The sequence below is a fragment of the Rhizobium tibeticum genome, assembly GCF_900110205.1.
GTDB classification, from domain to species: Bacteria; Pseudomonadota; Alphaproteobacteria; order Rhizobiales; family Rhizobiaceae; genus Rhizobium; species Rhizobium tibeticum.
The window spans coordinates 1-43,462 of record NZ_FOCV01000039.1; the positions used below are offsets into that span (position 1 = coordinate 1).

Annotated in this window: 39 protein-coding genes and 5 pseudogenes; 23 read left to right on the plus strand and 21 right to left on the minus strand. The window is 59.1% G+C overall.

What is annotated here, in order from left to right:
- Positions 1-65 precede the first annotated feature (65 nt).
- From BSG20_RS28920 to BSG20_RS28980, 14 genes and pseudogenes are all read right to left on the minus strand, one after another.
- Positions 66-362 (minus strand): LysR family transcriptional regulator, encoded by a 297-nt coding sequence (locus BSG20_RS28920; RefSeq protein WP_093041552.1) that lies wholly within the window; start codon positions 360-362, stop codon positions 66-68.
- A gap of 60 nt (positions 363-422) precedes the next feature.
- Positions 423-1,559, minus strand: a complete 1,137-nt coding sequence (locus BSG20_RS28925; protein ID WP_244541466.1) for a sensor histidine kinase — start codon at positions 1,557-1,559, stop codon at positions 423-425.
- A gap of 195 nt (positions 1,560-1,754) precedes the next feature.
- Positions 1,755-2,063, minus strand: a pseudogene (locus tag BSG20_RS37840) (PAS domain S-box protein); the annotation flags it as partial.
- Between the two features lie 181 nt (positions 2,064-2,244).
- On the minus strand, positions 2,245-2,889 hold the full coding sequence (locus BSG20_RS28930; RefSeq protein ID WP_072380926.1) for a TetR/AcrR family transcriptional regulator: 645 nt from the start codon (positions 2,887-2,889) through the stop codon (positions 2,245-2,247).
- Between the two features lie 102 nt (positions 2,890-2,991).
- Positions 2,992-4,104: an ABC transporter permease gene (locus BSG20_RS28935; protein ID WP_072380928.1), complete on the minus strand. Its 1,113-nt coding sequence runs from the start codon at positions 4,102-4,104 to the stop codon at positions 2,992-2,994.
- Between the two features lies 1 nt (position 4,105).
- Positions 4,106-5,248 (minus strand): ABC transporter permease, encoded by a 1,143-nt coding sequence (locus BSG20_RS28940; protein ID WP_072380930.1) that lies wholly within the window; start codon positions 5,246-5,248, stop codon positions 4,106-4,108.
- A complete protein-coding gene (locus tag BSG20_RS28945) occupies positions 5,245-6,987 on the minus strand; it encodes an ATP-binding cassette domain-containing protein (RefSeq protein WP_072380932.1) in 1,743 nt (580 codons plus the stop codon). Before BSG20_RS28945 ends, BSG20_RS28940 begins: the two co-directional genes overlap by 4 nt.
- On the minus strand, positions 6,984-7,994 hold the full coding sequence (hlyD, locus tag BSG20_RS28950; protein ID WP_072380934.1) for a secretion protein HlyD: 1,011 nt from the start codon (positions 7,992-7,994) through the stop codon (positions 6,984-6,986). The genes BSG20_RS28945 and hlyD overlap by 4 nt, the downstream gene beginning before the upstream one ends.
- 506 nt (positions 7,995-8,500) lie before the next feature.
- Positions 8,501-9,700, minus strand: coding sequence for an adenylate/guanylate cyclase domain-containing protein (locus BSG20_RS28955; RefSeq protein ID WP_072380936.1), 1,200 nt, complete (start codon positions 9,698-9,700; stop codon positions 8,501-8,503).
- Positions 9,701-9,724: 24 nt separating this feature from the next.
- A complete protein-coding gene (locus BSG20_RS28960; RefSeq protein WP_072380938.1) occupies positions 9,725-11,344 on the minus strand; it encodes an MDR family MFS transporter in 1,620 nt (539 codons plus the stop codon).
- A gap of 81 nt (positions 11,345-11,425) precedes the next feature.
- On the minus strand, positions 11,426-12,583 hold the full coding sequence (locus tag BSG20_RS28965) for an HlyD family secretion protein (RefSeq protein WP_072380940.1): 1,158 nt from the start codon (positions 12,581-12,583) through the stop codon (positions 11,426-11,428).
- Between the two features lie 354 nt (positions 12,584-12,937).
- Complete coding sequence (locus BSG20_RS28970; RefSeq protein ID WP_072380942.1) at positions 12,938-13,903, minus strand: MBL fold metallo-hydrolase; 966 nt, start codon at positions 13,901-13,903, stop codon at positions 12,938-12,940.
- A gap of 555 nt (positions 13,904-14,458) precedes the next feature.
- Complete coding sequence (locus BSG20_RS28975; RefSeq protein ID WP_072380944.1) at positions 14,459-16,453, minus strand: glycosyltransferase; 1,995 nt, start codon at positions 16,451-16,453, stop codon at positions 14,459-14,461.
- Positions 16,435-17,667: an HlyD family secretion protein gene (locus BSG20_RS28980; protein ID WP_072380946.1), complete on the minus strand. Its 1,233-nt coding sequence runs from the start codon at positions 17,665-17,667 to the stop codon at positions 16,435-16,437. Before BSG20_RS28980 ends, BSG20_RS28975 begins: the two co-directional genes overlap by 19 nt.
- 568 nt (positions 17,668-18,235) lie before the next feature.
- Here BSG20_RS28980 and BSG20_RS28985 point away from each other — a divergent pair.
- The 5 genes from BSG20_RS28985 (at position 18,236) to BSG20_RS29005 (ending at position 22,406) form a co-directional block, all read left to right on the plus strand.
- Positions 18,236-19,417 carry an amino acid aminotransferase gene (locus tag BSG20_RS28985; protein ID WP_072380948.1) on the plus strand — a complete coding sequence of 394 codons (1,182 nt, stop codon included), beginning with the start codon at positions 18,236-18,238 and terminating at the stop codon, positions 19,415-19,417.
- Positions 19,418-20,028: 611 nt separating this feature from the next.
- Positions 20,029-20,757, plus strand: a complete 729-nt coding sequence (locus BSG20_RS28990) for a helix-turn-helix transcriptional regulator (RefSeq protein ID WP_072380993.1) — start codon at positions 20,029-20,031, stop codon at positions 20,755-20,757.
- Positions 20,758-20,831: 74 nt separating this feature from the next.
- The gene (locus BSG20_RS28995) at positions 20,832-21,461 is read left to right on the plus strand and encodes an acyl-homoserine-lactone synthase (RefSeq protein WP_072380950.1); all 630 of its coding nucleotides are present in this window, start codon (positions 20,832-20,834) and stop codon (positions 21,459-21,461) included.
- 14 nt (positions 21,462-21,475) lie between these two features.
- On the plus strand, positions 21,476-21,676 hold the full coding sequence (locus tag BSG20_RS29000; protein WP_072380952.1) for a hypothetical protein: 201 nt from the start codon (positions 21,476-21,478) through the stop codon (positions 21,674-21,676).
- Between the two features lie 178 nt (positions 21,677-21,854).
- Complete coding sequence (locus BSG20_RS29005; protein ID WP_244541465.1) at positions 21,855-22,406, plus strand: helix-turn-helix domain-containing protein; 552 nt, start codon at positions 21,855-21,857, stop codon at positions 22,404-22,406.
- A 105-nt stretch (positions 22,407-22,511) separates the two neighbouring features.
- Here BSG20_RS29005 and BSG20_RS29010 read toward each other — a convergent pair whose 3' ends face one another.
- Positions 22,512-22,976, minus strand: coding sequence for a helix-turn-helix domain-containing protein (locus BSG20_RS29010; RefSeq protein WP_072380957.1), 465 nt, complete (start codon positions 22,974-22,976; stop codon positions 22,512-22,514).
- A gap of 100 nt (positions 22,977-23,076) precedes the next feature.
- Between BSG20_RS29010 and BSG20_RS29015 the strand changes: the two genes are divergently transcribed.
- Positions 23,077-23,376: a hypothetical protein gene (locus BSG20_RS29015; protein ID WP_072380959.1), complete on the plus strand. Its 300-nt coding sequence runs from the start codon at positions 23,077-23,079 to the stop codon at positions 23,374-23,376.
- Positions 23,377-23,398: 22 nt separating this feature from the next.
- Here BSG20_RS29015 and BSG20_RS29020 read toward each other — a convergent pair whose 3' ends face one another.
- From BSG20_RS29020 to BSG20_RS29035, 4 genes are read right to left on the minus strand one after another with little or no spacing between them, the layout of a single operon-like run.
- Positions 23,399-23,944: a hypothetical protein gene (locus BSG20_RS29020; RefSeq protein WP_072380961.1), complete on the minus strand. Its 546-nt coding sequence runs from the start codon at positions 23,942-23,944 to the stop codon at positions 23,399-23,401.
- Positions 23,945-23,957: 13 nt separating this feature from the next.
- On the minus strand, positions 23,958-24,632 hold the full coding sequence (locus tag BSG20_RS29025) for a thermonuclease family protein (RefSeq protein ID WP_072380963.1): 675 nt from the start codon (positions 24,630-24,632) through the stop codon (positions 23,958-23,960).
- Positions 24,629-25,174, minus strand: coding sequence for a thermonuclease family protein (locus BSG20_RS29030; protein ID WP_072380965.1), 546 nt, complete (start codon positions 25,172-25,174; stop codon positions 24,629-24,631). Before BSG20_RS29030 ends, BSG20_RS29025 begins: the two co-directional genes overlap by 4 nt.
- On the minus strand, positions 25,171-25,740 hold the full coding sequence (locus tag BSG20_RS29035; protein WP_072380995.1) for a hypothetical protein: 570 nt from the start codon (positions 25,738-25,740) through the stop codon (positions 25,171-25,173). The genes BSG20_RS29030 and BSG20_RS29035 overlap by 4 nt, the downstream gene beginning before the upstream one ends.
- A gap of 223 nt (positions 25,741-25,963) precedes the next feature.
- Between BSG20_RS29035 and BSG20_RS29040 the strand changes: the two genes are divergently transcribed.
- The 15 genes and pseudogenes from BSG20_RS29040 to BSG20_RS38990 all read left to right on the plus strand — a co-directional run bounded on the left by BSG20_RS29040 (position 25,964) and on the right by BSG20_RS38990 (position 38,972).
- Positions 25,964-26,845 (plus strand): lytic transglycosylase domain-containing protein, encoded by an 882-nt coding sequence (locus tag BSG20_RS29040; protein WP_072380967.1) that lies wholly within the window; start codon positions 25,964-25,966, stop codon positions 26,843-26,845.
- 18 nt (positions 26,846-26,863) lie between these two features.
- Positions 26,864-27,202 (plus strand): TrbC/VirB2 family type IV secretion system protein, encoded by a 339-nt coding sequence (locus BSG20_RS29045; protein ID WP_072380969.1) that lies wholly within the window; start codon positions 26,864-26,866, stop codon positions 27,200-27,202.
- Positions 27,203-27,205: 3 nt separating this feature from the next.
- Positions 27,206-27,505, plus strand: a complete 300-nt coding sequence (locus tag BSG20_RS29050) for a VirB3 family type IV secretion system protein (RefSeq protein WP_072380971.1) — start codon at positions 27,206-27,208, stop codon at positions 27,503-27,505.
- 3 nt (positions 27,506-27,508) lie between these two features.
- Positions 27,509-29,923, plus strand: a pseudogene (locus BSG20_RS29055) (VirB4 family type IV secretion/conjugal transfer ATPase).
- Positions 29,920-31,011, plus strand: coding sequence for a lytic transglycosylase domain-containing protein (locus BSG20_RS29060; protein ID WP_072380973.1), 1,092 nt, complete (start codon positions 29,920-29,922; stop codon positions 31,009-31,011). Before BSG20_RS29055 ends, BSG20_RS29060 begins: the two are co-directional and overlap by 4 nt.
- Before the next feature lie 13 nt (positions 31,012-31,024).
- Positions 31,025-31,726, plus strand: coding sequence for a type IV secretion system protein (locus BSG20_RS29065; RefSeq protein ID WP_072380975.1), 702 nt, complete (start codon positions 31,025-31,027; stop codon positions 31,724-31,726).
- 1 nt (position 31,727) lies between these two features.
- Positions 31,728-31,973, plus strand: a complete 246-nt coding sequence (locus BSG20_RS29070) for a hypothetical protein (RefSeq protein WP_072380977.1) — start codon at positions 31,728-31,730, stop codon at positions 31,971-31,973.
- Positions 31,954-32,979, plus strand: coding sequence for a TrbL/VirB6 family protein (locus tag BSG20_RS29075; protein ID WP_072380979.1), 1,026 nt, complete (start codon positions 31,954-31,956; stop codon positions 32,977-32,979). The genes BSG20_RS29070 and BSG20_RS29075 overlap by 20 nt, the downstream gene beginning before the upstream one ends.
- Positions 32,980-33,007: 28 nt before the next feature.
- Positions 33,008-33,700 (plus strand): VirB8 family type IV secretion system protein, encoded by a 693-nt coding sequence (locus tag BSG20_RS29080; protein ID WP_072380981.1) that lies wholly within the window; start codon positions 33,008-33,010, stop codon positions 33,698-33,700.
- On the plus strand, positions 33,697-34,512 hold the full coding sequence (locus BSG20_RS29085) for a TrbG/VirB9 family P-type conjugative transfer protein (RefSeq protein WP_072380983.1): 816 nt from the start codon (positions 33,697-33,699) through the stop codon (positions 34,510-34,512). Before BSG20_RS29080 ends, BSG20_RS29085 begins: the two co-directional genes overlap by 4 nt.
- A 23-nt stretch (positions 34,513-34,535) precedes the next feature.
- A complete protein-coding gene (locus tag BSG20_RS38980) occupies positions 34,536-34,967 on the plus strand; it encodes a hypothetical protein (protein WP_420884132.1) in 432 nt (143 codons plus the stop codon).
- A 29-nt stretch (positions 34,968-34,996) separates the two neighbouring features.
- The gene (virB10, locus tag BSG20_RS38985) at positions 34,997-35,758 is read left to right on the plus strand and encodes a type IV secretion system protein VirB10 (protein ID WP_420884133.1); all 762 of its coding nucleotides are present in this window, start codon (positions 34,997-34,999) and stop codon (positions 35,756-35,758) included.
- A complete protein-coding gene (gene virB11 / locus BSG20_RS29095) occupies positions 35,718-36,746 on the plus strand; it encodes a P-type DNA transfer ATPase VirB11 (RefSeq protein ID WP_072380985.1) in 1,029 nt (342 codons plus the stop codon). Before virB10 ends, virB11 begins: the two co-directional genes overlap by 41 nt.
- Positions 36,743-38,791 (plus strand): type IV secretory system conjugative DNA transfer family protein, encoded by a 2,049-nt coding sequence (locus BSG20_RS29100; protein WP_072380987.1) that lies wholly within the window; start codon positions 36,743-36,745, stop codon positions 38,789-38,791. The genes virB11 and BSG20_RS29100 overlap by 4 nt, the downstream gene beginning before the upstream one ends.
- Positions 38,682-38,972: a DUF2274 domain-containing protein gene (locus tag BSG20_RS38990; protein WP_072380989.1), complete on the plus strand. Its 291-nt coding sequence runs from the start codon at positions 38,682-38,684 to the stop codon at positions 38,970-38,972. The genes BSG20_RS29100 and BSG20_RS38990 overlap by 110 nt, the downstream gene beginning before the upstream one ends.
- A gap of 92 nt (positions 38,973-39,064) precedes the next feature.
- Here BSG20_RS38990 and BSG20_RS29110 read toward each other — a convergent pair whose 3' ends face one another.
- Positions 39,065-39,745 carry a peroxiredoxin-like family protein gene (locus BSG20_RS29110; protein WP_072380991.1) on the minus strand — a complete coding sequence of 227 codons (681 nt, stop codon included), beginning with the start codon at positions 39,743-39,745 and terminating at the stop codon, positions 39,065-39,067.
- A 373-nt stretch (positions 39,746-40,118) separates the two neighbouring features.
- Between BSG20_RS29110 and BSG20_RS29115 the strand changes: the two are divergent.
- Both BSG20_RS29115 and BSG20_RS29120 read left to right on the plus strand, forming a co-directional pair.
- A pseudogene (locus tag BSG20_RS29115) lies at positions 40,119-41,868 on the plus strand (glycoside hydrolase family 15 protein).
- A gap of 494 nt (positions 41,869-42,362) precedes the next feature.
- A pseudogene (locus BSG20_RS29120) lies at positions 42,363-43,116 on the plus strand (IS5 family transposase).
- 149 nt (positions 43,117-43,265) lie between these two features.
- On the opposite strand, the pseudogene BSG20_RS29125 reads toward BSG20_RS29120, so the two are convergent.
- Positions 43,266-43,462: pseudogene (locus BSG20_RS29125) on the minus strand (transposase); the annotation flags it as partial.

Sequence of the window (43,462 nt, forward strand, 5' to 3'; positions counted from 1 at the left end):
TTACATCAACATGGACGATCTACGGGAGCACAAAAAGCTCGCTATGCGCCAAGCCGCATGACCGCTCAATTTGCTGAACTTGACGCACATAACCGTTTGGCTTTGGTGCGATCAATTACCTCTTGTGCCGCGCGTGCTTCGATCGCCATGGCTCGGCATCGCTCAAAGTATTGCAAGCCGATGTCGGTTACCGAGAAACGGCGGGTCGAACGGTCAATCAGCCGGACACCCAATCTTTCTTCCAATGCCGAGATCCGACGGCAGAGCGTAGAGCGCGACGTGCCAAGTTCCCGTTCGGGAGCAGCGAAAACTCTTGAACAGAGGACGGCGACAAACAGCCGGAGATCGTACCAATCTCGCATACGATTTCTCCGACTTCAGACCGCTTGGTCCAGTGACGGTCCACAGCCTGAGTATCCGAATCATTCGTTGGGTGTTTCGTCAGGAACCGAAATGGGAAGCGTGACCCGAAAATTCGCGCCTTTGACTTCATTGGCCACGCTGATCGTGCCGCCATGGTCATCGACTATGGATCGACATATCGCCAGGCCAATTCCCATGCTGTCCGTTTTCGTCGAGAAGAAACCATTGAAGATCCGATCAAGATGCCCGGAAGGAATGCCTCCACCGGTATCGCGTACAGACAGGGTCATGGTTTCTCGTTCGCCGATCGACGTTTCGACGAAGATCTCTCGCATTTCTGGGGCGGAGACGGAGATGGCTTGTATACTGTTAAGCAGCAGGTTTACGACCACCTGCTGGAGCTGGATGCGGTCACCCAAGACAATAGGAAGCCGATCATCGAGCCGTGATGAAACGGCAATGGCTTGGACCTGACTTTCAGCCGCCACGATAGCCAAAGCCTCTTCGACAACGGCATTGACCTCGACTGGCTGTCGCACGGGATCCCGCTTGACGGTCATGTCCTGGATCCGGCTAATCACCTGGTTGGCTCGATGCGAGTTCTCCATGATTCTTGCCATGATCGCCTTCACCTTGGCAATGTTCGGCTCGTCGCGATCCAGCCAACGCGTTCCGGTGTCCGCATCGGTGACGATCACCGACAGGGGTTGCCGCACCTCGTGCGCAATCGTCGTGACCAGTTCACCAAGCGCCGAAACACGGGCTGCATGCGCGAAATCCGATTCAACTTTGCGGAGCTGCTGCTCGGCTCTGCGCTGTGCCGTGACATCGACCATCATTATCAGCGCGAGGTCGGGGTTGTCAGGTGTTTGAGGGAACGTCACGAAGAGCAGGACATCGAGGAGCCGGCCATCGAAAGCGCGGAGTTTCATCTCCTCGATATAATTGCAGCGCTCGTTGAAACGGGCCGCGATGATGCGCGTGGCGGTTTCCGGGCTAGCGGAAAACAGATATCGAACAGGCCCCAGCAGTTCTCCTTTCCCGGAAGCATTAAGCAGCCTGATCGCACTGTCGTTGACGCCCGTCACGAGGACCGACTCCTTGGCCAGCTCCACGCACCCCGGCGTTTCTTTGCAATGACCAACGATATCGCCAACTCCCGACGCTTTCAGTCCTTCAAAGACCTCGGTCATCATCCGCGCATCTCTCTGCCAGAGTGGGAGCGGCACGTTGTTGATCAGATTACGATAGCGCGCTTCGCTGCCCTTCAGCTCCCGATAGACCTGAGGGTCGATCTGCAGGCAAGGCGCACTGGTGGCTTCGGGAGTGGCGGCGAGACGACCGCTTTCGACGATGCTGAGGATCGCCCCTGCCTGATCGCGATGTACCTGGACGCCCAGCCGCAGCTCAACGAATTCGCCGGCCGCCGTCTTTCTACGAGCCCTGCCCTGCCATAGGCTCTTTGCGACGACCGCAGACCAATCGACGCCGTCTTCGCCGACGAACTCAGCCAGCCGCCTGCCGATAACTTCAGTTTGCGCCCATCCATAGGTAGCTTGCGAGGCTAAATTCCAATGGAGGATCCTGCGATCCGCATCGTAAACGATGACGCGCTCGCTCGTCATATCGGCTACCGACGCCTGAAGCGGATCGACTGGGAGTGTTGCCGACTTGGAGTTCCGAGATGGCGCGTGATCCATGATACCTCACGATCTGGACGGGCGGCCACCCACGTAGAAGGCGATGCCGCTCAATCGGTTATCGGCGCAAGCCAGATCCGACCGTCGCGCGACTGCGCTTCGACGTCTGACTGCTTGGTTGAATCGGTACGGTACTATACCGTACCTGTCAAATGGTCCGCAAACTCTTCAGAAGTTATCGCTAGGACGTCTCAATCGGAGATTTCCTGCTGACCGCGCCGTGAAGAAATGTCTCGACTGCCTGGCTCACCATAATGACGAGATCCCCCTCACTCGGAATTGGGCCCCCTAGCAGGGCAGCGATGTGGATCTGCCCCCGGACGAGAGCCAGAAACTGCCCTGCAGCCAGTTTGGGGTTACCGATCGGCTCCGCAGGCTGGCGCTGGTTCTGTTCTTCAAAATAGTCCGCCAAGAGTTGCGAAACGCGGTTCGTAGCGTCTTGTAGAAATCGTTCCCCGAGTTTCGGTAAATGTGGCGCTTCAGAGCTGACGGCGCGGAACAACGACAAGCCGTCCGGCGAAATGACGGTGCGCAGATAGCCTTCTCCAAAAGTCATCAAGGTTTGACGAAGGTCGCGATTGTGCTTGACCTTAAGCCCTTCCATCGTGCGGTCGGCGACACCTGTCACCACCGCAAAAAACAGTTCGTCTTTGCTCGGGAAATACCTGTAAAGGGTCCTTTTGGAGCCGCCGATGATCGCTATTACATCGTCCATCGATGTCCGGGAGAACCCTTTCTCGAAAAAGACCGAGGCGGAGGCGGCGATGATCTCCTCTCGCCTGCTTTCCTCTTTTGGTGACAGTGCATTATGGGCAAGCGTTTTCAAAAGAACTCTCTGCAAAAGGAAGCGCGGTACCGTTCAGTACCACACGATCGCAGGCAGACCAAGCCGTTGACCAGCCTGGCAGCGATGGCTTTCGGGACACGATCACTCGAGGCGGCGTCGGAACAGCCAAGACGCCGCACCCAGCGTCACGATGGCAATTGCCAGGAGGGGCAAGGTCTGCCGCACCACTTCAGACAACGGAATGTCCTTCAGGAATATGCCCTTCACGATGACAAGAAAGTACCGCAGCGGATTGACGACGGTGATCGGTTGTAACCAATCCGGCATGTTTTCGATGGGTGTCGCGAAGCCCGATAGAAGCGTCGCGGGTACAAGAAAGAGAAATGCGCCGAGGATCGCCTGTTGCTGGGTCATCGACAGCGCGGAGATGAAAAGACCGATCCCGGCGATCGAGGCGAGATAGAACAGCGAACTTGCGTAAAGCAGGATGAGCGAACCGCGCAACGGAACCGCGAAGATGAAGACAGCCGCGAGAATGTAGACGGTCATGTGAAAGAGCCCGATCAGCATCGGCGGGGTGAGCTTGCCGATCACGATCTCATGCGTGCGGAGCGGAGAGACCATCAACTGGTCGAAAGTGCCGAGCTCCCGCTCGCGCGCAATGGACAGCGCGGTCACAATCAGTCCTATCAGAAGCGCGATGTTCGCAATGAGATTGGGTACCATGAACCACTGATAGATCAGGTTTGGATTGAACCAATAGCGCGGTACGGTTTCTATCACTGTCGCCACCTTCCGCTGGCCCGCCGGTGTCTCGGCTGCTAGGCCGAGCACGATCTGGTTGATGTAGCCGGAAACGATCTGGGCAGCGTTCGAGCGACGTCCGTCCAACAAGACCTGCAGGTCCGCGGCCTCACCGGCTTCGACAGCACGAGAGAAATCCGGGCCGACGGTTATGGCGGCCGTCACCCTCTGGCGGTCGATCGCCTCGCGTACCGCCTGCGGACTGTCCGTGAGTATGACCTGCCTGAAACGTGGCGACCCCTGGATGCGTGCGACAAGCTCCTCGCTCCAATGTCCTGCGTCTCGATTGAGCAGCATCACGTCGACGTTGCGAACCTCCAGTGTCGCTGCATAGGAGAACACTACGAGCTGCACGATTGGCGGTCCGATTAGAATGGCGCGGCCCTTCGGGTCACGAAGCACCGCCAGCAACTCCTTCACCACAAGGGCTATCAATCTCGACCACCACATCTCAGGCAATCCTTTTCCGTGTGCTGCGGGCAGCGAGGATGAAAAAGACAGAGCCGATCAGGAACATTGCTCCGATGGAGCCAAAGAACATCGGCCATATGTCGCCAGCCAGAAAGACGGTCTGAAGACAAGGGATCAGATAGCGGGTCGGCACCACGAAGGTGATCCACTGGATGACGTCTGGCATCGAATTGATCTCGAACAGAAACCCGGACAGCAGGAAGGACGGCAGGAACGCCGTTATCAGCGCCATCTGCGAGGCCAGGAATTGGTTCTTCGTCACTGCCGAGATCAGCAGCCCCTGCCCCAGCGCCGGAACGAGGAAGACTGCAGACAGCAGGTAGAGCGCACCTATGGAGCCGCGAAACGGGACGCCGAAAACGAACACCGCGAGAAGGACACAGAGCGTCATCGATGCGAGCGCGAGCACGAAATATGGAAGGATCTTGCCAGCGAGGAGTTCGATTGCCGTAACAGGGGTCGCCATGATCGCCTCCATCGTGCCGCGCTCCCACTCGCGGGCGACGACCAGCGACGTCAGCAAGGTCCCGACAAGCGTCATGATGATCGCGATGGAGCCGGGAACGAGAAAGGAGCGGCTCGTCAATTCAGGATTGAACCAGAAGCGCTGTTCGACCTTGATTGGCGGTCCATCAGCCGCAGTCTCCGACTGTCGAAGCTGCCGCCACGTCGCCACAGCCCCCTGGACGTAGTTCTGCACGAAATTCGCCGTGTTCGGATCGGACCCGTCGACGATCACCTGGATCTGAGGATGGGTTCCGGCCGTGTATTTGTCCGTAAAATCAGCCGGGATGACGATGATGCCTCGAACCCGCGCGAGGACCAGATCTTCCTCGAATTCGCGGCGGTCGCGTCCCGTCGTCACCGAAAAATAGCGCGAAGCCTGGAAGCTCGCTGCAAGATCGCTGGTGACGGGCGTCACATCCTCAATGACGACCCCGACGCGCGTCTCCTTCGTGTCCAGGGAGATGCCGTAGCCGAACAGGAAAAGCAGGATCAGCGGCAGCACGAAGGCGATCAGAATGCTGCTCGGATCTCGGATGACCTGAAGGCTTTCCTTTCGAACGAGCGCGACAAATCGAAGGGCGCGGCCGGATTGCGGTGGGTTGCGGTGCCCGGTCATTTGGCATCCCTCGTTTCCGAGCCTTGCACGAGTGCGATGAAGGCGTCTTCCATCGTCGGATCGGGGTTTTCCTCCGTGACGACGCTGGCCTTGAGCTCATCCGGGGAGCCGAGAGCGATCGATCGGCCGCGATAGATCAGGGAGATGCGGTCGCAGTATTCGGCTTCGTCCATGAAATGCGTCGTGACGAGGACCGTCACGCCTTTTTCGACCAGACCGTTGATATGGGTCCAGAACTCGCGCCGGGTAATAGGATCGACACCCGAGGTGGGCTCGTCGAGAAAGAGGGCCTGCGGTTCGTGCATCACCGCACATGCAAGCGCCAGCCGCTGCTTCAGACCGAGCGGAAGGTCTTTTGCCGACATCGAGAGGCGCGGCCCGAAGTCGAAAATCGACGTCATCAACTCGATACGCTCGCGCTTCTTGCTACCTGTGAGACCGTAAACCCCCGCGAAGAACTGAAGGTTCTGCCGAACGCTCAGATCGCCGTACAGAGAGAACTTCTGCGCCATGTATCCCAGACGGTTGCGCGCCTGGGCTGCATCACGGCGCAGATCGAAGCCCGCCACACGTCCCTCGCCGCCCGTCGGCTTCAACAGACCGCAGAGCATCTTGAAGGTGGTCGATTTGCCGGCACCGTTCGGTCCAAGCAGCCCGAATATCTCACCGCTCGGAATCTCGAAGGTGATGTTGTCGGCTGCGGTGAAGTCGCCGAAGCGCTTGACCAGTCCTTTGGCTTCGATGACCGGTCCCTCTCGCCTGGCGACCAGGGAAGCTTGAGCCTCCGCGAGCCTGGAGCGTCCGCCCGGCCCTCCACCCAGCATGTCCACAAAGGCGTCTTCGAAGCGGGGCTCGGCAGGGCCCACTTTGGCGTCGCCACTGGCCGCAAATCGTGCTTCACGACCCGGGGTCGTTACCAGCCTTATCGCCTCGCCCTGGATCCCGCCATCGACAATGCCGTCCTCGTCGAGCAGCTTTGCCAGCATCGTGCGCCTTCGCCCGGAGACTCCGCTCACCCTGAACACGCGACCCTTAACCCGATCAGTCATTTGCTGCGGTTTGCCCGAAAACAGCAGCTTTCCGTCGTTCAGCAGTAGAACGCGATCACAGGCTTCCGCTTCATCGAGATAGGCGGTCGACCAGACGACGCCCACGCCCTCCTTGATCAGGTCTTCGACCATCTTCCAGAGGTCGCGCCGGGAGATCGGATCGACGCCGACGCCAGGCTCGTCGAGAAGCAACAAGCGAGGCTTTTTCAAGAGAGCGCAAGCAAGACCGAGTTTCTGCTTCATTCCTCCGGAAAGCTTTCCGGATAGGCGTGTGGAAAAACGCTTCAGGTCGGTAAATGTGAGCAGTTCGTCGAAAATGGTCGCCCTGTCCTGCTTCGGAAGACCGCGCAAGTCGGCATAGAGCTCGAGGTTTTCCTGGACCGAGAGGTCCTCATACAGGCCGAAGCGCTGCGGCATGTAGCCGATGGCCGCCTGGATCTCGGCCGAGCGTTCGCGCGTGCCGAAGCCCAGAACTTCGACTCCTCCGATGTCCGGCACCATCAGGCCGGTCATCAAGCGGATCAGGGTCGTCTTTCCAGCGCCGTCCGGCCCCACCAGCCCTGTGATCTCACCGCCACGAATGGAGCCAGACACCTGGTCCAGCGCCGGCTTTCCCTGCCCGAAGCGCTTGGTCACACCGTCGAGACGGACGAAGTCGGCAGCAAGGGCGGTGTCGGCTACGACGTTCATTTCGTCGCCGCCTTGATTTCCGGAAAGCGAAGCGTCACAGGCATGCCCTGGCGAAGATCCTGGCCGGGCGCGTCGATGACGACGCGCAGTCGATAGACGAGATCGGTACGTAGCTCGGGTGTCTCCACGGACTTCGGCGTGAATTCCGCGACTGGAGAAATGAAGCCGATCGTTCCATCGTAGGTCTTATCGGGATCGGTATCGGACGCGATTTTGACCTTCATCCCCGGATAGATCCGACCGAGATCGACTTCGCCGATGTAACTACGCACCCAGACGGGCGCTGTCAGCGACAGAACGTACACCGGATCGGATGACGATACGATCGCGCCTGGCTCCTTGATGCGCGACAGGATGACGCCGTCATTGGGTGCGCGCAGCTCGGTGTCCGACAGAGAAGTTCTGGCGGTGAGAAGTGCGGCCTCAGCTGCCTTCACCTGCGCGGCGGCAGTGGCGATATCTTCGACGCGACTACCCTCTTGCAGGAAAGCAAGCGCCTGCTTCGTCATATCCGAACGCGCTGCAGCCATCGCTCTCGCTGCAGTCGCCTCGTCCAGCCCGGCCTCGGAAATCGTCCCCTGCGGCCGTAGTCGCCGCGCCCGGTCGTAGGCCAAACTTGCCTTTTCGAGGTCCGCCACGCTTGCGTCATGAGTGGCCTGTGCCTGCGCGATCTCGGTTCGACGTGGGCCAGCGACCAGTTTCTCGTGCGTCGCGCGCAGGGCGGCCACGTTCGCTTCCCCCGAGCTCACGGCATGATCGTACGTATCCCTGTCGAGGCGCGCCAGAAGGTCGCCGCGCTTTATGACGTCGCCTTCATCGACCATAGCTTCCTCGATGCGACCATTTACGCGAAACGCAAGCGAGACCTGGCGGATGTCGACGTTGCCGTAGAGGACCAGTTCCTCGTCAGCGTTACGCGCAATCCCTAGGGCCGCGGGCACGTCGTACTTGAAGGCGGCAGCTCCCAAGGCGGCCAACACGATCACGATCGGTATGGCTTTGTTCATTTCTTTCTCCTGTGGCGAAGCCGATGATGCAACTCGCAAAAGTCGCAGCTTTATCCCGACCTCCCGGAGGATGAGGTCCCCAAGCGTCTATCCATAGGACGAGGCATGGTTTTCGCGTCGGGAGTGCAACGGGTACTTAGCTCCCGAAGCGATCTCCCTTGCTAGCCCAACGTTGGTTTACGTTGACGGGGTCTGACCCAGAAAACGGATTGTCGGCACGTCCCAAAACCCATTTGAAGCCAAAAGATTGTTGCGGTTGCCACATTGGGAAGTCATGCACGCAGCGCTCACTGGACGAAACCGAGCTTCGAGAGGGTCTTGAAAGACTCCTTCCGGTCAGCGTCGGCCACCTGGACGCCAACTATGCCGAACGTCTCCGGACAAAACAGACGTCCGGCTGATCCGCATACGGTATGGGTTGCCGATCCGGCACCCGTTGAGCGAGCGGCAGGCCGGACAGTCGGCCTCCGTGCTGGCAGTCGAGACCGGTTGGAGGGAGGCCTTTTCTATTCGGCAATCGTGAACAGCTCGATCGGATCCGCAAAACCCTTCAGACGGTGAAATTTGGTGGAGACAATGTTGTCGGCCCCGGAGCTACGACGGAACGTGTCGGACATGAGAATCGACTTTCCGAGCCCCCCGCAGGCAGTCTGTATCCTGCTGAGCAGATTGACGTCCGAACCGATGACCGTGAAATCCAGCCTCCGTCCGGAGCCGATGTTCCCATAGCTCACCTTGCCATAGTGCAATCCCACTGTTGCATCGACGCGGGCACCGTTCGGTTCGAATCCGGCAAGATTGGCGAAGATCTCAGCGGTTGCTGCCAACGCGCGTCGACACGCAACCACAGCGTCGGATGTCGGGAAGAATGCGAGTGCCGCATCCCCCATGAACTTCAGCACTTCCCCACCGTTGCCCGTGATCGCAGGGATCACCGCATCGAAGTAGGCGTTGAGCAGTTCCAGCACCTTTTCGTCAGGCAGACGATTGGAGAGTTCGGTGAATCCCTTCATGTCGCGAAGCAGAAGTGCTGCTTGCATCGTCTCGATCTCGCCCTGACGGATTTTGCCGGCGAGGATTCGTTGAGCCGTCATCGGCCCGATGTACGTATCGAGCAGGGACAGCTCGGCGTGACGCATGACCCGCATTTCGCAGGTATTGCGCAACGAAGGCAGGATCCGCTCGATGACACGGATTTCGGACAGCGTGAAGCCGCCTGGCCGCTTCGTCCCAAATCCCGCCGCACTCACCGGTCCGTCGACGTTGCAGAGCGGCGCAATCATGAGCTGGACCAAATTTCGTCCCGCGAACACGTCGATATGCTGCCATGGAGACTGTCGGTCGCCCGCATCAACGATCATCGGCTCACGTGACTCCATCACCTTGACCAGTGGGCTTGAGGCGAACTCGACCTTGATCCCGTGATCCCTGTCATGGATCTCGACGGGTTCGGATGGAGCCCATGCGACCGTTCGGCCAAGGATCTCGGGATGAAGGGTCGTCAGATGGAGCGTAAGTCTGTCGATCGGGAGGCCGATCTGCCGTAGCCTGAGACCCAGACCCGCAACCAAGCCGGCTTCGTCGATCGAATGGCACTCGTCGCCGGCGAGCCATTCCAGGACGGCAAGGATGGAGCCAGGATCGACGTTGGGCCCGACGCTCCCGCGGTGTGTCCGGGAAATCGGTTCTCGTGTGATCGTGTTCATGGTGATCTCCTTGAGAATTGCTGTTCAGTGTGCGCCGCCGCCAGACATCTGGCCGCTTGGCTTTTTGAGGAGAAGCGTTGCGAACAAAGCAACGACGAGACCCGCGCCAAGCAGAAAGAACGCATCGCTGAAAGCCATGATGTTGGCCTGCTTACGCACGCTGGACGCGATAGCGACAATGGCTTTATGGGTAGCAGTAGCCTGGTCGCTGACACCGTGATTCATGAAGTAATTTGTCAGTTTGGCGACGCGATTTCGTGTGGCTTCTTCGAAGATGCTGATCGAGTTCGTGAGGATGTTCGAATGGAACTGCTCACGCTTCGATATGAAGGTCTGAAGCGAGGCGATTCCAACCGCGCCACCGAGGTTGCGCATCATGTTGAACAGCGCCGATGCGGAGCCTGCATTCTCCTGTTCGATGCCTGCCGTTGCGACGACCGAGAGCGGCGCGAAGACAAGGGCTTGCCCGATGGCACGGATGACATTCGGCCAGAAAAGCTGGTCGGCGGCATAGTCGCCAGTCATGTGCACGTTCATGAAATTCGAGGCAGCAAACAGCGCGAAGCCCACGGCGATCAACAACCGGACATCGATCAGCTTCATCAGCTTGGGAACGAGCGGAATGAGAATAAGCTGCGGGATACCGGTCCAGGCAAGCACCATGCCGATCTGTTCGGAATTGTAGCCCTGGATTCTCGCCAGATAGATCGGCAGCACGAACGCAGACCCATAGAGCGCGATGCCGAGCATAGTGTTCGCCAAGATACCGAACCCGAAGTTACGGCGCGCGAGGAGCCTCAGATTCAGAAGCGGGTTAGCGGTCTTGAACTCGATGATCAGGAAAAGCGTCAGAGAGACTGCGGCGACGATCGAGAGCTTGACGATGAACTCGGATCCGAACCAATCTTCCTTGTTGCCCTCCTCCAGCACCGTTTGAAGGGCGGCAAGGCCGATCGCCAAAGTGGCGATTCCGGGCCAGTCCCCCTTGGCAAGCAAGCCCAGGTTCATCGGAGCTTCATCGAGCGATGCCCAGAGCAGAGCGACCATCAGCAGGCCGGGGACGAGGTTCACGTAAAAGATGAATTCCCAGCCGTAATTCTCTGTCAGGTATCCGCCAATGGTCGGCCCGATGGCGGGAGCGAACGTGGCCGAAAGCGCAAAGAGCGCCAGTCCGATCGGTTGCTTGGGTTTCGGCAGCAGCGTGATGATGATCGTGAAGGCCATGGGGATCAGGACGCCACCAGCAAAGCCCTGGATGGCACGGAGCACGATCATCTGCTCGAGATTTGCGGCAAACGCGCAAGCGACCGAAAAGACCAGAAACAAAATGGCGTTGGTCAGAAGGTACTTCCGGAGGGAGAAGACCTGGGCGAGCCAGCCACTGAGGGGTATGACCACGATTTCCGCAATGAGATATGAAGTCGAGATCCAGCCGCCGTCATCCTTGCCCGCCCCGATCGCGCCCTGAATGTCTGCGAGCGACGCGTTGACGATCTGGATATTGAGGACGGCCATGAATGCGCCCAAGGTCGATCCGACGACCGCGCACCACATCCGGAGAGGGCTCATCCCGGATGCCGCGGATTGAGACGATGCAGCCTGCGGCGGCTCTTTGTTGTTCGCTACGAGCTTAAGTGTAGCCATAACATTGCTCCTTCCGCAGTTGCGGAATCTTCACCACGGTATTTCTGTGATCGGAAAAGGGAGACGGTTACCCGCCAGCGCCTACTTCGCTTCCGAGAGCCGCGCGAGCCTTGTGTTGATTTCCGGCTCTACGGACATACCGGACCGGAGCTGAGCCGCGCGGGCTTCGTCATCGATCACGATCTTCACCGGGATTCGCTGGACGATCTTTGTGAAGTTACCCGTCGCATTGTCCGGGGGAAGCAGGGAGAACTCGAGGCCGCTCGCCGGCGAGACGCTGTCCACGTGCCCTTTCACTTCGAGGCCTGGAAAGCTATCCACCTTGATGTCCACCGGCTGCCCCGCCCGAACGTAGGTGAGTTGCGTTTCCTTGAAGTTGGCAACGACATAGACCGAATGCAGGGGCACCACCGCCATCAACTGCGTGCCAGCGGTGACATACTGTCCAACGCGGATCGAGCGTGCGCCGACTGTTCCGTCGACCGCTGCGACGATATTCGTGTAAGAGAGGTTCAGTTCGGCCTGTTGTGCGGCCGCGGCGGCTCGTTCCCGTTGAGCGACCGCCTGGTCGCGCTGGCTCTTTAGAACCGGCACCCTGTCGCGCGCGGCAATCAACGCAGCCTGGTCGCGTTGGACTGCGGCTGTCGCCTGATCCATCAGAGAGTGGCTCTGTTCCGCGCGCGACTGCGTCCCCGCCCCGGTACTGATCAGGCGCGTATTCCTCTGGGCCTCGGACTTTGCAAAGACAAGCGAAGCATTCGATGCATCGACCGACGCCTGAGCCTGACCGATGACCGATCTCTGCAGTTCGATCTGCGCGTCGATATTCGTGATCGCAGCCTCCGACGCCTTCACGTCGGCCCGCGCCTGATTCAGTGCCGCCTGGAAGTCACGATCGTCGATTCGCGCAAGAACCTGCCCTGCCGTTACGGCGTCGTTGTCATTAACGAGCACCTCCTTGACGTAGCCGGCCACCTTCGGAGCAACCGTCGTGTAGTCTGCCTTTACATAGGCGTTATCAGTGGACTCGATAAATCGGCCGACGGTCCAGTAGTGGTGGCCGAAGTGGACGCCATACGCCCCTCCGGCTAACAGGACTAAGGCAAGCGCACCCTTCTTGACGGCAGATTTCCGGCGGGGAGCGGCAACAGGCGCGGACGCGACCTGTTCGGCGGGATCGTCTCCGTTTATGCCCGGATTCGTGGACTCGAATTCTTCCTTACGGGGTAGTTCAACCATTGCAATCTCCTGCGATCATCCCTCGCGAGCAATCTCTCAGGTCCTAAGTGCCCTATATCGCAGCCGTTGATAATTCCCCTATCGCTTTAAAGATTATCCACTCAGAGTGGATAATCCTCGGAGGCCGAACCAGGCTGATGAAAAGGGCCGTCGTCTAAAGGCTGGCTGATCTCGAACAGATGCACCCGCGCTGCCCGAGTACAAGCCGGCGCGGCGCGGGCGCGAGATGATCCGACCTCCTAGCGGTACTGAAAACCGAGGTCTACGTCGGCGAGGATACAGGCGGTGAGGCAGCGATCGACTAGCTGTTCAAACGCATGCAGTCGTCTAGTTCGGCCCTAACCCAATAAGCGGTCAGTAGTCCCAGAAGACCGGCACCGAACGAAAGTGGTCGCCGGTGACCGCCACATGGCCGACGGAGGGGAACGGCAGATGAGTGGCCACCAGCAGTTCCCCGTTCGCCGCCAACTCCCGCAAGAGACGCACCCGGACGCGGGCTGCCTCCTCGGGGTCATGTTCGAAGCCGTTGTACCAGTCGGGGTGTTCGAACCCGACCGCGAACACGGCGTCGCCGGCGAAGGTCAGTCGTTCGCCGCCGGACACCAGGCGGACCACGCTGTGGCCTGGGGTGTGGCCGCCGGTGCGATGGACGACTACCCCCGGTGCCACCTCGTATTCCTCATCGAATAGCCGTAGCTGACCACGGTACTCCTTCGAGAACTGCTTGGCGGCCGCCCGAAGCGCGTCCGGGAACCCCGGCGGCATGGAGACGTGAGAAAAATCGGGAGCCTCCCAGAACTTGATTTCGGCGGCCGCCACGTGGATGCGCAGGTCCGGACGCAGGCTATCCTTCACCCCGTCGATGAGCAGCCCGCCGATGTGGTCCATGTGCAAGTGGGTAAGCACCACGTCGGTCACGGACGCAAGATCGATGCCGGCGGCCTCAAGCCGCTTGATCAACTGCCCGGCCCGCGGCAAGTTCAGGTCCGGGTCCAACCCTAGCCCAGCGTCGATGAGTATGGTCTGCTCGCCGCTGCGCACCACGACCACGTTCAGCGCCCAATCATAAGCGTCCGGCGGCAGGAACATGTCGTCCAGCCAGGCGGCCCGGTCCGCGGCGTCGGCATTGTGTCCCAACATCTTGGTTGGCAGCGGCAGCACCCCGTCGCTGACCACCAGGACATCGATTTCGCCGATCCGCAGCGCGTAGCGCGATGGAACCAACTCGCCAGTTCCTGGCTTGCCGAGATGAAAGGTGTTTTCCAAGCCGCTATTTGGCTGCTGCGGATTCATACGGGGTTTTGTTTCTGCCTGCGACATGACGCGCTCCTGTTTTGCGTGAAGACCAGCCTGTCACTCTCCACCCGGTAGGACGCTGATGTCACATACCGTCATGGATCCGGCGCTCGAACCTATGTTTCTGAAGGTGTCGTTTTCGAGCGCTCCTTGGTGGCGGCTCCAGCAACCCTACAACCACCCTCAAACGCCTGTAATCCAAACTTAGGTTTGGGATTGGCCGCTAGCCACAGGGGCTGGGGCAAGACTAGGATCGGGCGTGCGCTAGCTCCCGTTTGGCGTTGATAGCCAGGCCAATGATGACACGTTTAACAGTTAGGGCCGAACGAACGCAGGCCTGCGTCAAGATCCCAGGACTGTGCCGACGCATGATGGGAAGCCGGCTTGACCGTGCCGCAGATGTGCGTTTGATTCAGCCGAACGACCATCCGGATGACTGGCTACGTCGCCGCGCGCCGGCCGTATCGGCACGGTCATTCCTCGCCTTCCCGGCAGCAAAGGTTTGATGCGGCTAAGCAGCCATTTCCGCTGTCCGATCCCGCTAATTTTGTGTAAGTGCCGGGCCGGGAGACACCTCGCTCAAAGCGTCCGGGTTCGACCGAAAGTCCGAAGCAGAAGGTTGATCGAGACCGCGACTTTGTCAATGTCACGAACGTCCTGGGAGTAACGCCCGGTATAAAGCTTGACGATCATCTTATCGCGGGCAGAACCGCTAAGATCGAAATGGAGGTGCAGGTAGAAGGCCTCCTTGTCGCCCAGGCGAGCAATGCTCCTTCGTCTTTGGGTGACCATCCTTAATTCCGTTTTCAAAGGCGAAAAACCCTCGAGCGACAGCGTGACATCGGCGGACGCAAAGCGCGTCTCCGGCGGCACGGCAACGACCGCCTTGTCGAGCGCCAGACTGACCACGCGGCCGGGAACGCCGTCGACGTGAACCGCTTCATCAAGTTTGAACGCATCGAAGAGCCGTCGCGGTTTCTCGAAGCAGATCAAGGACGCGATAGCGAGAACGACAATGTTGATGCCCGCCCAGCAAGCCGCAATCGGTGAGAACTGCGCCTCGACATGGGAGGTCTCAGGCACAATATTGATGACAAGACCGATGGCCGTCGCCAATATCAACACCGCTATCCAGGCAAGGCTGTATCCATCATATCCAATCGCCTCGTTGCCGCTGCCCTTCGGGGTCACCCTGAACGGTTTGCCGAAAGGACGCACCACACTGGAAATGACGGTTGGCAACATCCGAAACGTCGCAAAAGCTCCGACTGCGCTCGATACGACGGGCAAATACCGCGTCGGTGTTATCCAGAGCATCAAAAGAAAATAGGCCGTCAGCAACGGCACCTGATTGGAAATATAGTCCGCAGCGTTGGTGAAGTAGAGCGGCAGCAAGCCGAACCAGAGATATACGATCGGGATGATCAATATCGTAAAGCGCACCAGATACTGCACCAACCACGACAGCGGAAGGAACATGATGCGTTGAAAAAGTGACAGACCAGGGCCGCGCAGCGGGCCGTTGTGAAGATAGAGTGTTTGAATTCCGCCCTGGCACCAGCGCTCGCGCTGTACGAAATAGCCAGTCAAATTCTCAGCGGCCAATCCCATCGACAGGCGCTCATTTAGGTAGCGGGTCTTGTAACCCTTGTTGAGCAGGGAAAGGGTGGTCAACAGATCCTCTGTGATGGATTCCGTCGGAAAACCCCCAATCTCATCGATCGCCTTGCGTCGCGCGATCGAGCATGACCCACAGCAGAAACTGACATCCCAGATATCTCGGCTCGGTGCAATTTCATCAAAGAACAAACGCTGCTCGTCCGGCCAGATATTTTCCAGACCGAGATTTGACTGCACCGGATCGGTATTGAAGAAATGCTGCGGCGTTTGGACGATGCCGATGGTCGATTCGGAAAAGAAGGGCAGCGTGCGGCGCAGGAAGTGACGATAGGGCACGAAGTCAGCATCGAATATCGCGATGAAGTCGCCGGAGCTGACCTTCAGACCGTTGTTCATGTTGCCGGCTTTGGCATGGCTGTTGTCAGGCCGTGTGACATGGATTGCTCCCCTCTCCTTGCAGTACGCCTTGAGCCAATCACGACGCTGATCGTCGAGCACGTAGACTTTCAGCTTGTCTTGCGGATAATCGAGCGCAAGCGCCCCAATGATCGTCCGTTCCAGGACGTCGAGCGGCTCGTTATAGGTTGGAATGAACACATCCACCGTGGGCAATTCATCCTCGTCGCCTCTAAAGAAGTCTCGCGCGAGCCCGTCCGCTTCTGCGCTCCGGTCCACATATCGACTCATCAAGACCAGGAAGAGGACGACTTCAAAGAATGCGAGAATTTCTACGATGAACAGAAACCAGACCCAGTAGAAGTTGAGGCCATCGTTGGGATAAGGGAGTACCGTCTCGAATAACCGCCAGAGCAGATAGCGCAATGCGATGGCGCCAACGACAGCGCATGTGATTGCGCGCGTCCAGCTCTGGTTACGCGACCAGTTGAAAGGTCCAAGCAAAAAGAACCCCAAAACCAAAAACGTCGGCGCCAGTGCTATAAGAGACTGAACCACAGGCCTTCCACCCACTGCCATATGCCGATGTTAGGTTTGGGCAGGCGCACCTGAACAGAACGCCCCACCTGGCAAAAGTTCGAAAAATCCGTATTGAGAGCGGAGGGAGCCAGGCCCACACGTATTCGATCGTTGCGTTTGGTTGTTTCGGGCTGATTGGCTGCCAGTGTGTCCTTCTCGGCGACCGCGGAGCTGCCTCTTACCGATAGGACTACGCCTTTGAAGACGTCACCTGCGCCTAACAAGCGCACCTCTGCAGCAAGGCCAGGATAAATCTCTTGGTAATCGACTTCCGGAACAAGGATATCGACGAACAGATCGCTGCAATCGAGTATGCGCATCAGTTCGGTATTGAGGATGACGTTCGAGCCGTTGACGATGTTGCTACTCCACACGACGCCATCGAAAGGCGATGGAACTGATGCCGAAGTGAGACTGCGGACGCGGTTTTCCTCCTCAATCAGCTGCTTTTGCACCTGTGCGGCCCGAGTTTCGTTTTCGGCGATGCGCGTGTTGAGATCGTTGATACGAACAATCACCTCATCCTGTCGCTGGCGGGAATAGGGCACGTCGTTCTGGCCGTCACCTAGAACGAAAACACCCTGGCGAACGGCTTCCAGCTTTTGTTCGAGCTGCGCTACTGTCAAGCCACTGATTTCGAGTTCGCCCCCCGCCGCTTTCCAGGCGGCTCGGGCGGCGTCGACCATCTTGGTGGACAGGATACCCTTCGCCTCAAGCGCCAGCCGGAGGTCAAAGTCGACTTGCGCGACATTGTCCTGCGCCTCGGAAACCTTGACCCGTTTGTTCAGAATCTCAACTTGCCGCTCCAAGTCGGCAATGGTTGTGCGCGTAAAGACTTCCATGCGTGCAGCCAACTGATCACGAAGCCGTACAAGCTCATCGCGTTCCCGCTTTAGCGCCGTAGCATGTTCGACAGCAGTCATGTGGTCGGCCTGCAGCGAAGTCAGTATTGCGCGGTTCACGCGGGCGTTGTGTATGAAGGCGAGCGGCTCTCCTGGCAACACGCGCGCACCAACTTTGGGGGGCGTTTCTGCGACCTCGCCGTCGATAGGAGCGTTCACGATCGCAAATCGCGCGTTGACTGTACCGTCGAGGCTTGTAAAGCCAGTCAGGCCGGGCAGCATAAGAATGATCGCAAGCGCGAACAGCGATATGCCGACCAGAATACGGGTGATGCGGTGGTTCCAGATCATTGGCAATTCCGGAAATTATCAACCGCAAGGCATCATGCGAGGCCCAGCCTAAAGTGAATGCAACCCTTTCTTGTGTTGATCTAGGCGCACCATGGCCGTGGACAAGGGGCAACTTGGCTGCGCTCGATACGTGCAGCAAAATGTTGCAATAAGGCTAACCTTGGATCAGCTATGTACTGCGGCGGAGGCTCGTTTTGTATCATGATGGACCGTTGACGCGTCTCGTGAGGAGTTGCCCGTCGTTCCTTGGTCCTTCCAGCCCGAATAGTTTTTGGTGCGCGATGGTCGCACAATCATCCATCTGCGCACGACAAACTACTAGCTACTCACACGGAGCTGGCAAAATCCTGGAAGGCGGCTCATCTTTCTATAATCCGCATCGGAAGACTTTTGACACGCGCCGCGACGGTTTTGCGACTCTTGCGAAGACGCTACTAGTCCGCAATGCTAATGAAGTTCGCAGCGAGACGATCGCAACCGCTTCCGCGAGCGTGAACGGCAGGCGAAACGCGCCGAGGCGCACGGCGAAAAGCATATCGGCACTTGATCTCAATCCAAAGGAAAAGCCATGTTCGAAACCCTTGACCCCGCCCCGCCCGACAAGATCCTCAACCTCTCGGTTCTGTTCAAGAACGATGCGCGGCCGACGAAAATGGATCTCGGCGTCGGCGTCTACAAAAATTCGCAGGGTGCGACCGTCATCATGCGGGCCGTGCGCGAGGCCGAGAAGCGCCTTTATGAAAGCCAGACGACGAAGACCTATGTCGGCATGGCGGGCGATGAAGGTTTCAACAAGGCTATGCTGCAGCTGGTCTTTGGCGAGAAGGCCGATCTCTCGCGCATGTTCGCCTGCCAGACAGCGGGCGGCTCGGGCGCGCTGCGCACGATCGCCGACTTACTCGCAAAGGCCCGGCCTGACGCCACCATCTGGCTCTCCGATCCGACCTGGGCGAACCATGTGCCGATCCTGAAGGCTGCAGGCTTCAAAACCGCGACCTATCCCTATTTCGATCCCGCAAGCGGCACGGTGAAGGCCGATGCGATGCTAGAGGGATTGAAGCAGGCGAAGGCCGGCGACATCATTCTGCTGCATGGCTGCTGCCACAACCCGACCGGCGCCAATCTGACGATCCAGCAGTGGGCTCCGGTCGTGGATCTTCTCGTCGAACGCGACCTCTTCCCCTTCGTCGATCTTGCCTATCAGGGCTTCGGCGATGGTCTGGAGGAAGACGCCGCCGCCGTTCGCCTGCTCGCGAGCAAGGTGGCGGAAATGGCTGTCGCCACATCCTGCTCGAAAAACTTTTCAGTCTACCGCGACCGCGTCGGCGCCGTCATCCTGGTGGGCAAGGACGCAGAAGCCGCAAAGATCGCCGGCAGCCAGGCGCTCGCCACTACCCGCGTGCTGTATTCCATGCCGCCGGACCATGCCGCCGCCGCCGTCCGCATCATCCTCGAAGACGATGCACTGCGCGCCGACTGGAAGTCCGAACTCGAAGCCATGCGGCTTCGCATGCTCAACCTGCGCAAGGGCTTTGCCGAGGCGCTCCGTCGCCAGTCCAACTCCTCGCGCTTCGACTTCATCGCCGACCACCGCGGCATGTTCTCGCGTCTCGGCCTGACCGAAGCGCAGGTCGACCGCCTGCGAGACGAGTTCGGCATCTACATGGTCGGCGATTCCCGCTTCAACGTCGCGGGCCTCAAGGAAGACCGGCTCGATGACCTCGCCAAGGCCGTGGTTGCGACACTCTGAGGGAAATTTAAAGCAAATGAGGGCTGGAGCGATCCGGCCTGCCAACTACGAGACGTGTGCGGATGTCTGGACTGGGATATATTGCAGTGTCCGACAAGGAAGCCATTGAGGGGATGGTTTCTTTCGGGGAGGATGCAAAACAATTGGTTAAGCGTGCTTCTCATCCCGCCGCCATAGGACTGCGCTTAAGTTCTCGCCTGACGCTGTAGGCAAGCAAATCTTCGGGTTAACGCAACTTCCGCTTTGGGCGGACTAACGTACCGCATCCCTTCCATGAACGTGCCGGCTCGGTTTCTGCTCTGCCAGACCGGCGACACCACGGGGCACCGGCCCTGCGGAAGGATGGAGTGCCAAAGGGCGATTGCCGATAAGCCCATGACAGCAATGCTTGACGAGATCATCGCCTAGACCTGTGCCGGGCGGTCATGCCCTGCAACCATTAGCGCAAGCGTCATTGCGAGCCTCACTTTATTCCGCCGCTGCCTCCGCATACAAATCTGGGTAGTAGCTATTGTCTTTACAACCAATGAGCCTTATCAATGGTCGCCCTGCCGTCGGTCCCGCGCCGCCGATCGCGCTGGGTAGCGCTCTTTCAGGGAAGGATTGCTTTCGTGGAACAGTTCCTGATGAACATCCTTTTTGAGTTTCTGGCCGCCGGCGAAAAAGCACGAGACAAAGCCGAGCTCGCCGGAGCCGTCGAACGAGTGACTTGTCATCTGGGAATGAACCATTTTGCCATGGCATTTCTGCCCTTGCCTCACGAGCGTCTTGACTCCTACTTCATATGGGAGCGATGGCCCCGCGGCTGGTTCGAACGTTATCTTGCACTCAACTATATCCACGCCGATCCTGTTGCCCACTACGTGCGGCAGACCGGCCAGCCGGCTTTGTGGTCTAAGGCGCTGGACAACCGTGTACTGAGTTCTAAAGCTAGGAAAATTATGAGTGAGGCCGGAGAATTTGGCCTGGTCGACGGGCTCACAATTCCTCTGTATTCGCGAGTCGGTGTTAATGGACTCTTTTCTGTCGCCGGGACGCGCGAACCTATGGAACCGCTAGAAGTCCAGCTTCTTTCGATTGTTGCTTCCACTGCCCACGCGCGTTTGCTCGGATGGACAGCGCCCTCCCATCGTATTCTGCCGGAGATCTTCATCACAAAACGCGAAAGCGAATTCCTGAGCCTGTGTGCGGCAGGAAAAACTGACCGGGAGATTGGCGAGTTCACCGGGCGATCGCAGCGTACAGTGCAGGCTCATATCCGGAACCTTCAGAAGAAGCTCTCAGCCGTGAACAGGGCTCAACTCATTGCCGAAGCGTTCCGCCAGGGTTGGCAACGCTAAAATTACGACATTTTACGAATAGATTTCGCTGATCCCCGGTTGCATCCTTTTGGCATGCACACGGAGGTAGTCATATGTTGCGAATACTATTCGAGCACGAGGATCCCGAGCTCACGGAGCGCGTTTGGGCATTCCGGCATCTGCGGTTTGTCGAACAGTTAGGGTGGGAGGAGCTGCGCCGCAAAGATCGCCGCGAACGCGACCGCTTCGATACGCCTTCGGTGGTGCATGCCGTCCTAGCGCTTCACGGCGAAGTCATTGGATACTCAAGACTCGTCCCGACAATCGCTCCACACTTCGCCGGCGAAGTGGCTGACGCGCTTCGCATCAACCTTCCTAAGGGGCCGCAAGTATACGAATGGACAAGATGCGCCACGGCCCTCAATGCACCGCCAATCGCTGGAGTGAACGCGTCCGACCTATTGATGACCGGCGTGCTCGAATGTCTGCTTCATCTCGGCGCACGACAAATCCTATTTGTGACCTATACGCCGCTTGTCGAAATGATGAGGCGCAGAGGCTATTTGGTGCGCGCCCTGGCAAGCCTGCCGCTCGAGCGCGATAGACCTGTAACGCTGGCGTCGGCCGAAATCTCGCTTAACCTTCTTCACCAACACCGGAGAACGTACGGGGTGTGCGGCACGCTGCTTTCATGGAGCGGCGCGCGTGAATCGATCGCGGAACGGTCCCCAGCCGCGGCATAAAAGGGAGGCCGACTATGGCCCGTCGCAGCAAATCGCTAATGGGTGCAGCCGACGCCCATCGCTTTGTTCTTACGACGGTGCATGACGAAACGTCGGCTCTGCTCAAAGCTGTCGAGGAGATTTGCCGCCGTTACCCACCGAACAATGACCTCTATTTCGTCCGGTATCTTTTGCGAATGGTCGTGTTGGAAACCCGGCGGCACCGGCCGGATTAAGCGGTTCAAACCACTCCCATGTTAAGACATCGTCTTAAAGTTCTTTGCAAACGTGAAATGGCTTGATATGATACAACTTAGACGGACATCCGTCTTGGGGCGTCGAAACCCCATTTTGATTGTTGTGCGCTTTAGGCGACTACTTCGCGACCATGATCGGTCGGGGAGCCCGTGGAGTATGCAAGAGGCGTTCGCGCTAAGGTCCACGGGGGCTGGTAATCAACGGCATTTCGAACTCCCCGGCTTCTGGTTGCCAGATGATCTGGCCAGCGGGAGCGCTTTTATGCAGCATATTATTTCGGTCAAGACCAACCGGTTCGGTGCGGATTCGAAGGACAAAACTAGCGACGGGCATATCGTTGATACAGAAGTCGGAAGGCGGATCAAGAAGCGGCGCCAGCAACTTCGGATCTCCCAAACTGCCCTCGGCGTTGCCGTCGGCGTCTCGTTTCAGCAGATCCAGAAGTACGAGCGCGGCGCCAATCGGGTCAGTTCCTCGATTCTCTATCAGGTCGCGCAGATACTCGGCGTTCCGATTACATATTTCTTCGAGAGCCTGCCCACACCATCCAGCACAGATAATGCAGGACTGAGCCAGAAAGCGCTCCTGCGCGAGGAATTTGTCGCGACCGAGGAGGGTCAGCGCCTTGTCGATGCCTTCTTGTCTGTTCCGAAAAAGATGAGGCCGAAATTCATCGCGCTTTTGGCTAGTTTTGAGGCCAATGACTAATTTGAGAAAGCCATCGATCGCGATCCGTCATGGGATGGGATGGTATAACCACTAAGAAGCGAATTCACTGTTCCCATATCTTCTGCAACGCACGCCGGCGATGCTCTATTCTTCGCGCGGGCGCAGTTTGGTCATGGCTTCTACGAGCGCCAAAAGTGACTCCACCGCGTCAGCGGGAAGCGACTCGATCACTTTGATGAGCTTTCGGCGCTTGTCCGCCTCGGAGGGTGTCTTTCCAAACCGATATGGAGCGGCTGCCATGATGAAGTCAATTGGTGAAAAATCCAGAACTTCGCTCAGATGGATGAGCCGGGTGACGTGCATCTTCGTCTCGTTGCGCTCGTAGCGGCCGTAGACTTGCTCGTGCAGGCCGAGAAACGGCGCCACCTCAGCCCTGGTCAACCCGGTCGCGTCGCGCGCCTGCCGGAGCGCTTCGGAAATGCGGCGATCGAGCTCGCCAAGTTCGGGCCCTTCGAAGCCGGGACCACGATAGATAGCTTTATCGATCTCCGGATCGGTCGTCTCAACGAGCCGTTTGTCCTCGACGTACTTGTCAAATTTTGTCGTCATTAAAGGCAGCCTATCATTGTCCTACCTCCCTCTTACATCACCCTCACTGCATCTGGCTACCGTGGACGCCGGCAACAGAAATAGGAGCACAGGTCAAGAAATGGCAGACGATCTTCGACCGCAACTCGCCACTCTGATTTCGCGTCATCGCTCCCTCGTCGTCTTGCTTGGCCGTAACCCATGCGAGGCATTGCGGCGAGACCATACACGCACGGACATAGGCGAGCTCAGCACCGAAGAGCGACGGCTGAGGATTGACATCATTGCCTGGTCACCAAGGAATGAACCTGAGGCCCGCGAGAAGCTCATATACTTGGCGAGTTTTGTCGCCGCCACCGGCGCGAGCTTTGATGCCGAATGTCTCGACACAATTCTCAAGTCGGTCGAGCGCTTCTTTTAGCTGAATGATGTTTTGCAGCGTCTCAATGCCTCAGGTCAAAATAGTGCCGTTCCGTAGTGCCATCCTGCGCGCTGTTGATATCGAGATAATACGGCTGCGCCCGCAGCTGCCGGTCGACATACTCGCGATATTCGCAGCCATTTCGCCCTGAATACTCCCGGGTAACGCCATCACGCTCGGTTTTTTGGCGATCGCTATCGAAACGCCATGGCGTGCGCCCGCTGCAAATCCTGATGGTCCGGCTGCAGCGCGACAGCTCCTTAGAGCGCCCATGACTATCCGTTTGATCGCCTATGGCTGGCTGCCAACCTGTCGGGCAATCGGCATACCGCTCATAGCCGGGCTTTCCGGCCCCGCCTTCGGGGCACGTCGGCCAGGAGAAGCCGGGGCGTTTCATCGCTGCGATCAATCGCTCCATCGGCGGATGGCAGGATTCAACGCCATGCCAGGAGGGGCTATTCGAGGCCGCACACAGCAACACCTCACAGCCCCAATCGCTCGCTTGGCCGTGGTGGTGTCGGAGGCCGAACATGGAAAGTGCAAGAAGAATTATCAGGATCTGCCTCATCGATGTCTCCTCGTCATCGGTCCGTCCTGCGCTGTCTGTTGCGCCAATCCGCAAACGGCGGTGTAAGCTCGCGCTTACGCTCGGCTAGAATATTCCAATCGGCGATTGGGCGACGTCTGGTGGTTTGGTCGATGGCGTTTCGCCGCCATTCCACCATGTCGAGCACATAGGTGCCCCAGAGCCCGTATCGGGCTGAGCGGGCATATCGCTGTGCGGCGCTGTACTCGGGATCCGTCGGCACGAGCGTGCGCGCCCATCCGACGCGAAGCATTTCAAGAGCAAGATCCCGGCCGCGCGCCTCGCATCTGGCTGTCTGTTCGCCGGCTGCGCGATAACGCGAAGGGGCGCAAATGACGACGGAGTTGCCGACCATTCGCTTCAGCCAGGCCTTCGCCAGAGCGCCGCATGGTATCGGCGCCGGTAGGGGCATCCTCCCCGAAGCTGTCGGATCAAAGGCCCACTGTGGCAGCGGGCAGGCATCGATGCTATCGAGCCGCACCCTTACTCCGAGCTGCGGGAACCAAAGTGTGTCTCCGCTGATGACCGACGCTCTTCCCGTTATCGGCGGAACGTCTCGCGTGGCGCTGAAGGCTTCGTTTGCCCTGGAACTCTCCACGAGATCAGCGCTCTTGCCCGGATATGTGACCGAGATCAGTAGAAGCGCGGCGACAGCGACAGAACGCCTCATTTTGACCTCTCCTGATCGCTCTTCGCGGCGCGACCGAGCAGGATGGCCGGATGCGCTATGTCCGGAAATTGCCAGAGGCCGACCTTGCGGTTCCTCGCCTGCTGTTCTGCGACTGAATAGACGGTGTTGATGGGAAGTCCACGGGCATCGAGTGCAGCAAATGCGTAGCCCTCGGCAATCAGCATGGTCCCAAGATCCAGTCGCTCGCCCGCGATCGTCGCAAAGCACACGACGTAGGTGATCGAGGATGCCTTGGCGATTGGAGCACAGGACGGATGCGTATCCCTGATAAAGGCGACAAGGACGGCGAGTGACGCGCCGCCGCAGTCCTGCTTCACACCGACGTTGTTGGTGAAAACCGTGCCGCGGAGGCAGGATTGAACGCCGTAGAGGCGGTATCGCTGCCCGTGGAGGGACCAGGTATCACCGCTTTCGAGCACGGCTCCTTCTCGCAGTTCGAAATACTCCACCGGCGTGGCATGGGCAGCCTGCGTGAAGGCGAGCCAAACGATACCAGCCAGGAACATGAGCCGGCCCCTCATTGCCCTTGCACCCTCGGATCGGCCCACATCCCGAAGCCGCCACGGCCGATCTTTTCCGCCTCGGCAAGATCGGGCCGCATCAGCGATCCGTCCGGCTTTTTCGCGAGCCTCAGTGCGCCGAGCGAAACGAGCTGTTCCTCAAGGTTTGCGACAGTGTCGAGCGCCCCCGGAATATTGTAGTAGCCAAAACAGGTGACATCCTGGCTCGGCGCATGCTGCTCCGTGACAAAGGCACGGCAGAACAGCACCTTGGGGTTCTTCAGCAGGATCTCGAGCTCGGTCCGCGCGAATTCCTCACAGCGACCGGCGAAATTCTCTTGGCGGTTTACCATTTCGCCGGCGCACGGTTCGACGCCATAGAGATGCAGCGTGACCCTATCGTCAACGCGGATGTCGGTCGGTGACGCGGCTCTAAAACCGCTGGCCGAGGCAAAACCCTGTCGGGCGACGACCTTCCGATTGCCGTCGTAGTACTCGATGACCAGGACCGTCTTCCCAGGCGCTGCAAGCGATTTCACATAGGCCTCGTCGACCATCCCCGTGGCTAAAGCCGGCGATGATGGCATTGCCGCCGCTGCGACCACAGCCAGGTTGTAAGCCCACCGCCGGAACTTTACTAAAATCGTCATCACTGAAGCTCTCGCGCAAAAGTTTCTTTTTGGGCTTCCACAATCAGCATTTTCGATGTAACACATAACGTATTGAGTCATGCTTTTTGATTAGCCTAGTGGGTTTCTTAGGAAACGACAACCGCTTTTGTCGAGCGTAGTTCTGGATGAAGGGCGCGCAATGAAGGGCATACTTTTTTCCGCAGCGACGATGGCACTGACTGCCAATATCGTGACTGGCGTCAAGGCGAACGAACTGAAATTATTTGATTTCAGCCGTTTTTCAAACGAAAAACGGAACCTTGGAACTGCGCCGGACCAAGTTTCCTCACATCTGCAGGCGGACGAAAAACAAGAGTTTTCGATCGGGGGAGACGGAATTTTCGGCAGCGCAAACCTCGATCTTTCGTATTACTACAAGAGTATAGCTGACTCGAACATCGCTGTCGCTCTCAGGCGCCGAGATAACACGCAAACAGACAAAACCGTTGACGATGAGCATAACGATCTGAGTAATGGTCAGTTGTCGACTAGCCGTTGCGGGGCGTCACCGCTTGGCCCGGCGGCGATCCGTGATTTGGTCGCCGCCTCGGCAGATCGGCACGGCGTTGACCGCGGCCTCGCAACCGCGATCGCCTGGGCCGAAAGCAGATTCGACCAGGTCCGCAACAGCCCAAAGGGTGCGCGCGGCACAATGCAGCTCATGCCGGCGACGGCGCAGCGCTACGGCGTGCGCGATGTCTGCGATCCCGTCTCGAACATCGACGGTGGTGTCCGCTATCTCCGCTCGCTCATTGACCAGTTCGGCAACCCGCTGCTTGCGGCAGCCGCCTACAATGCCGGTGAACAGCCGATCTACGACCATCACGGTGTGCCGCCCTACCCCGAGACTGTCGCCTATGTCGCGGCCATCCTGAACTATCAGCTTGGGCTCCAACCGCTCCGCGTGAAGGGCGCCACGCTGCAGTCGTCGGGCGACGGCGAACGATCATTAACTCAAAGCAATAGCGTCATCGGTGCAACCACGACGGCCAAGTTCGTTGGCGGCGTGATGCAATTCTAGTGGCATGAGGAGAAGGACATGACGATCCCTGATACTTTCCGACAATCCCGGGTGCTCCGCATCGTGACAATCTGCTCGCTCGTTGCGACAGCCCAGTTTTTCACCGCCGATTTGGCGATGGCGCAGCAAACGAGCCAGGCCTTCGCACCGCTTCAGGCCGTGATGCAGGCGATCGTCGACTTCATCACCGGACCCTTTGGAAGGTTGTGCGCGATCATCGCGGTAATTTCGATGGGCTTCCTCGCCTTTGCCGGTCGCCTCAGCTGGTTCCTCGTTGGCGGCGTTGCACTCGGCATCGGTCTCGTCTTTGGGGGGCCGGGCATCGTCGATGCACTGATATCCGTTGTCGGGCAGTAAGTCATGGCCGAGCCCAACGTCACAAAGCCGATCCTCACCCCGTTGATCATTGGTCTGACGCGCTCGCCGACCTTGTGGGGGGTGCCGTACATGGCGGCCATCATCGTCATGGGTCTCATGATCATCGCCTGGCTTGCCACCAACAGTCTGTGGGCGTTGCTGACCGCCCCGATCGCCTATCTGGCTCTTTTCACCCTTTGCACCTGGGACGCTCGTATTCTGGACGTCCTTCAAGTCTCAACACGATTGACGCCGCGAACGCCGAACAAGGTCTTCTGGGGCGGCAATTCCTATGGGCCTTGAACGATGCTGAAGGTCGTGCGCGAAGAGCTCGGTTTCGGCGTCATCGGCGGCCGCGAACGACCGATATCGAAACACATCCCCTATCTCAGGCATGTGGCGGATACGGTCGTCAACCTCGCCGATGGCGCGCTGATGAGTGTCATCAAACTCGACGGCCTCTTCTTCCAGACAGAGGATCAGGCCGAGCTCAACATGCGCTCGGCAGTCCAGAACACGATGATCAGGGCGCTCGGATCGAGCCGCTTTTCAATCTGGTCGACGGTGATCCGCCGCCAGATTGATGCCGCTCAGGAGGGCGCGTACGAGGACCCATTCTGTGCTGCTCTTAACCGCCGCTACATGGCAGCACTTACCCAAAAGCGACTGTTTGCGAACGAACTCTATCTCACCATTGTTCGCTCGGGCATGCGTGGCCCGCTTGCGATCGGCGACAAGCTGCGGCGCCTCCTGGATCGTACAGCGGGCAGCGATTTGCGTAACCAGCAACTGCGCGAAGCGGTCGGCGAGCTCGAGGAGCTGACGGAAAACATTGTGCGCGATCTTCGCAAGTACGGCGCCCGGGCACTCGGCGTCGTCTACCGCGCCGGCGAGCCCTATTCGGAGCCGCTGGAGTTCCTGAACACCATTTTGACCTGTGGCATCCCGCGGAAGATGCGCCTGCCCAGGATGGGCATCGCCAACTACGTCGGCACCTCACGACTGCACTTTTCGAGGCGAACATTACAGGCTCAGGGCGCGACGCCTGACGATAACCGCTATGGCGCGATGCTCTCCATCAAGGAATATCCCCCCTTCACCGGTCCCGGCATGCTCGATGGGCTCCTTTAGGTGAACCACGAGTTCATCCTCACCCAGTCCTTTACGATCGCCGACAAGCCGGTCGCCCAAGAGCGCATCACCCGCCTGAAGCGGCAGATCGGCGCCTCCGATGAGGCCGGCAGCGATGTCGAAAACGATATCGATTTCGCGCTGAACAGCCTGCTGAATCAGGAAGCGGTGTTCGGTTTCCATCATCTCTCCCTGCTTTGCCTTTCGCGAGACCTCGATGGCATCAACAAGGCGGTGTCCGACCTCGGCGCCTGCTTGACCGACATGAACATCAACTGGCTGCGCGAAGATCTGAACGCCGAGGCGGGCTTCTGGGCCCAGCTTCCAGGCAACCATGCCTACATCGCCCGAAAAGCGATGTTGTCGAGCGCCAATTTCTCCGGCCTCTCGTCGATGCATAATTTCGCGTCCGGCCAGAGCGAGGGCCTGCACTGGGGAAGTCCCATCACCATCCTGGAAACGACCAGCCAGACGCCCTACCGGTTCAACTTCCATCAGCGCGATATCGGCCATTTCCTGGTGACCGGCCCGACGGGTTCAGGCAAGACCGTGGCGCTGACCTTCCTGCTCGCCCAGGCGTTCCGTGTGCGACCGACGCCGAAGGCTGTGTTCTTTGACAAAGACCGGGGTGCTGAAATTTTCATCCGGGCGATCAACGGCACCTATGAGGTGCTCACCCCGGGAACGCAGACAGGTTTTAATCCCCTGCAGCTTGAGAACATCGGCGAGAACCGCGAATTCCTCCTGCGCCTCCTCAAAACGATGCTGCGGCGTGGCGATGGTGGCGACTTCGATCAACAAGAAGAGGACGTGCTCGAGCGCGCCATCGTGCGGCTGATGCGGGAGCCGGCCGCAGAGCGCAATCTTGCAAACCTCTCCGGTCTACTGACCGGCCGATCGCGCGCTGATCCCAACGACCTGCATTCGCGTCTAAGGCCATGGATAGATGGCGAGAAGGCTTGGCTGTTCAACGCCCGCCATGATGTTCTGTCCTTTTCCGGTCGACGCGCCTTCGGCTTCGACATGACCAGCATCCTCGACAATGACGAGGTGCGCACGCCAGCGCTGATGTACATCTACCACCGCCTCGATGAGTTATTCGATGGCGCGCCCGTGATGATCTTCATGGATGAAGGCTGGCGGTTATTGAGGGATCAAACCTTCAGCGACTTCATCATCGACAAGGCGAAGACGATCCGAAAGCTGAACGGCATCGTCGGGTTCGGAACGCAATCGGCCGCCGACATCGTCCGCTCGCCAGCGGCGCATACCCTTATCGAACAATCGGCGACCAATATCCATTTCCCCAATCCCCGGGCGGATGAGGAAAGCTATATCGGCCGGTTCGGACTGACGGTGAAGGAGTTCAACTTCATCCGTAATACTCCGCCGGAGAAGCGGGCCTTCCTGATCAAGCACGGCCATGACAGCGTGATTGCCAGGCTCGATCTCAGCTCGATGCCTGATCTGATCAAGGTTCTGTCGGGACGGAAGGAAACGATCGGGGAATGCGCGAGGCTTCGCGAGATCCACGGCGATGATGCCCGCGCATGGCTCCCCGCCTTTTGTGGCTGGGAGGATGGCACATGAGCCGAGGCCCCCTGCCCGTCTCGGTCCTGACCCTGTTGCTGATCGGCTTTGATGCAGGCGTCGCGATAGCCAACGTTCCGGTGATCGATGATACCAATCTCCGCGAGCGCCAGGAGCGCGACAAGACGACTGATGACATCGAGGATACCGATCACGATCGCCACACGATCCATACCTCGGTGACATGCTCGGTCTACCGGCCGGGCCGCAGCAATGATCCGGTTGGTGCGGCGAACGCCAATCCTGAAATATCCGGCCTCGTACGGCGCGTCGCCCGCGAGGAACGCCTCGATGAGAACCAGTTGCTCGCGCTGGTCTACCAGGAGAGCCGCTTCAATCCATGTGCCAAATCCAGTGCCGGCGCCACGGGCCTGGCGCAGCTCATGCCGGGGACAGCGGCCCAGCTCGGCGTCAACGAGAACAATATCGAGGAAAACCTGCACGGTGGCGCGCGGTACTATAGGCAGCAGTTGCTCCGCTACGATAACAATGTCTCGCTGGCGCTCGCTGCCTACAACGCCGGGCCTGGCAATGTGAACAAGTATGGCGGCATTCCGCCGTTCAAGGAGACGCAGGGCTACGTCCGCAGCATCACGCAGGATTGGCTGCCAGCTTTTGGCGGCTCCGACAAATCCGGAATACCTCTCAATTTCGGGGGTGGCGAGATTGCCTATACCGGTATGCGTTCCTCGACATTGAACGCGATGGGAACCACGGCGGCGACGGGCGACAGCCTTGCCAATGTTTCGAGCTGGTATCAGCAGCTCGGTCAACTTCAGACCGGCACCATCCAGGATAGCTGGGACCATAATTCCACAGTGCGCAACGCCAATCTCGAGATGATGAACAATGTCATCAAGCTCGGCACGGCGATGGCCGATCTTGTCAACGCACGCAACGCTGTGTCCTCGGCCAATCTTTCCAGCTCGTCGCGAAGCACCGCCGATGAGGAGGTCGATGAGAAGCCACGGGACGTCGCCGGTCTCTGCGATCCGAGCCAGAACCTCGTCTGGAGCGATGCGCACAAGGCCTGCATCGAGAAACGGGAAAACGAGGATCAGGTCGAGCTGATGCTGCAGCCGCAATGATAGGAGAATCGATATGAGAGCCATCGTTCTAAGCGGCACTGCGCTGCTCATCTTGCCAACCGCCGTGTTGGCTGACGTGCCAGTAATCGACAGGACCAACTATGAGGTCGCCAGAAAGACCGCGGAAACGACTAGGCAGATCCTGGACACGAACAAGAATATCCTGACGACCGTCGAGGACACGTTGAAAGCGGTCACCGGCGATCGCGGCAGCACGGCGGCCCCCTTGAAAGACCTTGCCATCGGCAGCGGCTTCAGCGTCTCGGCGATCCCATCCTTCGACAGCATCCTGAAAGAAGGCGTTTTGAACTTCGGCAGCATGGGCGGCGACATTGCCAAGGGCGCCACGGTGTTCATCAACGGTTTGCAACTGGTCAAATCGCTGTCCGGCAAAGAAGACAGCACTTTACCCGGCGACAAGTCCTACGAACAGCTGGTGAACACGGTTCTGGGGGTATCGGCACTCGTCAACGGGTCACAGCAGGCGATCAAGAGCCGACGCAGCGCTTTCGAGCAGGCAGGGGCCCAGATCGGCACAGCGCAAGACATCAAGGGCTCGATCGATCAGAACACGCAGCTGCAGGTTCAATCCGGCCTGACGCTCAACGAAATGATCGGCGTCATGAATGGCGCCGTCACATCTCTGCAAGCTGAGAACCAGCGGCGTCTCACCGACATCTCAAACACCAAGAAGGCCCTCGCGTTCGGGAACTGACATGTCAAAGTGTGGAAGCTTCGCGGCCACTCTTCTGGTCGTGGCAATCGTGGTCGGCTGCGGCACCGTCAAGGAAAAGACGGCGCCCTGCAAGCGTCCGGCCAATCTCACCTCCTTTGCGGCCGATCCGAAGCATGAGTGCGGGCCGATGCAACGAGTGAACGATCCGGCCGCAGCCTTTGCGGCGATCGGCGTGATGGACCAGGATCAGCAACAGGAACGCGCCAATGCAGGACTTTCTCGGTGATCTGCTCGAGCGCATCGAGAATTCCGGGACCAGCTTCTCGGAGAAAGCCTATACGATCGTCGGCAACGAGATCATGCCGCTGCTGCAGACGTTGTTCGTCGTTTATGTCGCCTGGTACGGGCTGCAGCTTGTCATGGGCACAGCCCGCCTCGGCGTCGGCGAAATCGTCGCACGCATCGTGCGTATGATGATCATCCTTACCCTGGTCAGCTCGTGGGGCAACTTCAACAACCTGTTCTACCGCTGGATCAACGACACGCCCGAGGATGTCGGCCGCGCGATCCTGGCAGCATCCGGCACCGGAATTACCGAGCCGACCAATGGCATGTCGATGATCTGGCGCACCGCCAACGAGGCGGCCTCGGCCCTTGCCGAACAGTCCGGCTACTTCACCGTCCTGCCAAGTATGATCGGCGTCATTATCATGGTCGGCGCCGGCGTCTTCATTGCGATCGCCCTTGCCATTCTCATCCTGGCAAAGGTGATGCTTTGGGTGCTGATCGCAACCTCTCCTATCTTCATCAGCTGCATGCTGTTCGAGAGAACGCGCGGTTATGGCGTTGGCTGGTTCAATCAGCTGCTCACCTACGCCCTGATCCCGCTGTTCATCTACGTCATTGCCGCATTCCTGATCGCTGCCATGAATCCTGAACTATCGAAGATCGACGCAGCCAGTGGTTCTAGAACCCTCACACTCGCCGATATCGCCGGCTTCCTGTTGCTCTGCATCGCGGGCGGCTTCGTGATGCTCTACATCCAGTCGCTGGCCCACGGCATCGCCGGCGGGATCGCTGCAGGCATCGGCAACGCGGCGACCAACATTGCCCGCTTTGCCGGCGTAAGGGTACCGCTTACGGCCGGTAAGGCCGCTCTCAGCGTTGGGCGTGCCGCCTACCAGGCCGGGCGGGGCCTGAGCGAGCGCGCCCGAAATGGCGGTGACGACGATGCCTCCGGCACGCGCTCCGCCATGCAATCACGCATCACCCAGAACAGCACGCCAACCTGACTGGAACCGTTTCCGAAAGACATTTGTCATGGCTGATTCCAACGACCTCAATCTACGGACCTATTATCAGAGCGGCGATATCTGGGAGCAGGAGATCGTCAAAAAGGCGAAGCGCTCGCGCACGCTTGCGTGGTTCGTCACAACGACGTTCGGTGGCATTACGCTGTTGAGCTTGCTCGCCCTCGCCATGCTCGTGCCGCTCAAAAGCTTCGAGCCCTACATCGTCGAAGTCGACAAGAGCACCGGCTATATCGAGGTGAAGACCGGTCTCACGCGACCGACGAACATCACGGAACAGCAGGCGGTCACCCAGGCGAATATCGTCCGATACATTCGCGCTCGCGAGGGGTACGATCCCTATGCCATCGAACAGAATTTTGGCATAGCGGCACTGCTGTCGACCGGCAATGCGGCGCGTGACCTGCAGGACCTCTACAGCGCCACCAATCCTAAGAACCCGGCCAAGGTTTACGGCAAGAACAAGCGCATCAACACCGAGATCGCTTCTGTCACCTTCCCGAACAACTCCACCGGCATCGTTCGTTTTTCGACGACGGAGCTCTCCGACACCGATTCCGTTACCAACCACTGGATCGCGGTGGTTCGCTATCGCTACACCGACACGCCGGCGACCAACGAGTGGCGCTTCGAGAACCCTCTGGGCTTCCAGGCCTATGACTATCGCCGCGACCAGGAAACGGTGACGGGGAGCGGCCAGTGATCAAACCGCTTCTCTTTGCCATTGCCGTCATAGCTCTTAACAGCGCCGACAGCGCCGCAGGCGCCGAGACGCCATTGGCGGGCCGTCTCGACCCTCGCGTCACCAGCGTCGTCTATCAGGCGAACAACGTCGTACGTGTCTTCGCGACCTACGGCGTCTCGACGATGATCATCTTCGACGAAGACGAGAAGTTCGAAACGATCGCCGTCGGCGATACGGACAGTTGGGACGTGGTACCGACCGACAAGGGCAACATCCTCTTCGTCAAGCCGAAGGCGAAGAACGTCGCGACCAACATGAATGTCGTGACGACGAAGCGCATCTACTATCTCGAGCTTAACGACTATGCGCCGGAGGACAACAAACAGGTCTTCGGCATTCGCTTCATCTATCCCGACAAGGCCCTCAATGCCTCACTTCGACAAGAGGCGGAAGCCCGCGCCGGCTACCCGAACATCTCAGGCATCGAGAAGGCCAACGTCAACATCGACTATTCCTTTTCCGGCGATGGCCGGCTGAAGCCACTGATGGTCTTCGATGATGGTAAAAAGACCTTCTTCAAATTCGGCGCCAGAGTACCGGCGATCTTTGCCGTCAACGCGGACTTCACCGAGACCCTGCGCAATTTCCGGCGCGAGGGCGACTACATCGTCGTCGACGGAACCGCGACACAATACACGCTGCGCGACGGGAACCAGTGGACCTGCATCTTCAATCTCAGAAAGCCCGATTTCGGCGCCCCGGATCCAGCTATCATGGGGCCAGCGCCCGATGACAAGGCGACAATGCGAAGAAGGAGCGGCAACGGATGAAACGATCGCCCGAACTCGAGGCGATGTTGGCTGCGGACGAGACTGAAGTGCGCGATCAGGGTGCTCGGCGCAAACAGCTCATCGGCGGTGCTGCGCTGTTGCTCGGGGGGGCAGCACTCGCTTATGTGATCGTCTTCGCACCGCAAAAGCATCCATTGGATGTCCTTCAGGGTGACGAAGAATTTTCCACGACCACCTTCCGGCCGCCGTCTTTTCTCCGTGAGGATCGCAATCCCGAGCAGAAACCGGCCGAGAATATCATCCAGCTTCCCGAGCCGCCGAAAGAAGAGAAAGAAGACCATTCGGATATCACGGAATTTAATGTTCCGCCTCCGCCCGTCGCCGTCGAAACCGCTGAACAGAAGCAACAGCCGCCGAGGAATTCCCGAAGCGATTTCTCTCGAAGCAGATTGTTACAGACTCCGCCAAGGCCGACAGCGGAGACGGCTCGCTGACCGGTGCCGCTGCGGAGGGTGCACCGACTGTGGCGGGTGAGGATCGCAACAGCAAGTTCCTGGCGACGGCCTCGGCAATTGGCGATCGCTCGGCCAAGGCGCGTCAGATCGGGCGGCTGGATGCCATGATCCCCGAGGGCACGCTGATCCCCGGGATTCTTGAAACTGCCATCAACAGCGACCTCCCCGGTCAGATCCGCGCCATCACTTCCCAGGACGTCTATTCCTTCGATGGCCGTCGGATCCTCATTCCGACGGGAACGCGGCTGATTGGCGAATACCAGTCCGATATGATCCGTGGGCAGAAGCGCATCTTCGTCATTTGGACACGGCTCCTGCGCGACGACGGCGTTTCCGTTCGGCTGAACAGCATCGGCACCGACAGCCTCGGCCGGTCCGGCCTCACCGGTATCGTCGACAACAAATGGCGCGAGCGTTTCGGCTCGGCCATCCTGCTCTCCATTGTCGGTGCTGGCTCATCCTATCTCACCGGCTACGGCAGTGGGCAATATAGCACTAGTAACAGTAGCAATGGCGAATCTGATTCCCAACGCGCCGCCGACCTGGCTCGCAAGACCATCGCTCAGACTTTCTCCGACATGGCCAATCAGGCGCTCGGAGAGAACCTCAAAATTCCGCCGACGATCAGCGTCCACCAGGGTGAGCGCATCTTCGTCTATGTCCGCCAGGATCTCGACTTCTCCGCCATGTATCCGGATCCGGTCGAGGAAGCTATGAAGGAGATCAAGCATGAGCGAGGCCTTGGCACGGGTCGCGGCGTCAGGCAATGATCCGCATTATTTCCTGAAGCGGGCGCTATCACCGCTGGCGGAGTTTCTGGCCGATCCGAAAGTCGTCGAGATTTCCATCAATCGGCCGGGCGAGGTGTTCATCGAGCGTCTCGGTTCACCGCATATGGAGTTTCAAGAAATCCCGGCCCTGACGGGGACCGAGATCGAACATATCGGCGAGCGGGTGGCCGCCACGAGCAATCAGTTCATCAGCCGCATCAATCCACTGCTCAGTGCCGCGCTACCGAGCGGCGAGCGTATCCAGATCATTCTTCCGCCGGCTGCTCCTGATGGCGGCGCCATCTCGATCCGCAAGCAGGTGATCAGCGATTTCACGCTGGCGCAGTTTCGCGATAGCGGCGCGCTCGATAAGGTTTCCGTCACCGTCGGCGGATTGAGCGGGACCGAGCAGAGGCTTGTCGCGCTCCTGAAGGCGGACCGCATCCACGACTTTATCGAGACGGCCGTCCGTGAACGCGTGTCGATCCTGATCAGCGGCGGCACGTCCACCGGCAAGACGACCTTTCTCAACGCCTGCCTCAAGAGCATCGACGTGCACGAACGCATCCTGACGCTCGAAGACACACGTGAACTCTTCCCGCCTCATCGCAACAGCGTCCATCTGGTCGCATCGCGTGGCGATCAGGGGACGGCGCATGTGACAATCCAATCGCTGCTCGAGGCATCGTTGCGCATGCGGCCGGATCGGCTATTCGTCGGGGAGATCCGCGGGGCCGAGGCCTTCGCGTTCCTGCGCGCCATCAACACAGGTCATCCCGGCAGCATGTCGACCGTGCACGCCGATACGCCCATGGGGGCCCATGAGCAGCTCGCCATGATGATGATGCAGGCGGGGCTGTCGTCGGGCTATTCGAAGCCGGATCTGATGTCCTACATCCGCATGGTGATACCGGTGGTGATCCAGCTGCGCCGTGACGGCGGCCGGCGCGGCGTATCGGAGATCTACTATGCCCGGCGCGCGCCATGAGCCGATCTTATCTTTCGATCTATCTGCTGTTCTGCGTGCTGATCGCCGCAGCCGTCTGGATGATGAGTTACAGCCTGATCCTGCTGCTTGTCTGGAAGGATGGTCGAATTCTGCATTTGATGACGACCACCAATCCCTTGGCGCCAATCCAGCAATTCGTCGCCTACTCGAACAGCCGGCCGTTGCGACTGGTGGCAATCGGATCTTTGGGTCCAGCGATTTTCGTCGCAGCTGCTGCGGCCGCATTCGGACTGCGTCGTCCCGCAAACCCGCTGGGAGATGCCGCTTTTCAGGACATGGCGTCGCTGCGACGTGGGGGCTGGTTTCGGAAGGATGGACATGTCTTCGGCCGCGTCGGACGCAAAATTCTTCGCCGCAAGGATGACCGCCATCATCTGGTAATCGGTCCAACACGCTCCGGCAAGGGTGTCGGTTATGTCATTCCAAATGCTCTGGTGCACAAGGGCTCGATGATCGTCACGGATTTGAAAGGCGAAATATTCGAGCACACTGCCGGCTACCGGGCGAGCATCGGCAATCGCGTCTACCAGTTCTCGCCGGGATCGGCGAAGACGCACCGCTGGAACCCGCTGGATTTTGTGCGGACCGATCGTGGTAGCCGCACGCTCGACCTGCAGAACATGGCAAGTATCCTCATTCCCGAAACGATGGGTTCGGAAAACGCCATCTGGCAGGGTATTGCCCAGCAGGTAATCGCCGGCGTCATCAGCTACGTGCTGGAAAGCCCGCATTACAAGAACCGCCGCAATCTCGGCGAGGTCAATAGCTTCCTCAACTCGGGCATCGATCTGCAGGTCCTGATGAAGCTGATCAAGGAGAACGAGCCCTATCTCTCCCGATTCACGACCGAGAGCTTCAACGCCTATATCACCCTGAACGAAAGAGCAGCGCGCTCTGCCCTTCTCGATATTCAGAAAGCTCTGGCGCCTTTCCGCAACGAACGCGTCGTCGCTGCCACCACCGTGACCGATATCGATCTGGCGTCACTGCAGCGCCGGCCGGTCACGATATATCTGGCGCCGAATATCACCTACATGACGATCCTGAGGCCGCTGCTGACGCTCTTCGTGCAGCAGACGATGGACTTGCTGACGCGCGAGCATAACTCGAGTGCCCTTCCCGTCTATTTCCTGCTCGACGGATTCCGCCAGCTGAAGAAGATGGACGAGATCATGAACAAGCTGCCCTATGTGGCCGGCTACAACATCAAGATGGCCTTCATCATTCAGGATCTTAGAAACCTCGATGAGATCTACGGGGAAACTGCGCGGCATTCGCTTCTCGGCAATTGTGGTCTTCAACTCATTCTTGGCGCCAACGATCAGGGGACCGCGGAATACGCTTCACGCGCGCTTGGCAAGCGAACCATTCGCTACCAATCGGAATCCCGGACACTGGAACTGATGGGCCTGCCGCGTCGCACCAAGGTCGAGCAAATTCGCGAACGAGACCTGATGATGCCGCAGGAGGTTCGGCAGATGCCGGAGGATCACCTCATCCTGTTGGTCGAGGGTGAGCGTCCGATCTTCCGGACAAAGCTTCTCTATCACGTCAGCGAACCGTTCAGAAGTGCGGCAAAATATGCGGAGGAAAATCCGGTCGAAGTTCCGGCAGCGGAGTTCGCAGCGATGCTTCCGGTCCCCGCCACCACCGTTGGATATGATGAAGCGTCAGATCTTATTTCCGAGAAGAGCTACCCTCAGGCACCGATCTCGAACATAGAGGCAGCGACGGCGTCGAATGCCAAGACAGCACCCACGAAGGTGGCGCGCAGCATTCGGGCAAAGCCGACAGCCAGCGCAGGCCGGAAAACGACATCGGCGCTCGCTGCGTCCGAAGGTGCACCGCCCGGCGATCGACAGGTGCATATCGAAGAAAAGCTGTTGCCGACCGGCACTCGCTTAAGAGCAGTGATTGCTGCGTCACTCGCCGCGGCGCCGGAGATGTCGCCGCCGCGGCGGAAGAACATCCAGGAGATTTTGGCACAGACCATTCCTGATCCTGCCGAAATCGGCCTGGAATAAGCCATGTCTCCGCAGGAGGCAGCCGAATTGGCCAAGGAGCGGGCGAGACCTGACCGCATATGGCGAGCTCCTCGACCGGGAGACAGGACAGACGATTGTCGATCCCACCCGCTTAGTCGTTCCCATCCTGGAGCGCTTCATCGGTTGTTTGCCCTGTAATCCATGCCATCAGCCATCATAGTCATCCCCGGCTGATCACGTGCAAACACGCCTGACGAATGTCGGGCAGCATGCTGGCTAGGTCATGTTTCAAAAACGCAAGATGCGACGCCTTCAGTGTCGCAGGCTGCCGGCAGCGGCGAGCATCTCCGCCGCGTTTGGAAAGATGGAGAGGCTGTTCGGCCCGTCGCGCGCTTCAATTTGCACCCAGCGAACGATGCCGTCGGCGTCGATGAGGAAGTGCCCGACAAGTTGTGTGGGGTGGCTAGCGAGGATCGCACGATCGGCTTCATTAAGCTCGAAGCCGTCCTGGGCGTTGAGTACGGGATTGGCCGCCATTGGATGTAGCGCTTCCGGCAATTCGCCCGTAGGGTTAATGCGAGCTGCTTCGAATTGCGCCATGCTTGCCCGATAGGGCCATGCAGGCTGCTCGCGGCTGTCCTCGGGCAGGAACTCGGCGCGCGGTACGCCGAAGGCCCGGTGCGTGGAGCAATCCTGGTCACATAGGAGCAAGGCCGGCGTCGGCCGGTGCCCAAAATACATGCGGGCGCGCTCCACCGGCGTGTTGATCACGGCAACGGTTTCCACCCCCGCCGCGTGCAGGGCAGGCTGTAAGCCGCCGAGCTGTCCCACTTGACGCCGGCAGAACGGACAGTGCAACCCGCGGAAGAAGGCGATCAGAAACGGGTGACCGTGGAGGCTGGCGAGAGAAACCGTTCCTTCTTGATTTGCCGAGGGAAGCGCGAATGCGGGTGCGTATTCCCCTGGTTGCAGCGGGCGTATCTGGTCTCCCATGGCATCTGTCCTTTGCTAGGTGTTCAGGTGAATGCTGGGCTTGATCCAAGTCCAACACCTAACACGCCACGGCACCACTCGCTATGTTCACGGAGTAAATTAGCTCAGGGTGCGAAGCTCCAGAAGTTCTGCGACGGCGGCGCCGTCCCCCTTTTGTCGCGCAATCCGGCCAAGGCCGCCTTCCGCTATCAGCCGCCCAAAGCGGTCGCTCGACGAGAGCTTGGAGCATTTCCTATGCTGCTCACTCGGCCTTCTACGGGCAGTTTTAGAAGTCGGGACAGAGCCAAGGCGGACTTTTGTGCTCTGGACGCGGTCTGAGTCGAAGTCAAATGACCGCTTCAATGAGAAACGGTCGACGCATTGTAACCATCCTCTGGTCATCCGCGAGACCGCCGCGCTTGTGTCGAAGGATGGATCGATCGACTGGCTTTGCTTTCCGCGCTTCGACTCTCCTGCCTGCTTCGCCGCCCTCCTTGGCAACGAAGGCCATGGTCACTGGTCGATCAGACCTGCGAGCGAGAACCAATGTGGTAAAACGCCATTACAGGGAGGACACGCTCGTTCTCGAGACGGAGTTCAAGACCGAAACCGGTACCGCGGTGGTTTGCGACTTCATGCCCTTGCGCGACAGTACAAGCGATCTGATGCGTCTCGTCGAGGGCAAGAGCGGCACCTTGACGTTCGACCTGGAATTCGTCCTTCGCTTCGGCTACGGCCGAACCGTGCCATGGGTAACCAGCGGCGAGGACGGCACCATCACAGCGATTGCCGGACCCGACAGGCTGACCCTGACGTCGTCCGTTCCTCTGCACGGGGACGAGATGCGAACCGTGGGCACGTTTTCCGTCTCCGCTGGGGAACAGCAGTCATTTACGCTGACATGGAACCCGTCGCACTTGGCTCGGCCGGCCGCGAAGTCCATCGATACTGCCTTAGAGGACACCGAATCCTATTGGAGATCATTCGCGAAGAACTGCCCGCAGGTTGGCGGATGGACGGCGCAGGTCAAACGATCTCTGATTACGCTGAAGGCACTGACGTACATGCCCACAGGCGGCATTGTTGCCGCTGCGACGACCTCACTCCCCGAACAACTCGGCGGACCGCGGAACTGGGACTACAGATATTGCTGGCTTCGTGGCGCCACGCTGACGCTTCTCGCGCTCATGAAGCTCGGCTACTACGAGGAAGCCGGCGCATGGCGCGACTGGCTTTTGCGAGCTGTCGCGGGCGCCCCTGCACAGATGCAGATCATGTACGGTGTAGCGGGCGAGCGGAACCTGCTCGAGTGGGAGGTCCCTTGGCTTCCGGGTTACGAAGGATCTCGCCCGGTCCGGATCGGCAACGCAGCCTCGGAACAGGTTCAGCTCGACGTCTATGGCGAAGTCGCCGACGCCATGCTGCGAGCGCGCAAGGGAGGACTGCCGGCTCACCGCCGCGGGCGCGAGCTCGCGGCCGCCATTCTTCCCTTCCTAGAGAAGATATGGACAGAACCGGACGAAGGGATTTGGGAGGTGCGCGGTCACCGCCAGCATTTCACATATTCGAAGGTCATGGCATGGGTCGCTTTCGACCGTGCGGCGACGACTGCGCGAGACGAAGGCAATCCAGAGGCTACCTTGCATTGGCAAGCCGTGGCCGATCAAATTCACGAAGAGGTCTGCCGAAAGGCATTCGACGCCGAGCTTGGCTGCTTCGTTCAGGCCTACGGCTCCAAGGCTCTCGACGCCAGCCTGCTGCAAATTGGCATGGTTGGATTCCTTCCTCCCGAGGACCCGCGCTACATCGCCACCGTCGAGGCCATCCAACACAAGCTCCTGCGCGACGGCCTCTTGCTCCGGTACGAGACCCGTGAAGTGGACGACGGACTGCCACCTGGGGAAGGTGCATTCCTTGCATGCAGCTTTTGGCTGGTCGACGCGCTTGTCTTGATCGGCCGAAGGGACGACGCTCGGCGTCTCTTCGAAAGGTTGCTGTCACTTTGCAACGACGTCGGCCTCCTGGCGGAGGAGTACGATCCTCATGCCGAGCGGATGGTTGGAAACTTCCCTCAAGCGTTCAGTCATGTCGGACTGATCAACAGTGCGCTCAATCTCTCCCTGTCAAGCGAAGCGAGGAATTGACCCCCGCATTGCCTCAAGCAAAATGTTACCGATAGGGTTGATGCTCCTGACGGGGCGCTGCTGATTTGCTGTCCCGGCTCGGGGGGCGGATGGCACGGCGGAACAGCGGGCTGAATGAAGGGTCGCCCGGTCGCATTCAGTGGAAATTTCTGGACGCGAAACTTTATCTTCGTGACTACAGCGAACGGCCCACTCACGCAATCCGCTTAGGAAAAGCTGTGAGGGAGCGGATTGGAAATCTCCGCTGGCAGCTCGCGATTGCCAAAGAAGTCGAGTTCGTGTGATCGCTTGATCCGTTCTATTTCGATACCTTCCTTTCTGACGAACACAAACGCGAAGTGTCCCTCATCCGAGGAATAACCGACCTTCGTGAGATGAGCATTTACGCTCGCTGCGAGGTCAGTCGGCTCATCGGTCGGAGAAAAGTTCGGCGTCTAGGCTCAGGCCCTATTAATTTGGTTTGAGATGTGATTCACGGTGTCTGGGAGGATGCCGTGATGGATGAGTTTCTGCTAAGCGAGCGCCAGATGGCGCGGATCGAGGCGTATTTTCCGTTGTCGCATGGCGTGCCGCGCGTCGATGACCGGCGGGTGGTGAGCGGGATCGTTTACGTGATCCGCAACGGCCTGCAGTGGAAGGACGCGCCCAGGGCCTATGGCCCGCACAAGACGCTGTACAACCGCTTCATCCGCTGGAGCCGGCTCGGCGTCTTCGACCGCATCTTCGCCGGGCTCGCCGGCGAAGGGCCGAAGCCGGAGCGGACATGATCGACGCGACGCATTTGAAGGCGCATCGCACGGCGGCGAGCCTGCTCAAAAAGGGGCTCTTCCCCGTCGTATCGGGCGCACCAAGGGCGGACTGAACTCCAAGCTCCACACCGTCTGCGACGGCGAAGGCCGCCCCATCCTCATGCTGCTCTCGGAAGGCCAGATGAGCGATCACAAGGGCGCAAGCCTCGTGCTCGACGCGCTGCCGCCGGCCAAGGCCCTCATCGCCGATCGAGGCTACGACAGCGCCGCGTTCCGCCAGGCGCTCGTCGCAAAAGGCATCGAGCCCTGCATCCCGTCGAGCCGTAGCCGCAAAATCCCCTATCCCTACGACAAGGCACTCTATCGCCAGCGCCACAGGATCGAGAACCTTTTCGCCAAGCTCAAGGACTGGCGCCGCATCGCCACACGCTACGACCGATGCGCACACACATTCTTCTCAGCCATCTGCATCGCAGCAGCCGTCATCTTCTGGCTCTAATCAATGAGTCCTGAGCCTAGCACTACTTTGGCAGAATTGATTTTGGGGTCATTTGGAACCTGATACGGCAGTGTGGACATCGTTGTGGTGGATGGTGGTTTGAGAGCGCGGCTATGACGGCGCGCCGGATAGCTGGCAGCGTTGGTTTAGGCGGGCCGGGCCTGTTCCTTTTTTTCCCGCTTTGCCTTGGATAGGCGCTGATGCTGCAGGAAGGCATAAGCGATCATCGTCATCAGTGCGTGTCGATGGAGGCCTTGCCATGATCGGCCTTCGAAGTGATCGAGGCCGAGTTCTTCCTTCATCTGCTGATGAGCCTGCTCGCAGACCCAACGCGCTTTAATGGCCG

What these genes read in the sequence shown, in the direction of transcription:
- BSG20_RS28920 (WP_093041552.1), bottom strand. Translation starts at nt 362, where the DNA reads ATGCGAGATTGGTACGATCTCCGGCTGTTTGTCGCCGTCCTCTGTTCA.
- BSG20_RS28925 (WP_244541466.1), bottom strand. Translation starts at nt 1,559, where the DNA reads ATGATGACCGAGGTCTTTGAAGGACTGAAAGCGTCGGGAGTTGGCGAT.
- BSG20_RS28935 (WP_072380928.1), bottom strand. Translation starts at nt 4,104, where the DNA reads ATGTGGTGGTCGAGATTGATAGCCCTTGTGGTGAAGGAGTTGCTGGCG.
- BSG20_RS28940 (WP_072380930.1), bottom strand. Translation starts at nt 5,248, where the DNA reads ATGACCGGGCACCGCAACCCACCGCAATCCGGCCGCGCCCTTCGATTT.
- BSG20_RS28945 (WP_072380932.1), bottom strand. Translation starts at nt 6,987, where the DNA reads ATGAACGTCGTAGCCGACACCGCCCTTGCTGCCGACTTCGTCCGTCTC.
- hlyD (WP_072380934.1), bottom strand. Translation starts at nt 7,994, where the DNA reads ATGAACAAAGCCATACCGATCGTGATCGTGTTGGCCGCCTTGGGAGCT.
- BSG20_RS28955 (WP_072380936.1), bottom strand. Translation starts at nt 9,700, where the DNA reads ATGAACACGATCACACGAGAACCGATTTCCCGGACACACCGCGGGAGC.
- BSG20_RS28960 (WP_072380938.1), bottom strand. Translation starts at nt 11,344, where the DNA reads ATGGCTACACTTAAGCTCGTAGCGAACAACAAAGAGCCGCCGCAGGCT.
- BSG20_RS28965 (WP_072380940.1), bottom strand. Translation starts at nt 12,583, where the DNA reads ATGGTTGAACTACCCCGTAAGGAAGAATTCGAGTCCACGAATCCGGGC.
- BSG20_RS28970 (WP_072380942.1), bottom strand. Translation starts at nt 13,903, where the DNA reads ATGTCGCAGGCAGAAACAAAACCCCGTATGAATCCGCAGCAGCCAAAT.
- BSG20_RS28980 (WP_072380946.1), bottom strand. Translation starts at nt 17,667, where the DNA reads ATGATCTGGAACCACCGCATCACCCGTATTCTGGTCGGCATATCGCTG.
- BSG20_RS28985 (WP_072380948.1), top strand. Translation starts at nt 18,236, where the DNA reads ATGTTCGAAACCCTTGACCCCGCCCCGCCCGACAAGATCCTCAACCTC.
- BSG20_RS28995 (WP_072380950.1), top strand. Translation starts at nt 20,832, where the DNA reads ATGTTGCGAATACTATTCGAGCACGAGGATCCCGAGCTCACGGAGCGC.
- BSG20_RS29000 (WP_072380952.1), top strand. Translation starts at nt 21,476, where the DNA reads ATGGCCCGTCGCAGCAAATCGCTAATGGGTGCAGCCGACGCCCATCGC.
- BSG20_RS29005 (WP_244541465.1), top strand. Translation starts at nt 21,855, where the DNA reads ATGCAAGAGGCGTTCGCGCTAAGGTCCACGGGGGCTGGTAATCAACGG.
- BSG20_RS29010 (WP_072380957.1), bottom strand. Translation starts at nt 22,976, where the DNA reads ATGACGACAAAATTTGACAAGTACGTCGAGGACAAACGGCTCGTTGAG.
- BSG20_RS29015 (WP_072380959.1), top strand. Translation starts at nt 23,077, where the DNA reads ATGGCAGACGATCTTCGACCGCAACTCGCCACTCTGATTTCGCGTCAT.
- BSG20_RS29020 (WP_072380961.1), bottom strand. Translation starts at nt 23,944, where the DNA reads ATGAGGCAGATCCTGATAATTCTTCTTGCACTTTCCATGTTCGGCCTC.
- BSG20_RS29025 (WP_072380963.1), bottom strand. Translation starts at nt 24,632, where the DNA reads ATGAGGCGTTCTGTCGCTGTCGCCGCGCTTCTACTGATCTCGGTCACA.
- BSG20_RS29030 (WP_072380965.1), bottom strand. Translation starts at nt 25,174, where the DNA reads ATGAGGGGCCGGCTCATGTTCCTGGCTGGTATCGTTTGGCTCGCCTTC.
- BSG20_RS29035 (WP_072380995.1), bottom strand. Translation starts at nt 25,740, where the DNA reads ATGCCATCATCGCCGGCTTTAGCCACGGGGATGGTCGACGAGGCCTAT.
- BSG20_RS29040 (WP_072380967.1), top strand. Translation starts at nt 25,964, where the DNA reads ATGAAGGGCATACTTTTTTCCGCAGCGACGATGGCACTGACTGCCAAT.
- BSG20_RS29045 (WP_072380969.1), top strand. Translation starts at nt 26,864, where the DNA reads ATGACGATCCCTGATACTTTCCGACAATCCCGGGTGCTCCGCATCGTG.
- BSG20_RS29050 (WP_072380971.1), top strand. Translation starts at nt 27,206, where the DNA reads ATGGCCGAGCCCAACGTCACAAAGCCGATCCTCACCCCGTTGATCATT.
- BSG20_RS29060 (WP_072380973.1), top strand. Translation starts at nt 29,920, where the DNA reads ATGAGCCGAGGCCCCCTGCCCGTCTCGGTCCTGACCCTGTTGCTGATC.
- BSG20_RS29065 (WP_072380975.1), top strand. Translation starts at nt 31,025, where the DNA reads ATGAGAGCCATCGTTCTAAGCGGCACTGCGCTGCTCATCTTGCCAACC.
- BSG20_RS29070 (WP_072380977.1), top strand. Translation starts at nt 31,728, where the DNA reads ATGTCAAAGTGTGGAAGCTTCGCGGCCACTCTTCTGGTCGTGGCAATC.
- BSG20_RS29075 (WP_072380979.1), top strand. Translation starts at nt 31,954, where the DNA reads ATGCAGGACTTTCTCGGTGATCTGCTCGAGCGCATCGAGAATTCCGGG.
- BSG20_RS29080 (WP_072380981.1), top strand. Translation starts at nt 33,008, where the DNA reads ATGGCTGATTCCAACGACCTCAATCTACGGACCTATTATCAGAGCGGC.
- BSG20_RS38980 (WP_420884132.1), top strand. Translation starts at nt 34,536, where the DNA reads ATGTTGGCTGCGGACGAGACTGAAGTGCGCGATCAGGGTGCTCGGCGC.
- virB11 (WP_072380985.1), top strand. Translation starts at nt 35,718, where the DNA reads ATGAGCGAGGCCTTGGCACGGGTCGCGGCGTCAGGCAATGATCCGCAT.
- BSG20_RS29100 (WP_072380987.1), top strand. Translation starts at nt 36,743, where the DNA reads ATGAGCCGATCTTATCTTTCGATCTATCTGCTGTTCTGCGTGCTGATC.
- BSG20_RS29110 (WP_072380991.1), bottom strand. Translation starts at nt 39,745, where the DNA reads ATGGGAGACCAGATACGCCCGCTGCAACCAGGGGAATACGCACCCGCA.